At 60.1% G+C, this 57671-nt stretch carries 48 protein-coding genes and 2 tRNA genes (1 of these 50 running past the window's edge); 14 read left to right on the forward strand and 36 right to left on the reverse strand.

Going from position 1 to position 57671, the window contains the following annotated elements; translation table 11 throughout:
- Positions 1 to 136 precede the first annotated feature (136 nt).
- The gene (pncB, locus tag GNF76_RS08665) at positions 137 to 1351 is read left to right on the forward strand and encodes a nicotinate phosphoribosyltransferase (RefSeq protein ID WP_155582771.1); all 1215 of its coding nucleotides are present in this window, start codon (positions 137 to 139) and stop codon (positions 1349 to 1351) included.
- Between the two features lie 3 nt (positions 1352 to 1354).
- Positions 1355 to 2182 carry an ammonia-dependent NAD(+) synthetase gene (gene nadE, locus GNF76_RS08670; RefSeq protein ID WP_155582772.1) on the forward strand — a complete coding sequence of 276 codons (828 nt, stop codon included), beginning with the start codon at positions 1355 to 1357 and terminating at the stop codon, positions 2180 to 2182.
- 147 nt (positions 2183 to 2329) lie between these two features.
- On the opposite strand, the gene azu is transcribed toward nadE, so the two are convergent.
- Complete coding sequence (gene azu, locus GNF76_RS08675) at positions 2330 to 2794, reverse strand: azurin (RefSeq protein WP_155582773.1); 465 nt, start codon at positions 2792 to 2794, stop codon at positions 2330 to 2332.
- Between the two features lie 342 nt (positions 2795 to 3136).
- Between azu and GNF76_RS08680 the strand changes: the two genes are divergently transcribed.
- Complete coding sequence (locus GNF76_RS08680; protein WP_155582774.1) at positions 3137 to 3724, forward strand: cytokinin riboside 5'-monophosphate phosphoribohydrolase; 588 nt, start codon at positions 3137 to 3139, stop codon at positions 3722 to 3724.
- Between the two features lie 68 nt (positions 3725 to 3792).
- Positions 3793 to 3981: a hypothetical protein gene (locus tag GNF76_RS08685; RefSeq protein ID WP_155582775.1), complete on the forward strand. Its 189-nt coding sequence runs from the start codon at positions 3793 to 3795 to the stop codon at positions 3979 to 3981.
- A gap of 150 nt (positions 3982 to 4131) precedes the next feature.
- On the opposite strand, the gene GNF76_RS08690 is transcribed toward GNF76_RS08685, so the two are convergent.
- From GNF76_RS08690 to rnr, 13 genes are all read right to left on the reverse strand, one after another.
- Positions 4132 to 5022, reverse strand: a complete 891-nt coding sequence (locus tag GNF76_RS08690) for a transglutaminase family protein (RefSeq protein ID WP_155582776.1) — start codon at positions 5020 to 5022, stop codon at positions 4132 to 4134.
- Positions 5022 to 7508 carry a circularly permuted type 2 ATP-grasp protein gene (locus GNF76_RS08695; protein WP_155582777.1) on the reverse strand — a complete coding sequence of 829 codons (2487 nt, stop codon included), beginning with the start codon at positions 7506 to 7508 and terminating at the stop codon, positions 5022 to 5024. Before GNF76_RS08695 ends, GNF76_RS08690 begins: the two co-directional genes overlap by 1 nt.
- A 186-nt stretch (positions 7509 to 7694) precedes the next feature.
- A complete protein-coding gene (locus GNF76_RS08700; RefSeq protein WP_178123239.1) occupies positions 7695 to 10988 on the reverse strand; it encodes a transglutaminase family protein in 3294 nt (1097 codons plus the stop codon).
- Between the two features lie 208 nt (positions 10989 to 11196).
- Complete coding sequence (locus GNF76_RS08705) at positions 11197 to 11649, reverse strand: hypothetical protein (RefSeq protein ID WP_155582778.1); 453 nt, start codon at positions 11647 to 11649, stop codon at positions 11197 to 11199.
- On the reverse strand, positions 11646 to 12566 hold the full coding sequence (ssp4, locus tag GNF76_RS08710; protein ID WP_155582779.1) for an Ssp4 family T6SS effector: 921 nt from the start codon (positions 12564 to 12566) through the stop codon (positions 11646 to 11648). Before ssp4 ends, GNF76_RS08705 begins: the two co-directional genes overlap by 4 nt.
- A gap of 213 nt (positions 12567 to 12779) precedes the next feature.
- Positions 12780 to 15083 carry a YgiQ family radical SAM protein gene (locus tag GNF76_RS08715; protein WP_155582780.1) on the reverse strand — a complete coding sequence of 768 codons (2304 nt, stop codon included), beginning with the start codon at positions 15081 to 15083 and terminating at the stop codon, positions 12780 to 12782.
- 182 nt (positions 15084 to 15265) lie between these two features.
- Positions 15266 to 16660, reverse strand: coding sequence for a replicative DNA helicase (gene dnaB / locus GNF76_RS08720; RefSeq protein WP_155582781.1), 1395 nt, complete (start codon positions 16658 to 16660; stop codon positions 15266 to 15268).
- Positions 16661 to 16798: 138 nt separating this feature from the next.
- Complete coding sequence (rplI, locus tag GNF76_RS08725; protein ID WP_003171376.1) at positions 16799 to 17245, reverse strand: 50S ribosomal protein L9; 447 nt, start codon at positions 17243 to 17245, stop codon at positions 16799 to 16801.
- Positions 17246 to 17263: 18 nt separating this feature from the next.
- Positions 17264 to 18157, reverse strand: coding sequence for a YybS family protein (locus tag GNF76_RS08730; protein ID WP_155582782.1), 894 nt, complete (start codon positions 18155 to 18157; stop codon positions 17264 to 17266).
- 36 nt (positions 18158 to 18193) lie between these two features.
- A complete protein-coding gene (gene rpsR, locus GNF76_RS08735) occupies positions 18194 to 18424 on the reverse strand; it encodes a 30S ribosomal protein S18 (protein ID WP_002551829.1) in 231 nt (76 codons plus the stop codon).
- A 28-nt stretch (positions 18425 to 18452) separates the two neighbouring features.
- Entirely contained in the window at positions 18453 to 18875 is a 423-nt protein-coding gene (rpsF, locus tag GNF76_RS08740; protein ID WP_010563335.1) for a 30S ribosomal protein S6, read from the reverse strand.
- A 313-nt stretch (positions 18876 to 19188) separates the two neighbouring features.
- The gene (gene rlmB / locus GNF76_RS08745; protein ID WP_155582783.1) at positions 19189 to 19944 is read right to left on the reverse strand and encodes a 23S rRNA (guanosine(2251)-2'-O)-methyltransferase RlmB; all 756 of its coding nucleotides are present in this window, start codon (positions 19942 to 19944) and stop codon (positions 19189 to 19191) included.
- Complete coding sequence (gene rnr / locus GNF76_RS08750) at positions 19941 to 22574, reverse strand: ribonuclease R (RefSeq protein ID WP_155582784.1); 2634 nt, start codon at positions 22572 to 22574, stop codon at positions 19941 to 19943. Before rnr ends, rlmB begins: the two co-directional genes overlap by 4 nt.
- Positions 22575 to 22798: 224 nt before the next feature.
- On the opposite strand from rnr, the gene GNF76_RS08755 reads away from it, so the two are divergent.
- The 4 genes from GNF76_RS08755 (at position 22799) to GNF76_RS08770 (ending at position 25910) form a co-directional block, all read left to right on the forward strand.
- Positions 22799 to 22885: transfer RNA gene (locus GNF76_RS08755), tRNA-Leu, on the forward strand.
- A 177-nt stretch (positions 22886 to 23062) separates the two neighbouring features.
- Positions 23063 to 23149 (forward strand) — tRNA-Leu (locus GNF76_RS08760).
- Between the two features lie 170 nt (positions 23150 to 23319).
- Entirely contained in the window at positions 23320 to 24345 is a 1026-nt protein-coding gene (locus GNF76_RS08765; RefSeq protein ID WP_155582785.1) for an extracellular solute-binding protein, read from the forward strand.
- Positions 24345 to 25910: an ABC transporter permease gene (locus GNF76_RS08770; RefSeq protein ID WP_155582786.1), complete on the forward strand. Its 1566-nt coding sequence runs from the start codon at positions 24345 to 24347 to the stop codon at positions 25908 to 25910. The genes GNF76_RS08765 and GNF76_RS08770 overlap by 1 nt, the downstream gene beginning before the upstream one ends.
- Before the next feature lie 91 nt (positions 25911 to 26001).
- Here the strand turns inward: GNF76_RS08770 and GNF76_RS08775 are convergent, their stop codons facing one another.
- From GNF76_RS08775 to GNF76_RS08830, 12 genes are all read right to left on the reverse strand, one after another.
- Positions 26002 to 27936 carry a methyl-accepting chemotaxis protein gene (locus GNF76_RS08775; protein ID WP_178123240.1) on the reverse strand — a complete coding sequence of 645 codons (1935 nt, stop codon included), beginning with the start codon at positions 27934 to 27936 and terminating at the stop codon, positions 26002 to 26004.
- 139 nt (positions 27937 to 28075) lie between these two features.
- On the reverse strand, positions 28076 to 29365 hold the full coding sequence (locus GNF76_RS08780; protein ID WP_155582788.1) for an adenylosuccinate synthase: 1290 nt from the start codon (positions 29363 to 29365) through the stop codon (positions 28076 to 28078).
- Between the two features lie 54 nt (positions 29366 to 29419).
- Positions 29420 to 30607 carry an ATP phosphoribosyltransferase regulatory subunit gene (locus tag GNF76_RS08785; protein WP_155582789.1) on the reverse strand — a complete coding sequence of 396 codons (1188 nt, stop codon included), beginning with the start codon at positions 30605 to 30607 and terminating at the stop codon, positions 29420 to 29422.
- A 302-nt stretch (positions 30608 to 30909) separates the two neighbouring features.
- On the reverse strand, positions 30910 to 31776 hold the full coding sequence (gene hflC, locus GNF76_RS08790) for a protease modulator HflC (RefSeq protein ID WP_155582790.1): 867 nt from the start codon (positions 31774 to 31776) through the stop codon (positions 30910 to 30912).
- Positions 31776 to 32954, reverse strand: a complete 1179-nt coding sequence (gene hflK, locus GNF76_RS08795; RefSeq protein WP_155582791.1) for an FtsH protease activity modulator HflK — start codon at positions 32952 to 32954, stop codon at positions 31776 to 31778. Before hflK ends, hflC begins: the two co-directional genes overlap by 1 nt.
- Positions 32955 to 33050: 96 nt before the next feature.
- Positions 33051 to 34352 (reverse strand): ribosome rescue GTPase HflX, encoded by a 1302-nt coding sequence (gene hflX, locus GNF76_RS08800; RefSeq protein WP_155582792.1) that lies wholly within the window; start codon positions 34350 to 34352, stop codon positions 33051 to 33053.
- A 12-nt stretch (positions 34353 to 34364) separates the two neighbouring features.
- Entirely contained in the window at positions 34365 to 34625 is a 261-nt protein-coding gene (gene hfq, locus GNF76_RS08805) for an RNA chaperone Hfq (protein WP_094950970.1), read from the reverse strand.
- Positions 34626 to 34718: 93 nt separating this feature from the next.
- The gene (gene miaA / locus GNF76_RS08810; RefSeq protein ID WP_155582793.1) at positions 34719 to 35690 is read right to left on the reverse strand and encodes a tRNA (adenosine(37)-N6)-dimethylallyltransferase MiaA; all 972 of its coding nucleotides are present in this window, start codon (positions 35688 to 35690) and stop codon (positions 34719 to 34721) included.
- A complete protein-coding gene (gene mutL / locus GNF76_RS08815; protein ID WP_178123255.1) occupies positions 35690 to 37588 on the reverse strand; it encodes a DNA mismatch repair endonuclease MutL in 1899 nt (632 codons plus the stop codon). Before mutL ends, miaA begins: the two co-directional genes overlap by 1 nt.
- A 14-nt stretch (positions 37589 to 37602) precedes the next feature.
- Positions 37603 to 39036: an N-acetylmuramoyl-L-alanine amidase gene (locus GNF76_RS08820; RefSeq protein ID WP_218585285.1), complete on the reverse strand. Its 1434-nt coding sequence runs from the start codon at positions 39034 to 39036 to the stop codon at positions 37603 to 37605.
- Between the two features lie 3 nt (positions 39037 to 39039).
- A complete protein-coding gene (gene tsaE / locus GNF76_RS08825) occupies positions 39040 to 39510 on the reverse strand; it encodes a tRNA (adenosine(37)-N6)-threonylcarbamoyltransferase complex ATPase subunit type 1 TsaE (RefSeq protein ID WP_178123241.1) in 471 nt (156 codons plus the stop codon).
- Positions 39498 to 40358 (reverse strand): NAD(P)H-hydrate dehydratase, encoded by an 861-nt coding sequence (locus GNF76_RS08830; protein ID WP_155582796.1) that lies wholly within the window; start codon positions 40356 to 40358, stop codon positions 39498 to 39500. Before GNF76_RS08830 ends, tsaE begins: the two co-directional genes overlap by 13 nt.
- A gap of 63 nt (positions 40359 to 40421) precedes the next feature.
- Here GNF76_RS08830 and queG point away from each other — a divergent pair, with 63 nt between their 5' ends.
- Positions 40422 to 41501, forward strand: a complete 1080-nt coding sequence (queG, locus tag GNF76_RS08835; protein ID WP_155582797.1) for a tRNA epoxyqueuosine(34) reductase QueG — start codon at positions 40422 to 40424, stop codon at positions 41499 to 41501.
- On the opposite strand, the gene GNF76_RS08840 is transcribed toward queG, so the two are convergent.
- Both GNF76_RS08840 and orn read right to left on the reverse strand, forming a co-directional pair.
- On the reverse strand, positions 41483 to 42094 hold the full coding sequence (locus tag GNF76_RS08840; protein WP_155582798.1) for a trimeric intracellular cation channel family protein: 612 nt from the start codon (positions 42092 to 42094) through the stop codon (positions 41483 to 41485). The genes queG and GNF76_RS08840 overlap by 19 nt on opposite strands.
- A gap of 185 nt (positions 42095 to 42279) precedes the next feature.
- A complete protein-coding gene (gene orn / locus GNF76_RS08845) occupies positions 42280 to 42822 on the reverse strand; it encodes an oligoribonuclease (protein ID WP_155582799.1) in 543 nt (180 codons plus the stop codon).
- Between the two features lie 106 nt (positions 42823 to 42928).
- Between orn and rsgA the strand changes: the two genes are divergently transcribed.
- Positions 42929 to 43960, forward strand: a complete 1032-nt coding sequence (gene rsgA / locus GNF76_RS08850) for a small ribosomal subunit biogenesis GTPase RsgA (protein ID WP_155582800.1) — start codon at positions 42929 to 42931, stop codon at positions 43958 to 43960.
- A gap of 54 nt (positions 43961 to 44014) precedes the next feature.
- Here rsgA and motB read toward each other — a convergent pair whose 3' ends face one another.
- Together motB and motA are read right to left on the reverse strand one after the other, a co-directional pair.
- Positions 44015 to 45040, reverse strand: a complete 1026-nt coding sequence (gene motB, locus GNF76_RS08855; RefSeq protein ID WP_155582801.1) for a flagellar motor protein MotB — start codon at positions 45038 to 45040, stop codon at positions 44015 to 44017.
- 3 nt (positions 45041 to 45043) lie between these two features.
- Positions 45044 to 45895: a flagellar motor stator protein MotA gene (motA, locus tag GNF76_RS08860; protein ID WP_155582802.1), complete on the reverse strand. Its 852-nt coding sequence runs from the start codon at positions 45893 to 45895 to the stop codon at positions 45044 to 45046.
- Positions 45896 to 46061: 166 nt separating this feature from the next.
- Here motA and GNF76_RS08865 point away from each other — a divergent pair, with 166 nt between their 5' ends.
- Genes GNF76_RS08865 through asd form a run of 3 tightly spaced genes read left to right on the forward strand, consistent with a single transcriptional unit; the run spans position 46062 to position 49352 of the window.
- Positions 46062 to 47597 (forward strand): HDOD domain-containing protein, encoded by a 1536-nt coding sequence (locus GNF76_RS08865; protein WP_155582803.1) that lies wholly within the window; start codon positions 46062 to 46064, stop codon positions 47595 to 47597.
- Positions 47598 to 47655: 58 nt separating this feature from the next.
- Positions 47656 to 48471 carry a rhodanese-like domain-containing protein gene (locus tag GNF76_RS08870; RefSeq protein ID WP_155582804.1) on the forward strand — a complete coding sequence of 272 codons (816 nt, stop codon included), beginning with the start codon at positions 47656 to 47658 and terminating at the stop codon, positions 48469 to 48471.
- 20 nt (positions 48472 to 48491) lie between these two features.
- Positions 48492 to 49352, forward strand: a complete 861-nt coding sequence (gene asd / locus GNF76_RS08875) for an archaetidylserine decarboxylase (RefSeq protein ID WP_155582805.1) — start codon at positions 48492 to 48494, stop codon at positions 49350 to 49352.
- A 65-nt stretch (positions 49353 to 49417) separates the two neighbouring features.
- Here the strand turns inward: asd and serB are convergent, their stop codons facing one another.
- Positions 49418 to 50632, reverse strand: a complete 1215-nt coding sequence (gene serB / locus GNF76_RS08880; protein WP_155582806.1) for a phosphoserine phosphatase SerB — start codon at positions 50630 to 50632, stop codon at positions 49418 to 49420.
- 134 nt (positions 50633 to 50766) lie between these two features.
- Between serB and GNF76_RS08885 the strand changes: the two genes are divergently transcribed.
- Positions 50767 to 52305, forward strand: coding sequence for an AhpA/YtjB family protein (locus GNF76_RS08885; RefSeq protein WP_178123242.1), 1539 nt, complete (start codon positions 50767 to 50769; stop codon positions 52303 to 52305).
- Positions 52306 to 52553: 248 nt separating this feature from the next.
- Here the strand turns inward: GNF76_RS08885 and GNF76_RS08890 are convergent, their stop codons facing one another.
- From GNF76_RS08890 to parE, 5 genes are all read right to left on the reverse strand, one after another.
- Entirely contained in the window at positions 52554 to 53264 is a 711-nt protein-coding gene (locus GNF76_RS08890; RefSeq protein WP_155582807.1) for a PqiC family protein, read from the reverse strand.
- 174 nt (positions 53265 to 53438) lie between these two features.
- Positions 53439 to 55703, reverse strand: coding sequence for a DNA topoisomerase IV subunit A (gene parC, locus GNF76_RS08895; RefSeq protein WP_155582808.1), 2265 nt, complete (start codon positions 55701 to 55703; stop codon positions 53439 to 53441).
- Positions 55704 to 55713: 10 nt separating this feature from the next.
- Complete coding sequence (locus tag GNF76_RS08900; RefSeq protein ID WP_155582809.1) at positions 55714 to 56235, reverse strand: retropepsin-like aspartic protease family protein; 522 nt, start codon at positions 56233 to 56235, stop codon at positions 55714 to 55716.
- Positions 56232 to 57227, reverse strand: a complete 996-nt coding sequence (locus GNF76_RS08905; RefSeq protein ID WP_155582810.1) for an esterase-like activity of phytase family protein — start codon at positions 57225 to 57227, stop codon at positions 56232 to 56234. Before GNF76_RS08905 ends, GNF76_RS08900 begins: the two co-directional genes overlap by 4 nt.
- On the reverse strand, positions 57227 to 57671 hold the 3' end of the coding sequence (gene parE, locus GNF76_RS08910) for a DNA topoisomerase IV subunit B (protein ID WP_155582811.1). The gene runs 1460 nt beyond the window's last position; 445 of the gene's 1905 nt are visible here — the last part of the coding sequence; the start codon falls outside the window, past its right edge; the stop codon is at positions 57227 to 57229. Before parE ends, GNF76_RS08905 begins: the two co-directional genes overlap by 1 nt.

A 57671-nucleotide genomic window follows, 5' to 3' on the forward strand; every position in this document is an offset into this window, starting at 1 on the left:
TTGCCTGCGATGACGCCGGTGGCCATACCCAAAAAAATCACTGGCAAACCAACCCACGTCTATGCGCCACTAGCACCATTCCTTAATAGTGCGTAAAGGTCGGCGCCCATCGCCGACCCGTCTGGAGATTCCCGTTATGAGCGAGAGTGTGTTTGCCGATCGCATCGTGCAGAACTTGCTCGACACCGACTTCTACAAGCTGACCATGATGCAGGCGGTGCTGCACAACTATCCCAATGTGGAAGTTGAATGGGAGTTTCGTTGCCGCAACAGTGAAGACCTGCGCCCGTACCTGGCGGAAATTCGCTACCAGATCGAGCGCCTGGCCGAACTGAGCCTGAGCCCTGATCAACTGGGTTTCCTGGAACGCATCAGCTTTATGAAGCCGGATTTTCTGCGCTTCCTCGGCCTGTTTCGCTTCAACCTGCGCTACGTACAGACCGGCATCGAAAACGGCGAGTTGTTTATTCGCCTGCGCGGGCCGTGGCTGCATGTGATTCTGTTTGAAGTACCAATGCTCGCGATCGTCAGCGAGGTGCGCAACCGCTACCGCTACCAGACGGTGATCCTCGAACAGGCCCGCGAGCAGCTATACCGCAAGTTTGACTGGCTGACCGCCAACGCCAGCAGCGATGAACTGGCAGAGTTGCAGGTGGCTGACTTCGGCACTCGCCGGCGCTTTTCCTATCGAGTCCAGGAAGAAGTGGTCAACGTACTCAAGCACGATTTCCCCGGGCGTTTTGTCGGCACCAGTAACGTGCACCTGGCCCGCGAGTTGAACATGAAGCCCTTGGGCACCATGGCCCACGAATGGATCATGGCCCACCAGCAACTGGGCCCACGGCTGATCGACAGCCAGGCGGCCGCCCTCGACTGCTGGGTGCGCGAATACCGTGGCCTGCTGGGCATCGCCCTGACCGATTGCATCACCACCGATGCCTTCCTCGGCGATTTCGACCTGTACTTCGCCAAGCTGTTTGACGGCCTGCGCCACGACTCTGGTGACCCGGTACTGTGGGCGGAAAAAGCCATTGCCCATTACCACAAACTGGGGATCGAGCCGATGAGCAAGACCCTGGTGTTCTCCGACAGCCTGACACTGCCCAAGGCCCTGGAGATTTTCCGGGCGCTGCGCGGTCGGATCAATGTCAGCTTCGGCATCGGCACCAACCTGACCTGCGATATTCCAGGTGTGGAACCGATGAGCATCGTGCTTAAAATGACCGCCTGCAATGGCCAGCCCGTCGCGAAGATTTCCGATGAAGCGGGCAAGACCCACTGCACGGACCCGAACTTCGTCGCCTATTTGCGCCACGTTTTCAAAGTACCTGCCCTACCCAGCAAGGAGTGAATCATGCAAGCCGTACAGCGCGAGATTGCTGAACAGCTCAAGGTCCAACCGCCCTTCAAAGACCAGGCCGCCCTGGAGGCGGAGGTTGCCCGGCGGATTACCTTTATCCAGGAATGCCTGCTCAACTCGGGGCTCAAGACGTTGGTGCTGGGCATCAGCGGCGGCGTCGACTCCCTGACCGCCGGCCTGTTGGCCCAGCGGGCGATGCAAGAGTTGCGCGCACGCAAAGGTGACCAGGCCTACCGTTTTATCGCGGTGCGCCTGCCCTACGAAACCCAGTTTGACGAACACGATGCCCAGGCCTCGGTGGACTTTATCGCCCCTGACGAGCGCCACACGGTGAACATCGGCCCGGCGGTCAAATCCCTGGCCAGTGAAGTGGCGGCGTTCGAAGGCAAACACGCCGTCTCTCGAGACTTCGTGCTGGGCAACACCAAGGCGCGGATGCGCATGGTGGCGCAGTACACCATTGCCGGCGCTGCCAGTGGGCTGGTGATCGGTACCGACCATGCAGCGGAAGCGGTCATGGGCTTTTTCACCAAGTTCGGTGATGGCGCCTGCGACCTGGCACCGTTGAGCGGCTTGGTGAAAAATCAGGTGCGGGACATTGCACGGCACTTTGGTGCGCCGGAATCGCTGGTAGAAAAAATCCCGACTGCCGACCTGGAAGACCTCTCTCCAGGCAAGCCGGATGAAGCGTCCCACGGCGTGACCTACACCGAGATCGATGCGTTCCTGCACGGTGAGCCGGTGCGCGATGAAGCGTTCCGGATTATTTGCGAGACCTATCGCAAGACGCATCACAAACGGGTGATGCCGTTTTCCCCGTAGATCGCTATCGCAGGCAAGCCAGCTCCCACATTTGGAATGCATTCCCTTGTGGGAGCTGGCTTGCCTGCGATGAACGATGACTGGGAGTTACTGACCGACCACAAAAAAGCGCCTGAAAAGGCGCTTTTTTTATGACCGCAATCCTGATTATTTCAGGACAACAGCGCCTTTCATCATCGAGTTGTGGCCTGGGAACGAGCAGAAGAACTCGTATTCAGTACCCGCAGCCAGCTTCGACACATCAAAGGTCACCGAGTCTTTTTCACCTGAACCAATGATTTTGGTGTGGGCAATGATGCGAGTGTCGCCGTCTTTCAGGTAGTTCTTGTCGATACCGGCGACCATACCGTCGCCAGCGATACCGGCCATATCGGCTTTGGTGCTCAGCACCCAGTTATGGCCCATGACATTCTTTGGCAGGCTGCCCGAGTGCCCCAGGTTCACTGTGAAGGTCTTGCAGCTCTTGTCGATGGCGATTTCCGTTACTGGCTTCTTGTCGACCTGGAACGACATCTGGTCGGTGGAGTCGACGTCGATCGAGCATTTTTCGGCAGCCATCAATTGGCTGCTGGCCAATGTCAGCAGGGATACCGCAACAAGTTTGGCAAACATGGTGAATCTCCAAGGCAGGGTTAAACAAAATCCGAATAACGGGAAGGTTGCCTGATGCAGGCCGAACTTCTCATGATCTGCATCAATAAATTGTATACAACTTTAGGCTATCAGACTGATCGAGACAATCAAACAGCCTAGCGTTGATTGCCCGCCTATGATCGGCTCGTCATCCCTTACGGAGTCCGAGCCATGAATTTAAATAGCCTGTTGCGCAGCCTGCTGTCTGCTTACGCCTGTGGCGCCAGCGGTACCTACGAAAAGCCTCAACGCGAGGTTTAATTCTTTAAGAGACGCCGGCCAACCTTTACTCTTTAGCCATTACTGAGCATGGAGTCAGGTATGTCCTTGAAATCTGTATGTGTGTTTTGCGGTGCCAGCAGTGGCACTAACCCGGCCTATCGCGAAGCGGCTATTGCCCTCGGGCAGGCTTTGGCTGCGCGCAAGCTGACCCTGGTGTATGGCGGTGGCGCGGTCGGCCTGATGGGTATCGTGGCCGACGCAGCCCTGGCGGCAGGCGGCGAGGTGGTCGGAATCATTCCCGAAAGCCTGCAAAACCTTGAGATCGGCCACAAGGGCCTGACCCGTCTGGAAGTGGTGGACGGCATGCACGCCCGCAAGGCGCGGATGGCGGAGCTGAGCGACGCGTTTATCGCACTCCCCGGCGGCCTGGGCACCCTGGAAGAGTTGTTCGAAGTCTGGACCTGGGGCCAGCTCGGTTACCACGGCAAACCGTTGGGACTGCTGGAAGTGAACGGTTTCTACAGCAAACTTACCGCGTTTCTTGATCATATCGTCGGTGAAGGCTTCGTCCGTGCGCCGCATCGTGCCATGCTGCAAGTCAACGAATCGCCCGTGCAGTTGCTCGACGCGCTCGATGCCTGGCAACCGCTGGCGCTGCCCAAATGGGTGGACAAGAAACCCGATTAACCCTTGGGACGCGATTAAAGGCAGAATACGCGCCGCTCAACCTCACCTTCGACCCCAGAGGATCGCCCATGGCAAAACCTAATTACTCCTTCGCCAAACGTCAGAGAGACTTGGCCAAGGAACAGAAGAAAGAGGAAAAGCTGCAACGCAAGAAAGCGGCAGCCGATGAAGAAGCCGGTGCACTGAACCCGGATGCAGAAGGTGAAGTTGCGACTGACGAGACCGAAGCACCGAAAGATCAGGCGCCTGACGCCTGAGGCATAACACCTGTTGGAACCGGCTTAATGTGGGAGCCGGGCTTGCCCGCGATGCAGGCGACTCGGTGTCTCAGTGATACCGAGGTGATGCCATCGCAGGCAAGCCCGCTCCCACACAAGCCTGCTCCCACGGGAGTCGTGCTCACACCGTTATTCCAGCGGCATCACCGTCACCCGCACCTCCGGGTCATGGCTCCCTCCCCCCAGAATTACCCCCCGCAACGGCGAGACATCGGAAAAATCCCGGCCCCAGGCCAGGGTGATGTGCTCCAGTGCCGGCTGCACATTGTTGGTCGGGTCAAAATCCACCCACCCCAACACCGGACAAAACACCGAAACCCACGCATGGGACGCATCCGCACCGATCAGCCGTGGCTGGCCGGGCGGTGGCTGAGTCAGCAGGTAGCCGCTGATATAACGCGCTGCCAGGCCTCGGGAACGCAAGCAGGCGAGCATCAGGTGGGCAAAGTCCTGGCACACGCCGCGCCGGCGTTCCAGCACTTCCACCAGCGGCGTAGCCACTTGAGTGGCTTCGGCATCGAAGGTGAATTCGCTGAAAATCTTCTCCATCAGCGCCTGAGTCCCCAGCAATAGCGGGCGGCCCAGCGGAAAGCAGCTTTCGGAAAACTCGACGAAACTTTTCTTCAAATGCACGTAGGGCGATTCGAAGCGGTACCGACATGCCTCGATCACTTCAGCGGACATGGGCTGACTGCTATAGGTCAAGCCCTCGCGAGCCTGATCCCAGGGCAGTGACTGGCTGAAATCCAGCAGCGGTCGTGCCATGACCTCAACCGTCAGCCCGGCGTTGACCAGCAACTCATCGTGCGGCCGTTCAAACGCCAAGCGGGTGATCGGGTTGCCGAACACATCCAGCTCATCCCGGCGCGACGTCGGCTCGGGGCTGATATCCAGCTGCTGCGAGGTGCAGCGCTGCCAGGCACACGGCCGTGGCCATAAATGAGCAAGCTGCTGAGCCAGGGACACCGGGCTGTCGTAGTGGTAATGGGTATCGTGGAAAATCTGGTAGCGGGCACTCATCACACAGACACCGTTTGCTGGCTGACATCATCCACATGGGCAAAATGGCGCAAGGCCAGGCGATCGGAGACTTGCCCGCTTTCATCGGCGACCGCTTGCAGCAGGTCCGCCAGGCCATCGAGGGCTGCACGCACACTGGTTTCGCCGAACAACGGGTTCTCCAGGCAACCCAGGTCAAACCGTGCCAGGCGCTCCACCAACGGCGCCAACCCGGTCTCCCGAGGCACGCCGAAGTCATCATTCAGGCGACGCAGGGTGCGGCTCACCAGCTTCAGTTGGAACAACACCGCATGAGGGTTCTGTTCATCCAGCAGCAACAGGTCCAGCACCGGGATCAGTTGCGGCACCGCCAGGTAGCGCGAGCGGTAGGTGATACTGCTGTTGCCCAATTCCAGCAACCACTCCAGCCCCGCCTGATCGAACACCGCTACGCCGCGCAAAAACGCCGCCAGGCTGCTGCTGAGAAATTGCAGACGCTCGATACGCCGGCCCATCATCAAAAAGCGCCAGCCTTCGTCACGGGTCATGTCATCGAGAGCAAAACCGGACAACGCCGCCAGCGACATCACCAGACGGTTGAGGAAATCCAGTAACTCGCCAAAGTCCGGCGCTTCACTTTCCAGCTCCATGGCTTCGCGCTGCAACTCCACCAACGCCTGCCAGTTCTCCCGGGACAACTTGCCGCGCACCTGGGACGCCGCCCACTGCAAGCGCTGCAGATTGGCCCGCAGGCTCGACGGCCAGTCATCACCGAGCAACGCCGCTTGCAGCCGCTCAGGCAACGTGCCCTCCTCCGGCAACAGGCGCAGGCTTTCGCCAAGCTCTACTGCCGCCTGCAGCGCCAGCGGGTCGTCTCCGTCGACATAACGGGCCAGGACGACACGCAGCCAGCGCGCGCTGTCGTCGCAACGCTCGCAATAGCGGCCGAACCAGAACAGGTTTTCCACCACCCGCGACGGCAGATACGGATCACGCCGCACCAGGTCATGGGCGCCAATCGAACGTTGTGCACGCCATTGTTCTCCGCCGGGCGCCCGCTCCCCCAGCACCCAGGTGTCCTTGCTCGCGCCGCCGCGCTGCATCGACACCACTTCGGCATCGGCTTCGGCGGCCACGCGGGTCAGGCCACCGGGCAATACCCGATAACCCTCATCGCTGGCCACTGCGTAAACCCGCATGCCAATGGCTCGGTGCTGTAAATGGTCATCAACGGTGTGCCAGACCGGCGCCTGGGACAATTGCGCCAGCTCCTGGGCGACGTAAGCGTAAGGCCGTGCCTGCATACGCTCGGCCAGGGCCTGGCGTTGTTCGTGGTTCAAGTCGCGGCCGAAGACCGGGGCGAAACTCTGCGACGGGAATGCGGGTTTGATCAACAGCTCCGGCAGTTTTTCCAGGGCTTCGGCCAGCACCGGCGCTTCGCCGCACCACCAGGTGGCGATGGATGGCAGAATCAGTTCTTCGCCAAACAGGTATTGATTGATCTTCGGCAGAAAACCCAACAAGCCGGGAGACTCCAGCACACCGCTGCCCAAGGCATTGGCCACCAGCACGTTACCCTGACGCACGGCGTCGAGCAGGCCGGGCACGCCAAGGGCCGAGTCGGTGCGCAGCTCCAGTGGGTCGCAGAAGTCATCGTCCAGCCGGCGCATGATGGCGTTCACCCGGCGCAGGCCGCTGAGGGTTTTCAGGTACACAGTGGCGTCGCGCACGGTGAGGTCGCCACCTTCCACCAACGGGTAGCCGAGCTGGCGGGCCAGGTACAGGTGTTCAAAATAGCTTTCGTTGAAACGGCCTGGGGTCAGCAGCACGATCAGCGGTGGCTGGTCGTCGCCGGGTGCCTGGCGGGCCAGGGTTTCCTGCAAGGTGCGGAAGAAGCCGGTGAGGTGCTGGACCTGCAAGTCGCGGTAAAGATCCGGGAAAGCACGGGACACGATGGTGCGGTTTTCCAGGGCATAACCGGCCCCGGACGGTGCCTGGGTGCGGTCGGCGGTGACCCACCAGCGACCATCCGGTGTGCGCGCCAAGTCCACCGCGTACAGGTGCAAATAAGCCCCGTCCGGCGGCTGGATGCCCTGGCAGGGCCACAGGAAATTGTTATGGCCAAACACCAGCTCTGCCGGCAGCAAACCTTCGGCGATCAACCGTTGCGGGCCGTAGAGATCCGCCAACACCGCATTGAGCAGCCGCGCCCGCTGGGCGATGCCGGACGACAAGTGCTTCCACTCATCCGCCGCCAACACGTGGGGCAACAGGTCCAGCTCCCATGGCCGATCGGCACCCTTGGGGTCGGCATAGACGTTGTAGGTCACGCCATTTTCCTGGATCTGCCGGGTCAGCAAGGCCTGGCGCTGGGCCAATTGCGCCGGTGTGCTGCGTTGCAAGTGGTCGAGCAAGCGCTGCCAATGGGCACGGACCGCGCCGCTGTCGTCCAGCAGTTCGTGATAGGTGCCCGCAGTCAGCGGGTAACGGTCGAGCAAGTCGGACATGGAACGCTCGGCAGAGGCAAGGGAAGTCAGTATGGGGGCGCCGGGCTTATGTGGGAGCCGGGCTTGCCCGCGATGCAGGCACTTCGGTGTATCTGTTACACCGAGGTGATTCTATCGCAGGCAAGCCAGCTCCCACACAAGCCAGCTACCACATTAGAAATTTGTTGCGTTGGGGATTATGTACATTCAATCCTCTATTTTTGTTGGGAACCGCCGCAAATCCAACGTCATCGGCAACTCATCATTGATCACCACCGTCGGCACCGGCAATTTCCCGGGACTGTGCCCCAGACGGAAAAACCGCGCCATGCGCCGGCTCTCCGCTTCGTTGGCATTCACCGGCAGGCTGTCGTAATTACGCCCCCCCGGATGGGCGACATGGTACTGGCAGCCGCCCAATGAGCGTTGCATCCAGGTATCCAACAAATCGAACACCAACGGCGCATGCACCGGGATTGTCGGCTGTAGACAGTTGGCCGGTTGCCAGGCGCGGTAACGCACGCCGGCGACAAACTCACCGACTCGCCCGGTGGGGTGCAGCGGCACCGGGATACCGTTACAGGTCAGCAGGTAGCGTTGCGGCGGCAAACCACTCAACTTGACCTGCAATCGCTCCAGGGACGAATCGACATAGCGTACCGTGCCGCCCACCGCGCCCTCTTCCCCCAATACATGCCAGGGCTCCAGGGCTTGGCGCAGTTCCAGCTCGATGCCGCTGACGGCATAGTCACCGACCTTGGGAAAACGGAACTCCAGGTGCGCCGCAAACCATTCGGCCCGCAGCGGATAACCGGCGGCGTTCAACTCGACGATGACGTCGGCGAAATCCTGTTCGATAAAGTGTGGCAGCAGGAAACGGTCGTGCAGCTCAGTGCCCCAGCGCGCCAGCTTCGGCGGCGCATAGGGTTCACGCCAGAATCGTGCGACCAGCGCCCGCAGCAGCAGCTGTTGAGTCAGGCTCATCCGCGCGTGGGGTGGCATTTCAAAGGCGCGCAATTCCAGCAGCCCCAGGCGACCGGTAGCGCCGTCCGGTGAGTAAAGCTTGTCGATGCAGAATTCAGCGCGATGGGTGTTGCCGGTAACGTCGATCAGCAGGTTGCGCAACAGGCGGTCCACCAACCATGGCGGGCACTCTTCACCGGGCGCTGGCATCTGCGCGAAGGCGATTTCCAGTTCATACAGCGCATCGTTACGGGCTTCATCGACCCGAGGCGCCTGAGACGTCGGGCCGATGAACAATCCGGAAAACAGGTAGGACAATGACGGGTGGTTATGCCAGTAGCTGATCAGGCTGCGCAGCAGGTCGGGACGACGCAGGAACGGTGAGTCCTTTGGCGTGGCACCGCCGAGGACGAAGTGGTTACCGCCACCGGTACCGGTGTGGCGGCCGTCGATCATGAACTTCTCGGTGGTCAGGCGGGTTTGCCGGGCTTCTTCATAGAGGAACTCAGTGCGCTCGACCAACTCGTCCCAGGTGGCGGACGGCTGCACGTTAACCTCGATCACACCCGGGTCCGGGGTTACCCGGAAGTTGCTCAGGCGTGGATCGCTTGGCGGTTCGTAGCCTTCCAGCAGCACAGGGCAATGCAGTTCTTCGGCAGTGGCTTCAATGGCCGCCACCAACTCCAGGTAATCCTCGACCCGCTCCAGCGGCGGCATGAACAGATACAACCGCCCTTCCCGCGCTTCGGCGCACAAGGCGGTGCGCGTCAGCCAGTCGGCGGACTCGTCAATCTTCGGCTCACGGTCTGCGCTCAGAGCCGGTTCGCCATGGCTTTGCAGCTGCGAGGCGCTGGGCAGTTCGGGCAAATCCTGATTGGGGTCAGTGGGATGCACGAACGGATATTCCGCCGCCGTCACCCAAGGCTGCGAGGCCAATGGCAGGCGATAACCCAATGGAGAATCCCCCGGCACCAACCGGCAATGGTTCTCCCGCAAATACCAGCGCCCGCTCTGCCAGCGGTCATTGGCCGCCGTGCGCGCCAATGGCAGCACCTGGCCAATGACTTTATCCAGCCCTTGGCTGAATACCTTGCGCAGGCGCTCACGCTCCAGATCGTCGCCCAACCGTGGATCTTCGGCAGTAACGTTTTGTGGTAGCGCGCCTTCGCGCCACAAGTAGTAGAAGTTGTCCTCGTAGGCCGGGAAGACAAAGCGCGCCGGCAGTTTCAGGCGCTCGGCGACGCTGGCGAGAAAACGCCCAGCCATCACACCATCAACGCCGTAGTCCTGCTGCTCATCGGCAATCAATGCACTGTTATGCCAGATCGGCACGCCATCCCGACGCCAATAGCAGTTGAGGGACCAGCGCGGCAGTTGCTCGCCGGGGTACCACTTGCCCTGGCCGAAATGCACCAGGCCCTTGGGCGCGTAGTGCTTGCGCATGCGCTGGAAAAGCTCGGCGGACAGCCGACGCTTGTCCGGGCCCAGGGCAGCCGTATTCCATTCGGCACCGTCAGGATCGTCGATAGAGACGAAGGTCGGCTCGCCGCCCATGGTCAGGCGTACATCGTCCTTGATCAGGTCGCCGTCAATCTGGCGGCCCAGGGCCTGGATCGCCAGCCATTGCTCTTCGGTGTAGGGCTTGGTCACCCGTGGGGCTTCCCAGATCCGCTCTACCGACATTTCGTGGGTAAATTCACACTCGCAAGGTTCCACCAGACCACTGATAGGTGCCGCTGAAGACGGATCGGGACTACAAGCCAGCGGGATATGCCCTTCGCCCGCGAACAGGCCGGAGGTGGCATCAAGGCCGATCCAGCCGGCGCCAGGCAAATACACTTCGCACCAGGCGTGCAGGTCGGTGAAGTCCACTTCAGTGCCCGACGGGCCATCGAGGGCTTTGACGTCGGCGGTCAGCTGAATCAGGTAGCCGGACACAAACCGCGCAGCAAGTCCCAGGTTGCGCAGCAATTGCACCAGCAGCCAAGCCGAGTCGCGGCAGGAGCCGGAAGCGTTTTCCAGGGTGAACTCCGGGGTTTGTACACCGGGCTCCATGCGGATCAGGTAGCCAATGTCGGCTGCCAAGCGTTGGTTGAGCCCTACCAGGAAGTCCACGGCCGGCAACGGTGTGCGGTCGATACCGGCCAGGTAGGCGGCGAATTTCGGCGTCAGCGGCAAGGTTTCCAGGTACGGCGCCAACTCACGCTGTTCATCGGCGGCGTAGCTGAACGGGATTTTCTCGGCATAGGGCTCAAGGAAAAAGTCGAAGGGATTGAACACCGCCATCTCGGCGACCAGATCAACTTCAATGCGCAACTCATCGGTCTTTTCCGGAAACACCAACCGCGCCAGGTAATTGCCCTGAGGGTCTTGTTGCCAGTTGATGAAGTGTTGCTCGGGCAAAACCTTCAACGCATACGACAAAATCCGCGTACGGCTATGGGCTGCCGGACGTAGGCGCACAATCTGCGGGCCGAGCTCGACCGAGCGGTCGTAGCGGTAGTGCGTAACATGGTGCAACGCGACATGAATCGACACGGCGGCCTCCTGCGAGCCAGAGCATGAAACAAAGCGCGCAAGACTTATGCCAGTGCGGGAGCTGTTGCGCTTTATCAATGGACCCGGTGCAGTACAGCACCAAAACGGCGCGATGACTGCCGTCGTGGTGCGAGGGTTGCACATATTTGTGGCGGGAGTGCGGGGGTGGGTGGTGAATCTACCCAGATGACAAGCCGTGCCGTGGTACCTATCGGTTTTTATGCGAGGCTTTTAATGCCTGGCGAAGACGGCGGATTTCCACGAGTTTAATACGCATCTCTCGCTGAACGGCACTGTTGAGTATCAATAGGCCAAACAGCGGAAAAACCAGCGCGAGACCATAAAGAACAGCGTGTGGGTTGTACTGAATCATTGGAAGCACAAACACAAGGCAAGCGAAGTAAATGCCCACCATTACCCACATCCACGACGGTCGCCCACGCAAAATCATGAAATTGCTATGGACCGTCAGCAGGATCAGAAACGCTCCGGTGAGCATGATCGAAAAACCCAATCCGCCAGCGAGAGGCGCATCACGAAAATAGGTCGCTAAGGAAAGCGCTGTAGTGAAACCCAAAGAAAAATAGGCCGCAAATACACCACCGATAAAAGTAAGGAAGTAATGCCTGAAAAAATCACGAAGTGTCATCAACTCGCTCATTCGCCCACCTCCTCATACAGCCCCAATGCGATGGTTTTTACGTTGCCCGTATAAGCACTCCCAACAAAGCCTGCCGTTGCGCCTAAGGCGTCTTTAATTTGGGTCTTGGTACTGTGTTTAAGTTGAGTCGGGGTAAAACGCTTGGGCAACTCGCCCGACAATTGCTTGAGCTTGAGCATCTTCGATGTCAGCCGGGGATCATTGATGGTCAGCAGTTCTTTTGTGAGCTTCGCTCTTTCTTGTCGATTCAAGCCACGAAGCACTTCGCGCAAGGTCTTGCCTGTGGCCGCCTTAGCGACATTGACGAGTTTAATCGTCGTGAGGGCGGATGCGCCTACTCCAGCTAACGATACTGCGTCCAAAACAGTTGAGGTGTTCTGATACCACGCCTCGCTGTCGAGCCAATCATTTCCTTCTGGCCTGGCGACCTCGAGTACCGTTCGAGTAATGCCATTGAAACACTGGAGTGCGCTTGCACCGGCAGCCGCGTATCCGACCACAACGATGACGGAGCTCGCGCCGGCGCTGAAGGGAACCAAAATGGTTCCGCTGGCAATAGCAGCCCAACTGATGACAGCACCTACACACGAAATAGTGGTATTCATCGCCTCGCCAATCAGGCGGGACTCGCGAGGATTACTGACAACGTGTTCAGCAAATTGCGTAGGGGCAATGTACTTCTGCGCCTCCCGTAAAATAACGCGCTTGGGCGTAATGCTACAGAGTGGCTTGAATTCACGCAGGGTCACTATGTTGAAGTCAGCATCGATATAAACCACACCGGCCCCCACAATGCCGGGGTCCGCATCAATGGCGGCAAATAAACGCGGCAGGTTGAGCTGACTTTCGATGCGCTGGCGAGCCATGAACTGGGAGCGGTTGGAGTCCATGCCGATGCTGAGCAGAGGGTTGCTCATAGAGGTGTTCTTCCTTGAAAGGGTCGGGTATCCGGACAGGCCTCATCGCAGGCAAGCCAGCTCCCACATTTGACTGTGTTCACAAATCAAAATGTGGGAGCTGGCTTGCCTGCGATGGCGATTGAATGGGCGCCACCTTAACAAACAGGCTACCCACCTGCTAGAAAGCAAAACGCCAGCGCGAAGGCTGGCGTTTTGTGGTTCAGGCACCGATCAACGCGGCACTACCGGCTTGCGGGCTGGCTTTTTGCCTTTGCCCTTGGCCGCGTCGGTGCGTTCCTTGGCGGCCTGCTTGTTGCGGGCCATGGCCGCGGCCTTGGCTTGTTCGCGCTTGTCCCAAGGGTTGCTGCCATCACTGCCACGCGGCGGCAAGCCGGTGTGCTGGGTGAGGATCCTGGTGGTGGTTTCCTTGGCGACCTTATGGCTGCCGGCCGGCGTCGAGTTCTTGCGACGGGCGCTCTGGTAGCTGTCGGTAGCCGGCTGGTGCAACGGAATCAGTTGCTCCTTGCCCGGCCCGATCAGGTCGGCGCGGCCCATGCGGGTCAATGCTTCACGCAACATCGGCCAGCCTTTCGGATCGTGGTAGCGCAGGAACGCCTTGTGCAGACGGCGCTGTTCTTCGCTCTTGACGATGGTCACCGCGTCGCTCTTGTAGGTGACCTTACGCAGCGGGTTCTTGCCCGAGTGGTACATCGCGGTGGCGGTGGCCATCGGCGACGGATAGAACGCCTGCACCTGGTCGGCGCGGAAGCCGTTACCCTTGAGCCACAGGGCCAGGTTCATCATGTCTTCATCGGTGGTGCCCGGGTGGGCGGCGATGAAGTAAGGAATCAGGTACTGCTCCTTGCCTGCTTCCTTGGTGTACTTCTCGAACATGCGCTTGAACTTGTCATAGCTGCCGATGCCCGGCTTCATCATCTGGTTGAGCGGACCTTCCTCGGTGTGTTCCGGGGCGATCTTCAGGTAGCCACCGACGTGGTGGGTCACCAGCTCTTTCACGTATTCCGGCGACTCGACGGCCAGGTCGTAGCGCAGGCCGGAAGCGATCAGGATCTTCTTCACACCCGGCAACGCACGGGCGCTGCGGTACAGCTGGATCAAGGAGGAGTGGTCAGTGTTCAGGTTCGGGCAAATGCCAGGGAACACGCAGGATGGCTTGCGGCACGCGGATTCGATTTCCGGGCTCTTGCAGGCGATGCGGTACATGTTCGCGGTCGGGCCGCCGAGGTCGGAGATCACACCGGTAAAACCCGGGACCTTGTCGCGGATTTCTTCGATTTCGCGAATGATCGACTCTTCGGAACGGTTCTGGATGATCCGGCCTTCGTGCTCGGTGATCGAGCAGAAAGTGCAGCCGCCGAAGCAGCCACGCATGATGTTCACCGAGAAGCGGATCATGTCGTAGGCCGGGATCTTTTCCTTGCCGTACGCCGGGTGCGGGACACGTGCGTATGGCATGCCGAACACGTAGTCCATTTCTTCGGTGGTCATGGGAATGGGCGGCGGGTTGAACCACACGTCCACTTCACCGTGCTTCTGCACTAGGGCGCGGGCGTTGCCTGGGTTGGTTTCCAGGTGCAACACACGGTTGGCGTGGGCATACAGGACCGAGTCGCCACGGACTTTTTCTACCGATGGCAGACGGATCACCGTCTTGTCCCGGGTCATGCGCGGGCTGGCCAGGATCTGTACGACCTTGGCCTCTTCCGGATCTTCAACCGGACCCTTTTCCTGCTCGATGGCGCAGGCCTGGGTGTCCTGGGTATTCACATACGGGTTGATGATCTTGTCGATCTTGCCCGGACGGTCGATACGCGTGGAGTCCACTTCGTACCAGCCTGCCGGCGTGTCGCGGCGAATGAACGCAGTACCGCGCACGTCGGTGATGTCTTCAATCTTGTGGCCCCACGACAGGCGCTGGGCGACCTCGACGATGGCCCGCTCGGCGTTGCCGTACAGCAGGATGTCGGCGCAGGCGTCAATCAGGATCGAGTTACGCACCCGGTCTTGCCAGTAGTCGTAGTGAGCGATACGGCGCAGGGAAGCTTCGATGCCGCCGAGCACGATCGGCACGTGCTTGTAGGCTTCCTTGAGGCGCTGGCTGTAGACCAGGCTCGCGCGATCCGGACGTTTACCCGCCATGCCACCTGGGGTGTAGGCGTCGTCGGAGCGGATTTTCTTGTCGGCGGTGTAGCGGTTGATCATCGAGTCCATGTTGCCGGCCGCGACGCCGAAAAACAGGTTCGGCTCGCCGAGCTTCATGAAGTCGTCTTTGGACTGCCAGTTGGGCTGGGCAATGATCCCGACGCGAAAGCCCTGGGACTCCAGCAGCCGGCCAATGATTGCCATGCCAAACGAGGGGTGGTCGACGTAGGCATCACCGGTGACGATGATGATGTCGCATGAATCCCAGCCAAGCTGATCCATCTCCTCCCTGCTCATCGGCAGGAATGGCGCAGGACCGAAGCATTCGGCCCAGTACTTGGGATAGTCAAATAACGGCTTGGCTGTTTGCATGACGATGACCGGTGTTGAGATGAAAAATCGCGGGCGCGGAATATAGCACAAAATTTGACCAATTCCGACGGTAGCGGTCGCAATTGTGGGAAGCCCATCGCGGGCAAGCCCACTCCCACAGGGAACGCATTCCATTGTGGGAGCGGGCTTGCCCGCGATGGGGACCGAACAGGCGCTAAACCTTACTCGTCGTCGAAGTTATAACTGCCCGGCGCAAGGTTCTCGAAACGGGTGTATTTGCCGATAAACGCCAGGCGCGCGGTGCCGATGGGGCCGTTACGCTGTTTACCGATAATGATTTCCGCGATGCCCTTGTGCTCGGTTTCCGGGTGATACACCTCGTCCCGGTATACAAACATGATCACGTCAGCATCCTGCTCGATCGCTCCGGATTCCCGCAAGTCGGAGTTGATCGGGCGCTTGTTCGGCCGTTGCTCCAGGGAACGGTTGAGCTGCGACAGCGCAACCACCGGGCAATTGAATTCCTTGGCCAGGGCTTTCAACGAGCGGGAGATCTCGGAAATCTCGTTGGTCCGGTTGTCGCCGCCGGAACCGGGGATCTGCATCAGCTGCAGGTAGTCGATCATGATCAGGCCAACATCACCGTGCTCACGCACCAGACGACGGGTTCGGGCGCGCATTTCCGAGGGACTGATACCAGCGGTGTCATCGATGAACAGCTTGCGGTCGTTGAGCAGGTTGACGGCCGAGGTCAGGCGCGGCCAGTCGTCGTCTTCCAGGCGGCCGGCCCGGACCTTGGTCTGGTCAATGCGGCCCAGCGACGAAAGCATACGCATGATCAACGACTCACCTGGCATCTCCAGGGAGTAAACCAGTACGGCCTTCTCGCTGCGCAGTACCGCGTTCTCCACCAGGTTCATGGCGAAGGTGGTCTTACCCATGGACGGACGGCCAGCGACGATGATCAGGTCAGACGGCTGCAAGCCGCTGGTCATGCCATCGAGGTCGGTGTAGCCGGTGGACAGGCCGGTGATGGCGTTGTCGGTGTTGAACAAGGTGTCGATCCGGTCGATGGCCTTGGTCAGCAGGTCGTTGACGCTCACCGGGCCGCCGGTTTTTGGCCGGGCTTCGGCGATCTGGAAGATCTGGCGCTCGGCTTCGTCGAGGATTTCTTCCGCCGTGCGCCCTTCCGGGTTGAAGGCACTGTCGGCGATTTCCGTGGCGATACCGATCAGTTGCCGCAAGGTCGCCCGTGCGCGAACGATCTGCGCATAGGCCTTGATGTTGGCTACCGATGGGGTGTTTTTCGCCAGTTCGCCCAGGTAACCGAGACCGCCCACTTGCGACGTCTGACCTTCCTTGTCCAATTGCTCGGCAAGGGTCACGACGTCGATGGGAGAGTTCAGATCGGCCAGTTTGGCGATGGCACGGAAGATCAGGCGGTGGTCATGGCGATAGAAGTCACCGTCCGAGACTTGATCCAGCACGCGTTCCCAGGCGTTGTTGTCCAGCATCAGACCACCGAGCACGGCCTGTTCGGCCTCGATGGAGTGCGGCGGCACCTTCAGGGCAGCGGTTTGCAGATCGTATTGCTCGGGAGCGGAGATATCGTTCATGGCCACTTGGAATAGTTGGAAAATCAGGAACTATAGGAAAACAACAAAAGGCAGAAAAACAAAAGGCACGACCTGTAAACAGGATCGTGCCCGATGTTAACCGCCTGACACGCGAGGTGCCAGTCAGTTAAGTGCTGCTTAAGCTGCTACCACAACAACGCGTACGGTTGCTTCGACTTCAGCGTGCAGGTGCACAGCTACATCGAATTCGCCAACGTTGCGGATGGTGCCGTTCGGCAGACGAACTTCGCTCTTCTGCACTTCAACGCCGGAGGCGGTCAGTGCATCAGCGATGTCGTGGGTGCCGATCGAACCGAACAGCTTGCCTTCGTCACCGGCGGTGGCAGTGATAGTCACTTCCAGCTCAGCCAGTTGGGCAGCGCGAGTTTCGGCCGAAGCTTTTTTGTCTGCTGCTGCTTTTTCCAGCTCAGCACGACGCTCTTCAAACGCAGCCAGGTTGGCAGCGGTTGCAGCGGTGGCTTTGCCGTATGGCAGCAGGTAGTTACGACCGTAACCGGCCTTAACGTTCACTTTGTCGCCCAGGTTGCCCAGGTTGGCGACTTTTTCCAGAAGGATCAGTTGCATGTGAAAATCCTCTAACTTTTAACCTTCACCGTTCGCATTGTCGGCGTCTTTCGGCGCCAAACGTCCGCGAAAATCAATCAGGCCGTCGACAATGGCCAAAACCACGAGTAACGGATAGATCAGTTGCATAAACAGCAACAGCGTCACGTACAACCCCACCAGCCAAAACTTGGCCAGGCGCTTTTGCGCCACCAGCCCGTGCATCAGGGCCAGTCCGGCAAACACCAGCGGTACACTGCACAACGGCGTCAACATGGCCATTTGTGGACCGAAGTTCGGCCCTACAAGCATGAGCGCCAGCAGCAACATCGCCGGGCCTGCGGGGATTCTGATACTGCGAAACTCGCGACCAAAACCACCCGGGTTATACAACAACGCCTGCCAGTAGCGCCCAAGAATCAGGCTCAGCACACTGACGATCTGCAACAGTGCCGCTATCAGGCCGGTCAGTACCGGTGCAATCAGTGATGCAAGGCGCGCTCGCTCCTCTACCGACAACTTCTGGTAGAGATCCCCGAGGGCCAGCGGCAGGATTTTTACCAACTCCTGCGCCAGCGCCTCGATTTGCGGGCGGAAAGCCGCGCCTAACACCACCGCGTACACCACTCCTAATGCCACGCTGACCAGCAGCGTACGGTTCCAGGACTCACTTGCGCGTAAAACCAACGCAAGGCTCGAAGACCCCAGCAGTACCAGAAGTACCCGTGGATCGTCGAATTGCAACCACCAGATCAAGGCCGGCAGCAACCCCAGGGCAAGGACACCAAGGGCATCCTTCAAACCGCGCCGCAGCAGCACAAGGCAACCTGCGGCAGCACCCAACCAATACAACAACGGCAATGCTGCACATCCAGCCACTACCAGAGTGGCCTGCACACGACCGCGCATGATGAACTCAGCTAAGGCGCGCATGCATTCAATCCCTTACTACTTGTCGACTGCCCGGTCTCAGCGGCCGTGGCTGTCGGTGTAGGCCAGCAGGGCCAGGAAGCGGGCGCGCTTGATAGCGGTGGCCAGCTGACGCTGATAACGAGCTTTGGTACCGGTGATGCGGCTTGGAACGATTTTGCCGGTCTCGGATACGTAGGCTTTCAGAGTGTTGAGATCTTTGTAATCGATCTCCTTCACGTCTTCAGCGGTGAAGCGGCAGAATTTACGACGACGGAAGAAACGTGCCATTTGATAGGCTCCTTAAAAGGTCCGTGGATTACTCGTCAGCGTTATCGCTGTTGTCGCTGTCATCACTATCAACGCTATCAGCGCCTTCGTGCTCAGGACGGTCGCGACGCTCACGGCGCTCACTGCGGTTTTCTTCAGCCTTGAGCATCTCGGATTGGCCGGTAACGGCTTCTTCGCGACGGATGACCAGGTTACGGATCACTGCATCGTTGTAGCGGAAGTTGTCTTCCAGCTCGGCCAGGGCCTTGCCAGTGCACTCAACGTTCAGCATCACGTAGTGAGCCTTGTGAACATTGTTGATTGCGTAGGCCAGTTGACGACGGCCCCAATCTTCCAGACGGTGGATTTTGCCGCCGTCTTCTTCGATCAGCTTGGTGTAACGCTCAACCATGCCGCCGACTTGCTCGCTTTGATCCGGGTGGACCAAAAAGATGATTTCGTAATGACGCATGAATGCTCCTTACGGGTTGTAGCCTGCCGCTCAAAAACGGTCAGACAAGGAGTGAATGACACTTATGGATCTTGCCGAAGGGAGGCACATAGGTGCCCGCCAGGAAGGCAAGGGGCGCAATTGTAGAGAAGGGGGAGGAAGGGCGCAAGGCAATTGGTGATTATTTGAACAATGCAGGATCAAGGCAAACACAAAACAAATGTGGGAGCTGGCTTGCCTGCGATGACCATGGCACAGGCAACATCTCTGCTGACTGACACACCGTCATCGCGGGCAAGCCCGGCTCCCACAGGGTCTGCGGCGCTCTTGGGCCTTACTTCTTGGCCTTAGCCTTGGCGCCACGCTGACGCAAGGCTTCAAACAGGCAAACACCGGTTGCCACGGACACATTGAGGCTGCTGACGCTACCGGCCATCGGCAGTTTCACCAGGTAATCACAATGCTCACGCGTCAGGCGACGCATGCCCTTGCCTTCAGCACCCATGATCAAAATGGTCGGGCCGGTGAGGTCCTGGTCATAAATGCTGACCTCGGCCTCCCCCGCCGTACCCACAACCCACAGGCCGCGCTGCTGGAGTTTCTCCAGGGTGCGAGCCAGGTTGGTCACGGCCACCAACGGAATCACTTCCGCAGCGCCGCAGGCGACTTTACGCACCACAGGCGTCAAGGTCGCCGATTTGTCTTTAGGCACAATCACCGCCAATGCACCGGCAGCATCCGCCGAACGCAGGCAGGCACCCAGGTTATGCGGGTCGGTCACCCCATCCAGCACCAACAACAGCGGCGCACCCTCGGTACGGTCGAGCAGCTCGTCGAGCATCGCTTCGCCCCAGACCTGGCTCGGACTCACATCCGCCACTACGCCCTGGTGAACGCCTTCAACCCAAGCGTCCATTTCCCGACGCTCGGCCTGACCTATCGCCACACGGTTTTCGTTGGCCAGCTCGACCAGCGCTTGTACACGCGGCTCACTACGACCCTCCGCCAACCACACCTGCTTGACGCGTTTCGGGTGGTGACGCAGCAATGCTTCTACGGCGTGCACACCGTAGATTTTTTCCAGACTCATGGTTTTGCCTTAGGTTTGCGCGACCCGCCGCTTTTCGCGGGAGCCGAACCCGCTTTGGGCGGGCCTTTACGGTGTTTACTTGGCTTGCTCGACGGCTTTTCCGCCCCGTGGGACTTTCCCCCAGACGCCGCTTTACCACCGCTTTTCGCTTCGTTCAGCAGTGCCTGTTTCAGTTCACGGCTTTTACGCAGCTCGGCATTTTTTGCCGCGGCATCGCTTGGACGGTAAGCCTCGGGGGCTTTTTCCTTGGTAGACGAACGACGACCAGCCTTGGCTGGCGCAGGCTCGGCGGCAGTTGCTTTCGCAGGAGCCCCTTTGCCTTTGGCGGCTGGCGCTGCGGTTTCGCTACCACGCTTTTTACGGCCAGTCGGTTCCGCGGGCTTGTCAGGCATACCGAAGTCGATCTTGCGCTCATCGAGGTCAACACGCATGACCTGTACTTCCACGGTATCGCCCAGGCGGAAGCTGCGACCGGTGCGCTCGCCCGCCAGGCGGTGATGCACGGGGTCGAAGTGGTAGTAGTCACCCGGCAAGGCGGTGACGTGCACCAGACCCTCGACGTAGATGTCGGTCAGCTCCACGAACAGACCAAAGCCGGTCACGGCGGTGATCACACCCGGGAACGACTCGCCCACACGGTCTTTCATGAACTCGCACTTGAGCCAGTTCACCACGTCACGGGTGGCTTCGTCAGCACGACGCTCGCTCATCGAGCACTGCTCGCCCAACTGCTCCAGGCCCGCCTCGTCGTACGGATAAATCCGCGCCTTCGGAATGGTCATGGCGCCAGCACGCTTGACGTGCGGGGTGTTCTGCTTGGAATGGATCACGCTGCGGATCGCGCGGTGCGTGAGCAAGTCCGGGTAACGGCGAATCGGCGAGGTGAAGTGGGTATACGCCTCGTAATTCAGGCCGAAGTGGCCCTGGTTATCAGCGCTGTACACCGCCTGGCTCAGAGAGCGCAGCATCACGGTCTGAATCACGTGATAATCCGGACGATCCTTGATGCTGGCCAGCAGTGCCTGATAGTCCTTCGGCGTCGGGCCGTCCTTGCCTTTGTGCAGGGACAGGCCGAGTTCACCCAGGAACGCGCGCAGCTTCTCCAGACGCTCCGGCGGCGGGCCGTCGTGCACCCGGTACAACGCAGGAATCTCGTGCTTTTTCAGGAATTCCGCAGTGGCCACGTTGGCCGCCAGCATGCACTCCTCGATCAGCTTGTGCGCATCGTTACGCGTGGTCGGGGTGATTGCGGCGATCTTGCGCTCGGAGCCGAAAACAATTCGGGTTTCCTGAGTTTCAAAATCGATCGCACCACGTACGTGACGAGCACCCAGTAGTACTTTGTAAAGCGCGTAGAGCTGCTTGAGGTGCGGCACGACATGGCCGTACTCACCGCGCAGCGCTTTGGCTTCACTGGTTTTCGGCTGTTCCAGGATGGTGCTGACCTTGTTGTAGGTCAGGCGCGCCTGGGAGTGGATCACCGCTTCGTAGAACTGGTAGTCGGTCATTTCGCCGGTTTTCGAGATAGTCATCTCGCACACCATGGCCAAACGGTCGACTTTCGGGTTCAGGGAGCACAGGCCGTTGGACAGCTGCTCAGGCAGCATCGGGATCACGCGCTCAGGGAAGTACACCGAGTTGCCGCGCACCTGGGCTTCGTTATCCAGGGCCGAACCGATCTTCACGTAGCTGGACACGTCGGCAATCGCGACGAACAACTTCCAGCCGCCGGAGAACAGGCGCAGTTTGCCGGGCTTGGCTTCGCAGTAGACAGCATCGTCGAAGTCGCGGGCATCTTCGCCGTCAATGGTGACGAACGGCAGATGACGCAGGTCGATGCGCTTCTCTTTGTCTTTTTCTTCGACTTCCGGCTTCAGCTTGGCGGCTTCTTTGAGCACCGCCTCAGGCCAGACGTGAGGAATATCGTAGGTGCGCAGCGCAACATCGATTTCCATGCCCGGCGCCATGTAGTTGCCGACCACTTCGACGATATCGCCCTGTGGCTGGAAGCGCGGGGTTGGCCAGTGGGTGATTTTCACCTCGACGAACTGACCGACCTTGGCAGCGCCATTGCGGCCCGGGGTGACCAGCACTTCCTGCTGGACCTTCGGGTTATCCGGAATAACGAAGCCGATACCGCCTTCTTCGAAGTAACGGCCAACGATGGACTCGTGGGCACGGGACACCACTTCGACGATCACACCCTCACGACGACCGCGACGATCCAGGCCGGACACACGGGCCAGGGCACGGTCACCATCGAACACCAGGCGCATTTGCGCCGGGCTCATGAACAGGTCGTCGCTGCCGTCGTCCGGGATCAGGAAGCCAAAACCGTCGCGGTGGCCACTGATGCGACCCAGGATCAGGTCAAGCTTGTCCACCGGCGCGTAAGTACCGCGGCGGGTGTAGATCAGTTGAGCGTCGCGCTCCATGGCGCGCAGGCGGCGACGCAGGGCTTCGAGTTGGTCCTCTGTGGTCAGACCAAACTCTTCGACCAGCTGCTCGCGGCTAGCAGGCGAACCCCGATCGGCGAGATGCGCCAGGATCAGTTCACGGCTAGGAATAGGGTTTTCATATTTTTCCGCTTCACGAGCGGCCTCGGGATCGAGGGACTGCCAATCGGCCATTAGAGAGTTTTCACCTTGTCTATATGCGGGTTAGTTTGGCATACGCGTATTGAAACGGGAAATTTCAGGTGTCAACAAGCCCGTAAAAGCACTTTGCAGCCCCCGGAATGCACCTTGCGCGACCGCCTGCGAAATTTTCCAGGCTTTTTTGATGACGGGGGTTTACAGTCAAAAGTGCGCTGCGTATAGTGCGCGCCATCGACGACGGCAACGTTGCCGATACTGCCCAGATGGTGAAATTGGTAGACACGCCAGCTTCAGGTGCTGGTGACCGCAAGGTCGTGGAAGTTCGAGTCTTCTTCTGGGCACCAATTCCAAACTCAAGGCTGAGCCTTGAGTCTCACAAAAACCCGCGAAAGCGGGTTTTTGCGTTACAGGCCTTTGATTTTTAACGAAAAACTTGATTTATAATTTCAAATCAGGGGTTTACAGATCAAAAGCCGCTCCGTATAGTTCGCTCCATCAACAGCGGCAACGTTGCTGATACTGCCCAGATGGTGAAATTGGTAGACACGCCAGCTTCAGGTGCTGGTGACCGCAAGGTCGTGGAAGTTCGAGTCTTCTTCTGGGCACCAATTCCAAACTCAAGGTTAAGCCTCGAGTCTCACAAAAACCCGCGAAAGCGGGTTTTTGCGTTTCTGTCCGCTGAAAATCTCACCCGCAATTCCGCCCTGAAGGCGCACCTGAGAAACTTTATCGTTTATCCTGCTCACGATTTGTTGCACTTAAGTGAGGAACCCTGCGAATGATGATCCGCGATACCCGTCTCAAGACATCCCTTCTGCGTGGCTTGACCATCACTCTGCTCGGCCTGACCCTGCTCTCGCCCGCTGCTTATTCTGCCGACAAGGTTGCACTGACCTTGTACAACGGCCAACACAAGGAGGTCGGCGATGAACTCGCCAAGGCCTTCGAAGCCAAGACCGGCATCCACGTCAATGTACGCAAGGGCAGCAGCAATCAACTGGCCAGCCAGGTCGTCGAAGAAGGCGACCGCTCCCCTGCCGACGTGATCTACACCGAAGAATCACCGCCATTGAACAAACTCGGCGAGCAAGGCCTGCTAGCGACCATCGACGCCAGCACCCTCGACGTACTGCCCAAGGAATATGTGGCCGGCAACGGCGCCTGGATGGGCGTGACTGCACGCACCCGCGTCGTGGCCTTCAACCCGAAACTGATTGCCGAGAAAGACCTGCCCAAGTCGGTACTGGATTTTGCCGGCCCCGAGTGGCAAGGCAAGGTCGGCTTTGTGCCTACCAGCGGCGCATTCCAGGAGCAGGCGGTGGCGATCATCAAGCTGCACGGGCGCGAAGCCGCTGAAGAATGGCTGACCGGCCTGCGCGCATTCGGCAAGGTCTACAGCAACAACATGGTCGCCCTGAAAGCCGTGGAAAACGGTGAAGTCGCCACCGTCCTGGTGAACAACTACTACTGGTTCGCCCTGAAGAAAGAAAAAACCAATCTGGATTCGCAACTGCACTACTTCACCGACGGTGATGCGGGCGGCTTGATTACCGTATCCGCCGCTGCCGCATTGAAGTCCAGTAAACACCCGAAAGAAGCCCAGCAACTGCTGGCCTTCATGGCCAGCGAAGAAGGCCAGCGGGTGATCACCAATACCTCGGCTGAATACCCACTACGCAAAGGCATGGAGTCCAACCGAGGCCTCAAGCCTTTCAGCGAACTGCAACCGCCGAAAGTCACTCCTGCCGACCTGGGCAACGCCGAAGAAGCTCTGGACCTGGAACGTGACGTTGGCTTGAACTGATGAACCCATCGCTGCCCGCCCCCGCCTCTCGCGGGGGTTTTATTCCAAGACGCAAACGCCCTTCGATCTGGCTGCTGTTGCCGGTATTGCTGTTGGTGGGCCTAAGCCTGTTGCCATTGGTGTATGTCGGCCTCAAGGCTTGGCAGGCAGGCTGGACTGAGGCCGTGCATCTGCTGTGGCGGCCCTATGTATTCGGACTGCTGCGCAACACCCTTGCATTGATGATCGGCGTCACCGTGGCTTGCGGCGTGATTGGGCTGTCACTGGCCTGGTTGCTGGAACGCAGCAACCTGCCGGGACGGCGTATCTGGGGAGTGATCCTGTGCCTGCCGTTTGCGGTACCGGCATTTGTCAGCAGCTTTACCTGGGTATCCCTGAGCGCGAATTTCGAAGGGCTGGGCGGGGCGATCCTGGTGATGACCCTGTCCAAATACCCACTGGTGTTTCTGCCGGTAGCAGCGACCCTGCGCAACCTTGATCCCTCCCTGGAAGAATCGGCCCGCACCCTGGGACTGAGTCGCTGGGGCGTATTCTTTCGCATCACCTTGCCGCTGTTATGGCCGTCGTTGCTGGCCGGCTCACTGCTGATCGCCCTGCATATGCTGGTGGAGTTCGGCGCCTTGTCGATCATCGGCCTGCAGACCTTTACCACCGCGATCTATCAGCAGTTCGAACTGGAATTCAGCAACGCCAATGCGGCGATGCTCTCGGCAGTACTGCTGGTGATGTGCCTGACCTTGCTGTGGCTGGAGTTGCGCGTACGCGGCAAGGGCCGACACGTGCGTACCGGCCAGGGCGCGGCGCGGCATGCCGAGCAAGTTCGACTGGGTAAGTGGGCTCCACTGGGACAGCTGTATTGCTTGATGCTGGCGATTATTGGCAGCGGCATTCCACTGGGAATGCTTGGTTATTGGCTGGCGGTTGGCTCGTCGGCGGCGTTTCCCGTGGCCGAGATCAGCGAAGCGCTGCTTTCATCATTGGCGCTGTCCCTGGGCGGCGCAGCGCTGTGTTTGGTGCTGGCGGTGCCGGTAGGCCTGCTGGTGGTGCGCTACAAGGGCCAATTGGCACTGTGGGCCGAGCGTTTGCCGTATCTGTTGCATGCCCTTCCCGGCCTGGTGATTGCGTTGACGCTGGTGTATTTCGCCCTGCATTACGTGCCGGCGCTGTACCAGACCTCGGCGCTGCTGTTGATCGCTTATGCATTGCTGTTCTTGCCGCTGGCCCAGGCGCCGATTCGTACGGCGCTGAACAAGGCGGCACCGCAGTTGGAGGAAGCCGCAAGAACGCTGGGGGCGTCGTCATTCAGTGCGTTTTGTCGGGTGACCCTGCCGATAATCTTCCCTGCACTGGGGGCGGCGTTTGCACTGGTGTTTTTGGATGCGATGAAGGAGCTGACGGCGACGTTGCTGCTTAGCCCGACGGGACTGAATACATTGGCCACGGCCGTCTGGGCACACACCTCGAATGTGGAATTTGCGGCGGCTGCGCCTTATGCGGCGTTGTTGATTCTGGTGTCGGGGCTGCCGGTTTATCTGCTGACGACGCGGATGTATCTGAGCCGCTGAGATCGCTATCGCAGGCAAGCCAGCTCCCACAGTTGAACGCACTCCAAATGTGGGAGCTGGCTTGCCTGCGATGACGCCGGACCAGACAACACTAGGCTCGGAACTGCCCCAGGCTCGCCTTCAACTGCGCCGCCAAACCATCCAGCACTTTGCCGCTCGCCGTGGTCTCCACCACCGCCAAGGCCGCACGTTCAGCCTGGGCATGGATGATCTCCACCCGCCCACGCACCGCATGAGCCCCCTTGGCCTGATGCTCCGCCGCGCGGGTCGCCAGGCCAATCGCCGCATGCACCTGCTCCACCGATGCCTGCACCGATTGCTGCAAGCGCACACTGTCGCGCAGCACCAGCAAACCTTCACTCGCTTGACGCCCAGCCTTGTCAATCGTCGCCACTGCCTCACGGGCACCCTGCTGCAAGGCAACGATATGAGCCTGAATGTCACCGGTAGAGCTTTGCGTCTTGCTGGCCAACGCCCGCACCTCATCGGCCACCACCGCAAAACCGCGCCCGGTCTCACCGGCACGGGCCGCTTCGATGGCCGCATTGAGCGCCAACAGGTTGGTCTGCTCAGCAATCCCATGGATCACCGTCAACACCACTTCGATCTGCTCGCTTTGCTGCGCCAGGCGCTCGATGACCTTGGCGCCATCTTCCACTTGCCCGGCCAGCGCCTCGATCAGGCTGCCAACCTCAGCGGAAGTACGCGAGTTCTCATCGGTGGCGTGACGGATATCCACCACCTGCTGCAACGCCGCTTGCATGGCATGGCTTTCCGCCTGGGCCTCATCGGCCATCTGCGACAATGCCCGCAGGCTTTCGGCAACTTCATCGCGCTGCAAGCCGGCAGCCGCATCGGCGCCCGCGTTGCGCAGGGTCATGGCGCCGATTTCCACGCCAGTACGCTGGGCCACATCGCCCGCCTCACGCACGATAGGCTGCAACTTATCCACAAAGCGATTGACCGCCGAGGCCATGTCACCGATTTCATCCCGACTGCTGATCTGCACACGCTTGGTCAGGTCACCCTCACCGGCCGCCAGGTCATCCATGGCGGCGATCAGCAGCTTCAAGCGATTGACCACCCGACGTCCGAGCACCACGGCAATCAGCAGCAACACACCAAAACCAACGACCGCCAGGCCCATGCCGATGCGCCAGCGCAAAGTGCCGGCGGCTTCCTGCACCGCACTGCTGGTATTGGCCGTCATTTGGGTTGCGGTGGCTTGTGCCGACTGCAAGCGTGCGCCCATGGCCGCCGCGCTGTCCGCAGCCGCACCCTTCAGGCTATCGCCCACCAATTGATCGCTGCTGGCGATCAGCGCCGCGAAGCGCTTATCAAGGGCAGCCAGATCAGCGTCCACCGAGGCAGTCGAAACGCCCATGACGACCTTACCGATCTCCACACCATTAGGGCTGATGGACGATTCAAGGTAGTAGACCGACGGATCATTCTTCGCGGCATCCAGCAGCTTATCCAACGCTCGCTCGCCTTTGCCCTTGTCCAGCAGCGCCTGGTTGATCGGGTTATCACGATTCAAATAACGGGTCAGATGCTGGCCGGCGGCATCGTCGTACACCACAAACAACACATTGGGGTTGCGCTGGGCGCGCCGGGCAAATTCAGAGAGTGTCGGCACATCGCTGTCCCACATCGCACGCGGTGCTACTGAAGCCAGCAACTGGGCCATGTCATTGGCCGAGTCCTTCAAGTCTTTTTCCAGGGTCGCACGCAGTTGCTGCTGCTCTTCCTGCAATCGGGAGGAAAGCCCCGCCGTCAGACGCTGTCGCGTACTGGAAGACAGGTTGTCCAGACTTGAGGTGACTTCCTTTCCAGCCTGTGTCAGTTCACCCGACAACTTTTGACTGTCCACGCCCAGGCGATTACCCAAATCGGCTTCCAGGGCAGTCACCGTGCTCCGCGTCAGAGCGACGGCCACCAGCACCTGCACCAGAAGAGCGATACCTAGGGTAACGAACACCGGCCGCAACAGACGGCTTTGTAACAGCGAGAGAACGGCAGACACTGGAAATCCCTCCACCCAGGGTGCCATTAATTTGATGGCACCGCGAAAGAGAGAAACATAGCAAGGGTCGTGCCGTACCCAAGGCAGAAACGACAAAGGGCCCCCGAAGGGACCCTTTGCTTTTTACATCAACCGCTTATTACGCGAACGGGTGGCGCAAAACGATGGTCTCGTTGCGGTCCGGGCCCGTCGAAATAATGTCGATCGGCGCGCCGATCAGCTCTTCAACGCGCTTGATGTAAGCGCGGGCGTTGGCTGGCAGCTCTTCCAGGGTTTTGGCACCTACGGTCGACTCGGTCCAGCCCGGCACTTCTTCGTACACAGGCTGCAGGCCCACGTAGCTGTCAGCGTCAGTCGGGGCAACGTCCTTGCCTTCTGCATCTTTGTAGCCGACGCAGATGTTGATGGTTTCCAGACCGTCGAGTACGTCCAGCTTGGTCAGGCAGATGCCCGAGATGCTGTTCACATCGATAGCGCGACGCAGGATAACCGCGTCGAACCAGCCACAACGACGAGCACGACCGGTAGTCGCGCCGAACTCGTGACCTTGCTTGGCCAGATGAGCACCCACATCGTCAAACAGTTCTGTCGGGAATGGACCCGAACCGACCCGCGTGGTGTACGCCTTGGTGATGCCCAGGATGTAGTCCAGGAACATCGGGCCAACGCCCGAACCGGTAGCAACACCGCCAGCGGTTGTGTTGGAGCTGGTCACGTACGGGTAGGTGCCGTGGTCGATGTCCAGCAACGAACCTTGGGCGCCTTCGAACATGATGTCTTTGCCAGCGCGACGCAGATCGTGCAACTCGGCAGTCACGTCCAGCATCAGCGGCTTGAGCAGCTCAGCGTATTCCTTGCACTCGGCCAGGGTCGTCTCGAAGTCGATGGCCGGCTCTTTGTAGTAACCCACCAGCATGAAGTTGTGGTATTCCACCAGCTCACGCAGCTTGTCTTCAAAACGCGGCATGTTGAGCAGGTCGCCAACACGCAGGCCACGACGCGCAACCTTGTCTTCGTATGCCGGGCCGATGCCGCGACCGGTAGTACCGATCTTCAGCTCGCCACGGGCCTTTTCACGGGCCTGGTCCAGCGCTACGTGGAAGGACAGGATCAGCGGGCAGGACGGGCTGATACGCAAGCGCTCACGCACCGGTACGCCTTTCTCTTCCAGCTTGGTGATCTCGCGCAGCAGGGCGTCAGGTGCAACCACCACGCCGTTACCGATCAGGCACTGCACGCCTTCGCGCAGTACGCCCGAGGGGATCAGGTGCAAGACGGTTTTTTCGCCATCGATGACCAGGGTGTGGCCAGCGTTGTGGCCACCCTGGTAGCGCACTACGGCGGCAGCATGTTCGGTCAGCAGATCAACGATCTTGCCTTTGCCCTCATCACCCCATTGGGTGCCCAGGACTACGACATTCTTACCCATAACACTTGTCCTCATTCGCGCAAACTTGGTGCCGGCAACGGCCGGCAGGAAAACTCAAGAAGCCAGTGGCGATACTTGCCAAAGCCCGTTCTGCTGAATCAATTGCCGGTCGCAGTCCGCTTCACGGGCGGCGGCCAATGGCTGCCCAGGCAAGGCCTGGACAACACGTTGACCCTCACTGCGCAACTGGCAAACCTGCTGCCAGAGTGCCGCGTCCGTACTGTCGGGCATCCAGATACCGCCAGACGGTAACTCGACCTCAGCACGCCCCAGGGTCACCAGGGTTTTCAAATCGGTGGAAAAACCGGTCGCCGGACGGGCGCGGCCAAAATCGGCGCCGATATCGTCATAACGACCACCCTGGGCGATGGCTTGGCCAACACCCGGGACAAACACTGCGAACACCACACCGGTGTGGTAGTGGTAACCGCGCAACTCACCCAGGTCGAAGTACAACGGCAACTGCGGGAACCGCGCCGACAGGCGCTCGGCAATCGCCAGCACGTCGTCCAGAGCCGCCAACACCGGGGCCGGCGCATTGGCCAGGCGATCACGGGCAGCGGACAGCACTTCACGACCACCACACAGACCCACCAGCGAACGCAACATACCCGCCAGATCAGCCGGCACGCCCTCGGTCAGGGCAATCACTTCATCGATAGCCTTGCGTTGCAGGGCATCGAACAACTGCTGCTCCACTTCACCGGACAAACCAGCGGCACGGGCCAGGCCACGGTAAATACCGACATGCCCCAGGTCCATGTGCACATCCGGCACATCGGCCAGTTGCAGCATCGCCAGCATCAGGCTGATAACTTCCACGTCGCTGCTCGGGCTGGCATCGCCATACAACTCGGCGCCCAGTTGGATCGGGCTGCGCGAAGACGACAAGGCCCGCGGCTGAGCATGCAGGACACTGCCGGCATAGCACAGGCGGCTCGGACCTTCACGGCGCAAGGTATGCGCATCGATGCGCGCCACTTGCGGAGTGATGTCGGCACGAAAGCCCATTTGCCGGCCCGATTGCGGGTCGATGACCTTGAAGGTGCGCAGATCCAGGTCCTGGCCCGCGCCGGTCAGCAGGGATTCCAGGTACTCGATATGGGGGGTCACGACAAACTCGTAACCCCAGCTCTGGAACAGATCCAACACCTGGCGACGCGCAACTTCAATGCGCGCAGCTTCCGGTGGCAGTACTTCTTCGATGCCATCTGGCAGCAGCCAGCGGTCTACCGTTGCCATTACGCCATTCCCCTATGATCCGGGCGGCCAGCCCTCAGGCGTGCCTTGAGTGAAGCAGAAAATGCCCGGCTCTTGCATAAACCACGCGCAAGAGCGACGTGACGAACGACCACTAATCGGCCTCGTCGGGCACTTTCCTCGAAAAACCTGTCGCGTCCGCGGACACAAAATAACAATCAAACATGCAGACGCAAAAAAGCCGGGAATTTCCCGGCTGCCGCATCATACACCCGTTTTCTCAAAGGATCACCCCGCCCGGCATTTTAGCCGCCAGACGGAGCGATTCTCAGGTCAAGTGCGGGTTACTTGGACTTTTCCAGGTAGCGGAAGAAATCGCTACTTGGGTCCAGCACCATGACGTCGGTTTTGTTCGCGAAGCTTTCACGGTAGGCACGCAGGCTACGGTAGAACGCGTAGAACTCCTGATCCTGGCCATAAGCCTTGGCGTAGATCGCCGCCGCTTGAGCATCACCATCACCACGAGCCTCTTCAGACTCGCGATAAGCCTCTGCCAACAGTACACGACGCTGACGATCGGCATCCGCACGGATACCCTCGGCCAGCTCGTTACCCTTGGCGCGGTGCTCACGCGCTTCACGTTCACGCTCGGTGCTCATACGCTCGAACACGCTGCGGTTCACTTCCTTCGGCAGATCAATGGCCTTGACCCGAACATCGATCACTTCGATGCCCAGTTCCTTTTCAGCCATCTTGTTCAGCGAAGCCGTGATATCCGCCATCAGCGCATCACGCTCACCGGACACCACCTCGTGCAGGGTGCGTTTACCAAACTGGTCACGCAGGCCCGACTCCAGACGGCGCGACAAACGCTCGTCAGCAATCTGCTTGAGGCCGGAGGTCGCGGTGTAGAAGCGCTCGGCATCCTTGACGCGCCACTTGGCGTAGGCATCAACCATGACAGCTTTCTTTTCCAGGGTCAGGAAGCGCTGTGTCGGTGCATCCAGCGTCATCAGGCGGGCGTCGAACTTGCGCACCTGGTTAACGTAGGGGACTTTCACATGCAGGCCCGGCTGGACATCCGCCTGGACCACACGACCGAATTGCAGCAACACCGCGCGCTCGGTCTGAGACACGATGTAGAAGCAGTTCCAGGCAGCGATGACCACGACGACGCCCACAATCAGGGCGGTCAGCGATTTATTGCTCATCAACGACTCTCCCTGGTACGTGATTGCTGTTGCTGCAAGTCAGCGGCCGCACGGGCACTCGCTTCATTGGCAGCGGCAGTCGAACCGTTGGACGGCGTACTGCTGCCACTACGACCACCTTCGATCATCTTGTCCAGCGGCAGGTAAAGCAGATTGTTCTGCCCGCCCTTGTTGCCGGTCACGAGAACCTTGCTGGTGTTGGTGAAGACTTCCTGCATGGTGTCCAGGTACAGACGCTCACGGGTGACTTCCGGTGCCTTGCGGTACTCGGCCACCAGCTTGGTGAAGCGATCAGCCTCACCCTTGGCGCGGGAGACCACTTCGTCGCGGTAACCGTTGGCATCTTCAAGGATACGCTGGGCCTGACCACGGGCTTCCGGCACGACGCCGTTGGCGTAGGTTTCTGCCTGGTTGCGCGAACGCTGCTCGTCTTCACGGGCACGGATCACGTCATCGAAGGCTTCCTGTACTTCACGCGGTGCAGCTGCGCTCTGTATGTTGACCTGGGTGACGGTGATACCGGTGCGATACGTGTCGAGGAACCGCTGCAGGCGCTCCTTGATCTCGCTGGCCATCAACTCACGACCTTCCGTCAGTACCTGATCCATTGCGGTGGAACCCACCACGTGGCGCAGGGCACTTTCGGTCGCTTGTTGCAGGCTGATTTCCGGCTGATCGACGTTCAGCACGAAGTCCTGGAGGTTGCTGATCTTGTACTGCACGGTCAGCGGCACTTCGACGATGTTCTCGTCCTCGGTGAGCATCTGGCCCTGCTTGGTGTAGGCACGCTCACGCGTGACGTTTTCCATGTACTTCTTGTCGATCGGCGGGAAGTAGATATTCAGGCCCGGGCCGACAGTCTCGTAGTACTTGCCGAAGCGCAGCACCACGGCTTGCTCCTGCTCGTCCACCACGTAGACCGCGCTGTACAGCCAGACAGCCGCCAGCACGACGAGACCGATGCCGAGCAGGCCGTAACCACCGCCCTTGCCCGAACCACCGCCTTCGTCACCACTACCACGTTTCTTTCCACCACCGAACAACCCATTCAGGCTTTCCTGCAGCTTTCGGAAGGCCTCGTCGAGATCCGGTGGCCCCTTGCGGTCGCCATTATTGCGGCGCTTACCACCCCAAGGATCCTGATTATTCGAGTTGCCACCCGGCTCATTCCAAGCCATAGCGCTCTCCATCTGATAAAGCAAAGACGCACCCACGGCGCGCCGACCAATGCTACAGAATGCCTGCTACAGCGGCACAACCGCTTTCTCAGGCTTTTATTGCAAAGTGTGTTGTTCGAGGAACTCAGTCGGTACGACACCTTCACGACTGACCAGCCGATTAAGCTCCGAACGCGGTAATCGAACGGCCAGCAAGCTGACACCTTCTTCGTCGTGTTCTTCTTTCTGTACCGCCCCCAGCTCGAAAAACTGTGCACGCAGTCGAGCAAAACGCTGGGGCAAGCGCAAGGTGCCAACAAACAAATCGCTGCCCAACAACTCGGCAATGGCTTGTTCAAGCAATTCCAGGCCACTGCCATCACGCGCCGAAAGCCAGACCCGCTGGGGCCTGCCGTTTTCATCGCGCTGGATTTGTGGCTCAACGCCTTCAAGCAAATCGAGTTTGTTATAGACCTCGAGGATCGGCAAGTCCTGGGCACCAATCTCGCCCAACACCACCATTACCTGTTCAATCTGCAACATGCGATCCGGTTCGGCCGCATCGATCACGTGCAACAACAAGTCGGAGTTGCTCGACTCTTCGAGCGTAGACCGAAATGCCTCGACCAGCTTGTGAGGCAAGTGGCGAATGAAACCCACGGTATCAGCCAGGACAATCGGTCCCAGATCGTCCAGTTCCAGACGGCGCAAGGTTGGGTCGAGCGTGGCAAACAGTTGGTCGGCCGCGTACACGTCCGATTTCGTCACGTTGTTGAAGAGCGTGGATTTACCAGCGTTGGTGTAGCCCACCAGGGAAACGGTAGGGATATCCGCACGCATACGGCCGCGTCGCGATTGCTCGCGCTGGCTGCGCACCTTCTCCAATCGTCCCTTGATCTGTCGCAGGCGAACCCGCAACAAACGACGGTCAGTTTCCAGCTGGGTTTCACCCGGGCCACGCATGCCGATACCGCCACCCTGACGTTCAAGGTGAGTCCAGCCACGGACCAGCCGGGTACTCATGTGGTCCAGCTGGGCCAGTTCAACCTGGAGCTTGCCTTCATGGGTACGCGCGCGTTGGGCGAAAATATCGAGAATCAGGCCCGTACGGTCGATCACGCGGCACTCGAAAACACGTTCGAGGTTACGTTCCTGACTGGGCGTGAGGACATGATTGAAAATAACCAGATCGACCTGTTCGGCATGGACCAGGTCGCGTAACTCTTCGACCTTGCCGCTGCCAATCAGGTATTTGGCGGTTGGCCGATGACGCGGCACGTTAAAAAACGCGACGGTCTCGGCGCCAGCCGAATTTGCCAGCTCCTGAAACTCCTGCGGATCTTCGCGCGCCTCAGGGTCCTGACCATCCAAATGAACGAGGATTACCCGCTCACCACCACCGTGGCGCTCAAAGAACAAAGGAGACTCCTATCAGGCGTTACCTGGCTCAGCGTCACCCTGTTCGGCATCGGTTGCACTAGGCAGACGAATTGGACGAACCGGCACTACTGTCGAGATAGCGTGTTTGTAAACCATCTGGCTGACGGTGTTTTTCAGCAGGATAACGAACTGGTCGAAAGACTCGATCGTACCTTGCAGCTTGATGCCGTTGACCAGATAGATGGAAACCCCAACTTTCTCTTTACGTAAAGTATTCAAGTAAGGGTCTTGTAGCGAATGCCCTTTTGACATGTGCCGCACTCCTTTAAGGATCAATAATAAAAATCGGAAAATAGATAGCTCGTAGCCGTCACACCCCCAAGGATAGACGGCAATTGCAAGGACTCAGCTCAATATGGAGACCGTTCCCAAGTATTTCAAGGTGCGTGACAGATTGTCGCAATCCAGACTGTCCAGCCAATGCAAGTCAGTCCAGCTGCGTAGCCAGGTGAACTGGCGCTTCGCCAATTGGCGCGTGGCAATGATGCCGCGCTCCTGCATTTCGGCTGACGTCAACTTGCCATCCAGATGATCCCAGACTTGGCGGTAGCCTACAGCACGTATCGAAGGTAACCCGGGATGCAGATCACCTCTGGAACGCAGTGCTACGACCTCTTCCACGAACCCCTGTTCCAACATAATTGTGAATCTTTGTGCAATTCGCTCATGCAGCACCTGACGATTCGCCGGGGCGATGGCCAGATTCGCCACAGTATAGGGCAATTGTGAGTGTCCCGAGGCGCCTGCGTCAGCACTTTGCGCAGTTTGTTTCAGCCTGTGTTCAGTCATGGTCTGCCCACTGACCCGCCAGACTTCCAGGGCTCGCGTCAGGCGCTGGGGGTCATTGGGGTGAATCCGCGCAGCAGACACCGGATCCACCCCTGCCAACTGGTCATGCAGGGCTTGCCAGCCAAGGCGTGCAGCCTCTTCTTCCAACTCGGCGCGCACTTGGGGATCGGCCGGCGGCATATCTGCCAGCCCTTCCTGCAAAGCCTTGTAATAGAGCATCGTGCCGCCCACCAGCAGCGGAATATTGCCCCGCGCGGTGATTTCAGCCATTGCGGCCAGGGCGTCGGTGCGAAAATCCGCCGCCGAATAGCTTTGGGCCGGGTCGATGATGTCGATCAATCGGTGCGGATACTGGACCAGCAGTTCCTTTGAAGGCTTGGCGGTGCCGATGTCCATGTCCCGGTAAACCAGGGCGGAATCGACACTGATCAGCTCGCAAGGCAAGACTTTGGTCAGTTCGATGGCCAGGTCCGTCTTGCCGGCGGCAGTCGGGCCCATCAGGAAGATGGCCGGAGGTAGAGCGCTCATCAACGACCGCGCAAGAATAGTTTGTCCAGATCGTCCAGGCCCATTTGGGTCCAGGTCGGTCGGCCATGGTTGCATTGGCCGCTGCGCTCGGTGTTTTCCATGTCCCGCAGCAAGCCGTTCATTTCCGCCAGGGCCAGGCGCCGGTTGGCGCGGATCGCACCGTGGCAAGCCATGGTGCCGAGCAGTTCGTTGATGTGCGCCTGGATCCGGTCACTGGTGCCGTACTCCATCAAGTCTGCCAGCACGTCGGCTACCAGCCGGTTGGCTTCAGCTTGCTTGAGCAACGCTGGAATCTGGCGGATAGCCAGGGTTTCCGGGCCCAGGCGCTGCAGTTCAAAGCCGAGCTTCTGGAACACGCTGACATGCTCTTCCGCGCAATCGGCTTCGCGCTGGCTGACTGCCAGGGATTCCGGTACCAACAACGGCTGGCCACTCAGGCCTTCACTGGCCATGGCAATTTTCAAGCGTTCGTACATGATCCGCTCGTGGGCGGCGTGCATGTCCACCAGCACCAGACCTTGGGCGTTTTCCGCAAGAATATAAATACCCTTGAGTTGCGCCAGGGCATAACCCAACGGTGGGACATCGCCTTGGCCTTCCGGCAAGGCGACAGAGCCCGGCTCAGCACCGGGAAGCGGCGCAAAGAACTCGCGATAGGCCGCCTGGGCCTCGGCCACCGGCACTGCCGATTGCGGACGCGGGGTGTATTGATACTGATAGCCTGCGCCCGCCCCCGAGCCCGGAGCCGTATAACTCGGCTGGGCTTGCGGCGATTGCAGCAAATTGGCCGCCAGGCTCATTTCACCCTGGGGCCCGAACTCACCGGCTTCCGGCCCCGAAGGACGGACAATGGCCGTCGCAATCGGCGCCGCCAGGTGATCATCCGGCCGCACATCGCCAAGGGCACGGTGCAAGGTGCCATAAAGGAAGTCATGCACCATGCGCCCGTCACGGAAGCGCACCTCGTGCTTGGTCGGGTGCACGTTGACGTCCACCACCGACGGGTCGACCTCAAAAAACAACACAAACGTCGGGTGCCGCCCGTTGAACAACACATCGCGGTACGCCTGACGCACCGCATGGGCCACCAGCTTGTCGCGCACCGCCCGGCCATTCACAAAGAAGTACTGCAAGTCTGCCTGGCTACGGGAGAAGGTCGGCAAACCGACCCAACCCCACAAGCGCAAGCCATTGCGCTCTATTTCAATGGGTAAAGCCTGTTCCAGGAACCCCGAGCCACAGACTGCCGCCACACGCCGGGCGCGAGCTGCATCGTCATTGGCTTCATGCAGGCTAAGGATGGTCTTGCCGTTATGGCGCAGATGAAAAGCCACGTCGAAGCGGGCCAAGGCCAGGCGCTTGATGACTTCCTGCAGGTGATCGAATTCGGTTTTCTCGGCCTTGAGGAATTTGCGTCGCGCCGGGGTATTGAAGAACAGGTCGCGCACTTCCACCGAGGTGCCCACAGGATGCGCGGCCGGCTGAACCCGGGGCGCCATGTCGCGGCCTTCCGTTTCTACCTGCCAGGCCTGGTCGGCGTCACGGGTGCGGGAGGTCAGGGTCAGGCGCGCCACGGAACTGATAGAAGCCAGCGCCTCACCGCGAAAGCCCAGGCTCATCACCCGTTCAAGGTCTTCCAGGTCGCGAATCTTGCTGGTGGCGTGACGGGCCAGGGCCAGCGGCAGGTCATCGGAGGAGATGCCGCTGCCATCGTCACGCACCCGCAGCAGCTTGACACCACCTTGTTCAACATCGACGTCGATGCGCTTGGCACCGGAGTCGATGCTGTTTTCCAGCAACTCCTTGATCACCGAGGCCGGCCGCTCGACCACCTCGCCTGCCGCAATCTGGTTGGCCAGGCGCGGGCTTAGCAACTCAATGCGCGAGGTGTTGCTCAATACCGATTCGCTCATTACTGCGCCGCCAGTTCAGTGCCAGGAATGGTCAACACTTGACCGACCTTCAGTTCGTCGGTCGTCAGCTTGTTGGCACTGCGCAAAGTCGCCGCAGAAACCTGGAAGCGCACCGCCAGCATCGCCAGGGTGTCGCCCGGCTGGACTCGATGATCACGCGGGCCCTGGGCAATTTTCCCGGAGTCACGCAGCCAGGCGATATACGTACCCGGTGGCGGATTCTGCTGGAAGAACTGACGAACACCGGCGCTGATGGAACGCGCCAGCGCCTGCTGGTGGCTGGAGGAGGCCAGTTTCGAAGCTTCATTGGAGTTGGAGATAAACCCGGTTTCCACCAGGATCGATGGAATGTCCGGCGATTTAAGCACCATGAACCCGGCCTGCTCCACGCGCTGTTTGTGCAGCGAGGTGACACGACCGATATTGCTCAGGACTTTCTGCCCGACGTTCAGGCTGGAAGTCAGCGAGGCCGTCATCGACAGGTCGAGCAATACGCCGGCGAGCATCTTGTCCTTGTCGTCGAGGGACACGTTGCCGGCCCCGCCGATCAAGTCGGAACGGTTTTCACTGTCCGCCAGCCAACGGGCGGTCTCGGAGGTGGCGCCGCGCTCAGACAGGGCAAACACCGAGGCACCAAAGGCGGCGGTCGACGGCGCAGCATCCGCGTGGATCGAGACGAACAGGTCGGCGCCCTTCTTGCGGGCAATCTCAGTACGGCCACGCAACGGAATGAAGTAGTCGCCGGTACGGGTCAGCTCGGCGCGGTAGCCTTTCATGGCGTTGATCTGGCGCTGCAGCTCACGAGCGATGGCCAGTACCACGTCTTTTTCATGCTGGCCGCGCGAGCCCGAGGCGCCCGGGTCTTCCCCGCCGTGACCGGCATCGATGACCACGATGATGTCGCGCTTGCCGGCCGGAGCCGGCGGCAATGGTGGCAGTTTGACCTGAGGCTGCGACTGGTTGACCGGCACTGCGGGTACCGTCGCCACGCTTGGCGTTGGCGCAGGTGGCGGCGCGGCGTCGGCGGCGTTGTCGAACAGGTCGACCACCAGCCGGTTGCCGTACTGGGCGTTGGGCGCCAGGGAGAAACTTTTCGGAGTCACGGCCTTTTTCAGGTCGATGACCACCCGCAAATCCGTCGGCGTACGTTGGGCCGAGCGCATGGAGGTAATCGGCGTATTGGCCGTGGAGACTTTCAACGGCGCGGCCAGGGTCGCACCGTTGATGTCGATCACCAGGCGATCAGGCGCCGTCAGGGTGAAGACGCTGTGCTGGACCGGGCCAGACAGGTCGAATACCAGTCGCGTGTTATCCGGTGCCCGCCACAGGCGAACACTTTTCACCTGTGAAGCGGCCAGAGCATTGACAGTCATTGCCGCAAGCAACACCCCTACGACAGTAACCAACGCGCGAAAGCGCATACCTAACCCCATCAATTATTTGAATTCCAATGCCAAGGCGACGCACCACGACTCACCGCGCGCACCTTGGGGCAACAACTTCAGCTGACGTCCACTCTTATGCGGGCTAATGGTAATGGTCAGGTCGGGCTTTGGCAAAAAGCCTGTGCCTTTATCCGGCCACTCGATCAGACACAAGGCATCTTCGTCGAAGTAATCGCGGATGCCCATGTACTCCAATTCCTCGGGATCCACCAACCGGTACAGATCGAAATGGAAGGCCCGCACTGCGCCGATCTCGTAGGGTTCGACCAAGGTAAACGTAGGACTCTTCACCGCGCCGTCATGACCCAGCCCGCGAATAATGCCTCGGGACAAGGTGGTTTTACCGGCACCCAGATCCCCTTCCAGAAAGATCAGCCCCGAGCCTTTGGTGACCTCGGCAATGCGTTTGCCGAACGCGACCATGGCCTCTTCATCAGCCAGAAAAAGGGTTACTTCAGACACGGTGACTGTTCCTCCAACAACTGACGAATGGCGGGAATCAGATCGCTGGCCGCCAGCCCGCGACCCAATGTACCTTGGCGATCCCCGGCGGTCGCGTGCAACCAGACCGCCAGACAAGCGGCGTCAAATGCCGACATCCCCTGGGCCAGCAAAGCACCCACCAGACCGGCCAACACATCGCCCAGACCGGCTGTCGCCATCGCCGGGTGGCCCTGATCACAGCGGGCAACCCGACCGTCAGGGCTGGCAATCAAACTGCCAGCGCCTTTCAAGATCGCCACCGCATTGAATTTCTGACTTAACGCGCGCGCTACGTTAAGGCGGTTCGCCTGAACCTCGGCTGTCGAAATCCCCATCAACCGGGCCGCTTCACCTGGATGCGGGGTGATCACGCAGTTGACCGGCAGGCTGACAGCGCCCATCGCCAGCAGATTCAGCGCGTCGGCATCCCAGACCTGCGGCTGCCGCGCATTCGCCGCCACCGACAGTAGGCTCTTGCCCCAGGACGCTTCGCCAAGGCCGGGACCGATAACGATCACCGAGACCTTTTCCAGCAAGCCCATCAACTGGTTGGCCGAATGCACGCCCAGGGTCATGACTTCCGGCAGGCGCGCCAAGGCAGCCGGCACATGTTCACTGCGGGTCGCCAGGGAAACCAGGCCAGCGCCGCTGCGCAGCGCGCTTTGTGCGCTGAGCAAGGCCGCGCCACCGAACCCACGGTCGCCGCCAATCAGCAAGACATGACCAAACTGGCCTTTATGGGCATCCGGGGAACGGGCAGGCAGTTGCGGCAATTGGCCGGGCAACAGGTGCTGAACGTCGGTTATTTCGTGTTTTGTCTGCGGCATGCGTCTTCAAGCTCCGATGTCTGGCAGAATTATACGCATCTAACCTGCGGTTTCTCTTGTCTCATGCCTGCTATCACCTCCGACCTGCCCGCCCTCGCCCAATCGATCAAAGACTGGGGCCGTGAGCTGGGCTTTCAACAAGTGGGCATCAGCGGCCTCGACCTGGCCGAGCATGAGCAACACCTGCAGCGCTGGCTCGACGCCGGCTACCATGGCGAGATGGACTACATGGGCGCCCATGGCAGCAAACGTTCCCACCCTGAAGAACTGGTACCCGGCACCTTGCGCGTGGTCTCCCTGCGCATGGATTACCTGCCCGGCGACACACACATGGCGCAATTGCTGGCTCAACCCGAAAAAGCCTACATCTCCCGTTACGCCCTGGGCCGCGACTACCACAAGCTGATCCGCAAGCGCGTGCAGCAACTGGCGGACCGGATTCAGGCGCAAATCGGCCCGTTTGGCTTTCGCGCCTTTGTCGACAGCGCCCCGGTACTGGAAAAAGCCATCGCCGAACAGGCCGGTTTAGGCTGGATCGGCAAAAACACCCTGGTGCTCAATCGCAAGGCCGGCAGCTACTTCTTCCTCAGCGAACTGTTTGTCGACCTGCCGTTGCCGGTCGACCCGCCTCACACCACCGAACACTGTGGCCGCTGTACCGCCTGCCTGGACATCTGCCCGACCAATGCTTTCGTCGGGCCTTACGTACTCGACGCCCGGCGCTGCATTTCCTACCTGACCATCGAGCTCAAGAGCGCCATCCCCGAAGACTTGCGCCCACTGATTGGCAACCGTGTGTTCGGCTGCGATGACTGTCAGATCGTGTGTCCGTGGAATCGTTTCGCACGCACCTCGGCCGAAAGCGATTTCAAGCCTCGGCACAATCTGGATAACGCAGAACTGGCCGAGTTGTTTATGTGGGACGAGGATAAATTCCTCAGCAGCACCGAAGGCTCCCCCCTGCGCCGCGCCGGTTATGAGCGCTGGCTACGCAATCTGGCGGTAGGGTTGGGCAACGCTCCGTCGAGTATTCCGGTGCTGGAAGCCCTGAAAGCACGGCGGGATTACCCATCCGAGCTGGTACGCGAACATGTGGAATGGGCGCTGAAGCAGCACGCCGAGCGTCAGTGTTCGTCGTTGTAGACAAACTTGGGCATTTCCCAGTGAAACCGGATCGCCAGCAAACGCAATAGAAAGCCACTGAACAGCGTAAGCAGGATTGCCTGCTCGCTGGGCAACTGCAGATAGATGCAGAGCATGTAGAACCAGGCGGCAAGGAACGACACGCTGGCATACAGCTCACGGCGGAAAATCAACGGGATGTCGTTGCAGAAGATATCCCGCAGGATGCCGCCAAATACCCCGGTAATGACACCGCTGACCGACGCCACCAACATGCCGTGGCCCATTTCAAGGGCGGTCATGCAGCCGATCAGGGTGAAGGCCACCAGACCCACGGCATCCAGCGCCAGGAACAGCGAGCGCAGATGGCGCATCAGTGGCGCAATGAAGATTGTCACCAGCGCGGCGACGGAGGTCAGCACCAGGTATTCCGGGTGCTTGACCCAGGTCAGCGGGTAGTGACCGAGCAGCACATCGCGCACCGAACCACCACCCAGCGCCGTCACGCAGGCAATCAGCACCACACCAAACCAGTCCATGCCACGCCGACCGGCGGACAAGGCACCGGTCATGGCTTCGGCGGTGATGGCGATGAGGTAGAGCATCAGCAGCATGGGGGCGATCCTTGCAATGAGGCGCGCAGTCTAATCATTTGGTGATGGCACCAAAAGGGGGCGACCGGCGAAAGACCGTGTCGCCCACCTTCGCGAGCAAGCCCGCTCCCACATTTTGATTTGCGAACACATTCAAATGTGGGAGCGGGCTTGCCTGCGATGGCGCCCGTTCAGACGCCTCAAAATCAGAACTTGATGAAATGCTTGCGGTAATGCTGCAACTCGGCGATCGACTCGCGAATGTCATCCAGTGCCAGATGAGTGCTGCCCTTGTGGAAGCTGTCTTTGACTTCCGGCGCCCAGCGTGCGGCCAGCTCTTTCAAGGTCGACACATCCAGGTTGCGGTAATGGAAGTAGCTTTCCAGCGCCTTCATGTGGGTATAAAGAAAGCGGCGGTCCTGGCAAATGCTGTTGCCGCAGATCGGCGACTTGCCCTTGGGCACCCACTTTTCCAGGAAGGCGATGGTTTCAGCTTCGGCCTCGGCCATGCTCACGCGGCTTTCACGCACGCGCTGGGTCAGGCCCGAGTTGCCGTGGGTGCGGGTGTTCCACTCGTCCATAGTGGCGAGGACTTCATCACTGTGGTGGATGGCGATCACCGGGCCTTCGGCCAAGGTGTTGAGGTTGCTGTCGGTGACGATGGTCGCCATTTCGATGATGACGTCGGTGTCAGGGTTCAGACCGGTCATTTCCAGATCGATCCAAATCAGGTTCTGTGGGTTTTGCATGTCTTGGTTCCTTGGCACCTTGGCGTAGCTGCGCAGTTTAGCAGGCAGGGCGTGCTAGACTCGCGACCGTTTTACCTAACCTTTGCATTATCGACACGGAACACCCATGGCCAAACGCCAGCTCAACCGTCGCCAAAACTGGCGCATCGAAAAGATTCAGGGTGAACGCGCTGCCCGCGCCGCCAAACGTGAATCCTCCGCCGTGGAAGCGCTGGAAGGCGGCGACCTGGGCCCCGAACAAACGGGGCTGGTGATCGCGCACTTCGGTGTGCAGGTCGAGGTCGAGGCCAAGGAAGGCGAACACGCAGGCTCGGTGTTCCGCTGCCACTTGCGCGCCAACCTGCCTGCGCTGGTAACCGGCGACCAAGTGGTCTGGCGTGCCGGCAACCAGGGCATCGGTGTGATCGTCGCGCAACTGCCGCGTACCACCGAGCTGCGTCGCCCGGACAGCCGTGGCCAGCTCAAGCCGGTGGCGGCCAACGTCGACATGATCGTCATCGTCTTCGCCCCGCTGCCCGAGCCCCATGCCAACCTGATCGACCGCTACCTGGTAGCCGCCGAGCACGCGGGTATTCGTCCGCTGCTGCTGCTGAACAAGTTCGACCTGATCGACGAGCAGAACGCACCGGCGCTGAATGCGTTGCTGGCGGTCTACCGCACCCTGGGCTACCCGGTGCTGGAAGTCTCGGCCCATCACGGTAACGGCATGGAACAACTGCAAGAGCAGTTGGATGGCCGCATCAGTGTGTTCGTTGGCCAATCGGGCGTGGGCAAGTCGTCGCTGGTCAACAGCCTGCTGCCGGAAGTCGAGACTCGTGTCGGCCCGCTGTCGGAGCTTTCCGGCCAGGGTACGCATACCACCACCACGGCGCGGCTGTTCCACTTCCCGGGCGGCGGTGAGTTGATCGACTCCCCGGGGATCCGTGAGTTCGGCCTGGGCCACGTCAGCCGGGCGGACGTGGAAGCGGGCTTTATCGAGTTCAACGAACTGATCGGCACGTGCCGCTTCCGCGATTGCAAGCATGATCGCGAGCCGGGTTGTGCGCTGCTCAAGGCACTGGAAGACGGCCGCGTGCAACAGCAGCGAATGAACAGCTATCGCTCGATCATCGCCAGCTTGCCGGAAACCAGTTACTAAAATGAAATACCTGTAGCCGCTGCCGCAGCCTGCGGCAGCGGCTACAGAGTTGCGTTATGAGCCAGTGGCGGGCTGAGTCGGGTCTTTCATCCCGCCGTCATCAAACAGGTTCAGCTTCTGGCGCAGCTCGTGAGCGGGTAGCGGCTCCTGCTCAGGTGGCAGCGCATTCGGATCCGCCAGCACTTCACCCGGCGCACCAGCGCCCTGAGTGGGCACCGGCGGTTGCGCGGCACCCTGCTCACCTTCAATCGCGCGCTGGGCCTTTTTGGTCAGCACTACGATATCAATGCGGCGGTTCACCGGGTTGAACGGGTCCTTGATATCAAACAGCTGCGAAGAAGCAAAACCCACTACTCGCGCCACTTGCTCGTCCGGATAGCTACCCGCCACCAAGGCGCGACGTGCGGCGTTGGCACGGTTGGCGGACAGCTCCCAGTTACCAAAATCACCCAGGCCCGAATACGGCTTGGCATCCGTGTGGCCACTGATACTGATCTTGTTCGGCACCGCCTTGATGGTGTCAGCCATGGCCAGCAGGATGTCCTCGAAGTACGGTTTCAAGCGCGCACTGCCGGAGTCGAACATTGGCCGGTTGGCAGCATCCATGATCTGGATACGCAAGCCATCCGGAGTGATCTCGAACAGGATCTGGTCCTTGAACTTCTCCAACTGCGGATTCTCGTCGACCTTCTTCTGCAACTCTTGCAGGAGCAATTCCAACCGTTCGTGCTCGACCTGTTCGGCCATGCTTTCGACGGTGTCTCGCTCGATGGGAATATTTTCCTGGGGCGACTCGGTCTTCACTTCCGGGTTAATGGTGCGCTCGGGGGCCAGTTGCGGCGAGCCGCCCAGGTCGATCACAAAAGGCGTGCCACTCTCGGAGAAGCCGATGGGATCCTTGAAGTAACCGGCGATGGCGATCTTTTGTTCCGGCGTGGCAGTGGACATCAGCCACAACACCAGGAAGAACGCCATCATCGCCGTCGCAAAGTCGGCAAAGGCGATTTTCCAGGCGCCGCCGTGATGCCCCGCAGCGAAGCGCTTGACGCGCTTGATAATGATCGGCTGGTTGTTTTCCATGGCTTAGCGACCGCGAACTGCTTGTTCCAGCTCGGCAAAGCTCGGACGGTGCTTCGGATACAGAACCTTGCGCCCGAACTCCACAGCCAGGGACGGTGGCATACCAGAAGCGGAGGCCACCAGGGAGGCCTTGATTGCTTCGTATACGTTCAGTTCTTCCTTGGCATCATGGGCCAGGGAAGTCGCCAGTGGGCCGAAGAAACCATAGGCGGCGAGAATACCGAAGAAGGTCCCCACCAGTGCCGCCCCCACGTGCATGCCGATGGCTTTCTGGTCACCTTCGCCGAGGGACGCCATGGTCACCACGATCCCGAGGACTGCCGCGACAATACCGAAACCGGGCATGCCGTCGGCGATGCCAGTCACGGCGTGGGATGGGTGTTCAAGCTCTTCTTTCAAGCTGAACAATTCCATGTCGAACAGACCTTCCAGCTCGTGGGGCGCCATGTTGCCGGAGGACATGATGCGCAGGTAATCGCAGATATAGGCGGTCATGCGTTCGTCTTTGAGCACGGCCGGGTACTTGGCGAAAATCGGACTCGCCGCAGCGTCCTCGATGTCGCCTTCAATGGCCATCATGCCTTCGCGGCGGCTTTTGTTGAGAATCTCGTAGATCAGCCCCAGCACTTCCAGGTAGAAGGTGTGGGAAAAGCGCGAGCTGAACATGCCCAGCGACTTCTTGATCACGTGCATGGTCATGTAGCCAGGGTTGGCTTGCAGGAATGCACCGAATGCCGCGCCACCAATGATCAGCACTTCGAAGGGCTGGATCAGTGCCGCAATTTTACCGTGGGAAAGGACGTATCCGCCGAGCACGCTCGCGATGACGACGATGATGCCGATAATTTTAGCCATAGGGGATGAGTACTTGTGCCGTCGGGTTCATGGACATATTCGGAAGATCTGAAAACTCTTCTTCTACTTATCGGCAAATCTGCGCCAGACTATAGCCCGTTAAGGCGAAAAGCCAGTTCGGCCCGCTCCGGGCGTGTTGACCGCAAGTGATGATCGCGCGCTAATCATGGTTAATGAAACGACAGTTCCAACTCCCAAACCCAACACAATTGCCGGCTGGATAAAGCGGCTGGACGAGGTTGCGCTGCCTGTTCCCCAGGCGAGCCACGAACGGGTGTGCAAAGCCATCGGCGACAGCCGCCGATCATTGAGAGAGATTGCTGAGCTGATGCAAAACAGCCCGGCGCTGGTACTCAGCGTGATGCGCGAAGCGAACCATCACACCCACGGCAGCCTGTCGGAACCGGCGGAAAACCTTGAGGTGGCAATCAACCGCCTCGGTCTTGAACGCACCGCAGAACTGCTGGCCCGCCTGCCGTCCGTGCCCCTCAATGAAATCCCCGTGGCCCTGCGCCAGTTGCAAATGATCAGCCAGCACGCCTCGCAACAAGCCAATGGCCTGTTCGCCAGTCGCCTGGCGCGGCTGTGGCAAGACATCCACTGGGGCAGCCTGCTGTTTCTGTCACCACTGTGGCCGATGGCGATTACCTATCCCAAGCTGCTGGAGGAGTGGGAGCTGCGGGTGATCCACAAAGGCCAGTGCGCACACAAGGTCGAGCAGGCGTTGTTTGGCGTACGCCTGCTGGAGCTGTGCCTGGGCCTGACCGAAGCCTGGCGACTGCCGATCTGGGTGTCCCAGGGCTACACCTTGCTGCTGAACGAACAGCGCCTGTTGGTCAAAGTGCTGCACATTGCCCGCGAAGAAGAGCCATTGCGCCAACAGCAATTGCTGGATGCCGACCCGACGCTGCGGCGCTGGCTGAACCAGCCGGCCAACACCGTGCTGCTGGCCAACGGCCTGGCCATGTCGGCCCAGGAGTCCTGGACCTGCCCGCACACTCAACGCTGGCAATACCTGACTGCGCTGTACTTGCAGCAACCCTTGAGTGAAGTGCAGCAACAGGTGCATCAACACGCGGTCACCAGTGCCCGTAACGACCTGATGAGCGATCTCTGGCACCCGGCGCTGTCGCTGATCTGGCCGTGGAATGTGCAACGGGTCCATCGCGGTTTGCTCCCGGCACCGCCGCCGACTGCCGAAGCCCTGGCAGTCTGGCGTAAGCACTGCACCGAACTGCTGATGGAACCGAGCCGCTTTGCCAACGCCATGCACCTGACCACCTGCGCCAAAGAGGCCTTGGCGGCCTGCGGCATGCAACGGGTCATGTTGCTGATGGCAGACCGAGCCTTGAGCACCTTGCGGGTACATCAGATCGACGGCCTGCCCAAGGATGCCGCCCACCTGAGTCTGGACGTCACGCAAAGTACGCTGCTACAGCGACTGCTGGAAAAGTCCGCCCAAGTACGCCTGACGCCGGATAATCACGCCCAGTTTTCGGGGCTGTTACCTACTCAGTTGCGGCGCCTGTTTGTCGGCCAACACCTGCTGTTACGCTCCTTGAGCAGCAACGGCCGAGTAGTGATGCTGATGGTGGCCGACCAAGGCGGTGGGCCGTTCTCGGAAACCACCGTGCAAGCCTTCGGTAAAACGGCCCAGTGCATCGAGAAGGCTCTGCACACCTTTACCAACCGCAGCGCTTGATGCTTGCGCTACAATCGCCCTCCTCTACAGCCCCACACTTGTGCCCAGGAGACCTCACATGCCTGACTTCTCTGGCTTGCCGCTGGTAATCGAGCCCAGCGACCTGCTTGGTCGCCTCGAAACCGAACATCTGATTCTGGTGGACCTCACCAGCACGGCACGTTATGCCGAAGGGCATATCCCCGGCGCCCGCTTCGTGGACCCCAAGCGCACCCAACTGGGCCAGACACCGGCTCCGGGGTTGCTGCCATCCAAGGCATCCCTTGAGGCACTGTTCGGCGAACTGGGCCACACGCCAGACGCCACTTACGTGGTGTACGACGACGAAGGCGGTGGCTGGGCCGGGCGATTTATCTGGATGCTCGACGTCATCGGGCACAAGAAATATCACTACCTTGACGGCGGTTTGCTGGCCTGGCTGGAGGAAAAATCTCCGCTCAGTACCGACGTGCCCGCCCTTGTCGGCGGCCCGGTCAGCCTGACCCTGCACGACGAACCCACCGCCACCCGCGAGTACCTGCAAAGCCGTCTCGGCGCTGCCGACCTGGGTATCTGGGATGCCCGCGGCCCACTGGAGTACTCCGGCGAGAAGGTCCTCGCCGCCAAGGGTGGACACATCCCCGGCGCCGTGAACTTCGAATGGACGTCCGGCATGGACAAGGCACGCAGCCTGCGTATCCGCCGCGACATGCCACAGATCCTCGAAGACCTGGGGCTGACGAAAGACAAGGAAATCATCACCCACTGCCAGACTCACCACCGTTCTGGCTTCACCTACCTGGTGGCCAAGGCGCTCGGTTATCCGCGAGTCAAAGGTTATGCCGGTTCCTGGGGCGAATGGGGCAACCACCCCGACACCCCCGTTGAGATTTAAGCGTTAAGGACAGTTAATTAATGAAAAAGCAGTTGTTCATCCTCAGCCAGTACTTGCTGCCCCACCACCTGCTGTCACGGCTGGCGGGCTGCATCGCCGAATGCCGCGTGCGCTGGTTCAAGAATGCCTTCACCACCTGGTTCGCCAAGCGTTATCAAGTGGACATGTCCCAGGCCTTGGTAGAAGACGTGACGGCTTACGAGCACTTCAACGCCTTCTTCACCCGTGCCTTGAAAGAGGGCGCCCGCCCGCTGGACACCACTGCGGGTGCTGTCCTGAGCCCGGCCGATGGCGCCGTCAGCCAGGCCGGTCCGATTGAGCACGGCCGGGTATTCCAGGCCAAGGGCCACAGTTTCAGCGTGCTGGAATTGCTCGGCGGTGACGCAGCCGTCGCTGCGCCGTTCATGGGCGGCGACTTCGCCACCATCTACCTGTCGCCGAAGGACTACCACCGCGTGCATATGCCACTGGCCGGTACCCTGCGGGAAATGGTCTACGTCCCTGGGCGGATTTTCTCGGTGAACCAAACCACCGCGGAAAACGTGCCGGAGCTGTTTGCCCGTAACGAGCGCGTGGTTTGCCTGTTCGACACCGAACGCGGCCCGATGGCTGTGGTACTGGTGGGCGCGATGATTGTGGCGTCGATTGAAACCGTGTGGGCCGGCCTGGTCACGCCGCCCAAACGCGAACTGAAAACCGTACGCTACGACGAAGCCGCCCGTGCGCCGATCCATCTGGAAAAAGGTGCAGAACTGGGACGCTTCAAGCTGGGTTCGACGGCGATCGTGCTGTTTGGCCCGGATCAGGTGAAGTGGGCCGAAGAACTGGTGGCCGGTTTGCCAGTGCAGATGGGGCAGAGCATCGGCTTGCCAAAGGCCTGATTCAAGTACTGCGAAGATCAAGTGTGGGAGCGGGCTTGCCCGGCTCCCACATTTATTGGCAGTGACTAGAGCTGACCGTCGCGGTCGCGAAAGCCCAACAAGTACAACACCCCATCCAGCCCCAAGGTCGAGATCGCCTGCTTGGCCGATTGCTTGACCAATGGCTTGGCACGGAACGCCACGCCCAACCCGGCAATTGCCAGCATCGGCAAATCGTTGGCCCCGTCGCCCACCGCAATCGTCTGTTCCAGACGCAAGCCTTCCTTGTGCGCCAACTCTCTCAGCAAATCAGCTTTGCGCTGCGCGTCGACAATCGGCTCGACCGCCACGCCCGTCACCTTGCCATCCACCACTTCCAGTTCGTTGGCGAAGACATAGTCGATGCCCAGCTTGGCCTGCAATTGCTTGGCGAAGTAAGTGAAACCGCCCGACAGAATGGCGGTCTTGTAGCCCAGACGCTTGAGTTCGGCAAACAGCGTCTCCGCGCCCTCGGTCAGACGCAGGGAAGCACCGATGGAGTCCAGCACACTGACGTCCAGCCCTTTAAGCAGCGCCAGGCGCTCCTTGAAGCTGGCGCGAAAGTCCAGCTCACCAGCCATGGCGCGCTCAGTGATCGCCGAGACTTGTTCACCAACGCCGGCAGCCTTGGCCAGTTCGTCGATAACTTCAGCTTCGATCAGTGTCGAGTCCATGTCGAAGACCGCCAGACGGCGGTTGCGACGAAACAGCGAGTCTTCCTGGAAGGCGATATCGACATTCAGTTCCTGGGCGACACTCAGGAACTCGGCGCGCAAAGCTTGCGGATCAGCCGGTTCACCACGCACGGAGAACTCGATACAGCCTTTGCCTTTGTCGGCGGGTGTGTCTAAAGGCATACGACCCGACAGACGGTCAATGTGGTCAATATTCAAGCCATATTGAGCCGTGATCGAACTGACACGCTGCAGCTGCTCAGCGGTTACCTTGCGGGTCAATAGCGTCACGATGTGGCGCTTTTTGCCCTGGCCGGCCACCCAATTCTGATAGTCCTCTTCAGACACCGGGGTGAAACGCACCTGCTGATTGAGCTCATAGCCCGTAAACAGGATGTCCTTGAGCACCGACGAGGCACGTTCAGTGTTCGGGATCTCGACCAGGATGCCGAACGACAAAGCGTCATGGATCACCGCCTGGCCGATGTCGAGAATGTTCACACCACCCTGGGCCAGAACACCGGTAATGGCTGCAGTGAGACCCGGACGATCTTCACCGGTGATGTTAATCAGGACAATTTCGCGCAAAGCGCACCCCCGAGGTGGAAAAAAACCGCATTCTACCCACTTTCAGTGACCATCGGGCACAGCCAGCGCTTTGCCGGTCACAGGCCTGTCGCTATACTGCGCGTCAACTTCACGGACTAAAGAGCCGAGCTTAAGTGAACCGGCCCACGCCAGTAAAAACCGATAACTTCTTCCTGCTGATCTTCCGGGCACTGCGTCACCGCCGTGTACCGATCGCATTACGCATCGCCAGCCATAACGTGATCCTGGTCGCTCTGGCCCTGGTGATCTACGCCTGCGTGATGGGATTGCAGTTCAAGCAGGCCATGCACGAGCAAGCCGACGCCCTGGGTGCCAGCTTGACCACCCAGACCGCAACGTCTGCGACGGAGCTGTTGGTGTCCAACGACATCCTCAGCCTCAATGTGCTGCTCAACAACCTGACCAAGAACCCGCTGGTGGCCCACGCCGCCATCTACAGCGTGGACAACCGGATCATGGCCGAAGCCGGGCAACGCCCGAAAAACGGCCTGCTGGGTGAAGCCGAAGGCCTGTATTCGAGCAACATCACCTTTCAGGATGTGAAGGCTGGACAGTTGCGCATCAGCCTGGACATGCAGCAGTTCCAGCAGCCGATGACCATCAGCCTGCAAAGCATGGGCATCTTGAGTGCGATCCTGCTGGCCCTGTCTCTGGCCTTAAGCCTGCGCCTGGGTCGGCATATCTCCACACCCCTGATGCAATTGCGCATCTGGCTGCGGGACATCGACGAACACACCCCGGCCACCGATCGCCAGGATGAAATCGGCGACCTCGCCCGCCAGCTGCACACAAGCTTCGCGCCTGAACCGGTAGTGCCCGAGGCTGAACCTGAGCCCGAGTACGACGACACCGAGTACGAAGAAGAAGAGCCTGAGTTCGAGGTGCGTAACCTGCGGGACCCAAGTTTCGATGAAAGCACGCCGGTGGCCGGGCTCAAGCCTGCTACGCGGCATGTGATCAAGGCCGAGGAAGACGAACTGGACGAAGAAGATCCGTTCTCCGACCTTCGCGATCATTCGGCGCAAGCTCCAGTCGTTGTGCCCAAGCCGGCACCCGTGCAAAACACCGAGCCGCAACACAGTGCGGTACTGGCAGTGCAACTGGGTGCGCAAGATCAACTGCGCCGCCTGCCCCGTGCCCGCCTGACCGAACTGCTGGAACGCTATCGTGATTGCCTCGACCAGGCCGCCTCGCTGTATCAGAGCGAACTGCACACCCTGAACGACGGCAGTACGCTGATGCTGTTCCACAGCGAAGACAGCGGCGAAGACTACCTGACCAACGCCATCTGCTGCGGTGAGTTGCTGCGGGCCCTGGGCCACGCGCTGCAAATCGAAGTGGCCGACAGCGGCATCACCTTGCAACTGCAACTTGGTTTAACACTGGGTGACGATCTATATGGCATGAGCCAGATCGACCTGCTGCTGACCGAGATTGCCCAGGACGCCCTGGCCTTGTCCCAACACAGCCGCAACCTGCTGCTGGTGGAGCGCAAGATCGGTGATGACGTACTGATTCGCCAGCGCGCACGAATCCGGCCGATTGCCAGCCCGGAAGGTGCATGCTGCGTAGAGCGGCTGATGGAGCCTTATCCGTCGATGCTGGAGCGGCAACTGGCGCGGATGCATGAGACCCGCGCGAAGCACTCATAAACACTGCAGAACAAATGTGGGAGCGGCGGTGCGACTTGCTCGCGAAGGCGATTGTAGCCGCTGCCGAGGTACGAGGCTGCGATGGGCTGCGTAGCGGCCCCCAGGGCGGTCCTGCGGACACGCATCGCAGCCTCGTACCTCGGCAGCGGCTACAACTGCTTTCGCTACTTTGGTCGGCGCCACAACTCAAATTCCGCCCCAACAAAAAGGCCCGCTAATCAGCGGGCCTTGTTTTGTCAGCATTCAACTCAGAACCTGAACACTTCCATATCGGTGCGAATCGGCGAAGCCATCGGCATCTTCGGCTTCTCCGGTGCCGCCGGCTTGGCCGGGGCTGGTGCCGGTTTGCGTGGAGCCTCAGCAACCGACGGCTGGTTGGCCAATGGCTTGAGTGCTACCGATAACTGCTCCGCCAAATGCTGCAACAACACGCCCTGGGCCTGGACCTGGGAAGCGGTGGTGCCCGCGTGCTCTTCCTGCAAGTGCACGATGCGGTTATCCCGCACCTGGCCACGGCGGTCGATCAAGCGCCATTGCGCATCGAGGATCGCCGGCTGCGAAGCACCCGAGTCCAGGCGCGTGATGGTCAGCAGTACCTGTACGTCCGGGGTAAACCCCGTCGGTGCCGGCGCCAATACCACACGCTGGCTGTCGAGTTGACCGGCCACCTGACGCAACATCAACTGGTTGATGTCGGACGAAAGGCTACCCGCCCAACGGCCGTCAACGGAACCTTGCAGGCTGCCGTCGTTCTGACGTTGCAACAGGGTTTCGCGTTGCAGGTAGTCAGCCACGACAACCGGGCCAAGCAATACTGCCATGCCAGCACTTTGTGCAGGCTGAGCCGGACTTCCACTGTCCAGCTGATACAACGACACCGGTTGGTGCGTGCTGCAACCCGCCAGCCCCAAAAGGCCAGCGAGCATCAAAAATAAAGGAAGGCGCGAAGCAGTCATCATCCCATCCAGGTGGCTGCCACAAGGCGAACCACAATGTAATACTCAAAAATAACCTATACGCGCTCAGCCACGCCGGCGCTGGAAAGGCCATATCATCCGTGAATATGCGCCATGACTCCAGCGCGAAAGCGTCGATCTACGGGTTAAATCGTAGATCGGGAGCTCTATATCGCCTTAAACGGGAGTGTCTACCAGTAACGCATCCACTCGCTGGAAGCCTCGAGGCAGTTTATTCCCACGCCGACCACGTTCGCCCTTGTAGTGCTCAAGGTCATCAGGACGCAACGACAGCGTGCGCTTGCCGGCTTGCAGCACCAAGGTCGAGCCTTCCGGGATCACCGCGATGTCGGTCACGAACTCTTCGCGACTGGCCACGCGCTCTCCGGGAATACCGATGATCTTGTTGCCCTTGCCTTTGCCCAACTGCGGCAGGTCGCTGATCTTGAAGATCAGCAGGCGCCCCTCAGTGGTCACCGAGGCCAGCCAATTGCCATCACGGTCCGTGACCGGACGCGGCAGAATCACCTTGGCGTTGTTCGGCAAGCTCAGCAATGCCTTGCCCGCCTTGTTCTTGGCCTGCAGGTCCTCACCCTTGACCACGAACCCATAACCCGCATCGGAGGCGATGACATACAGCGCATCGTCGTCCGGCAGCAGCACACATTCAAAATTCGCCCCTGGCGGCGGTGTCAGACGACCGGTCAACGGTTCGCCCTGCCCTCTTGCCGATGGCAAGGTATGGGCGGGCACCGAATAACTGCGACCGGTGGAGTCGATAAACACCGCAAACTGGTTGGAACGTCCGGCGGCAGCGGTCTTGAAACCGTCACCCGCCTTGTAGGACAGCCCCGTGGCATCGATATCATGCCCTTTGGCCGAGCGAACCCAACCCTTTTCCGACAGAACGACGGTAATTTTCTCGTTAGGCAGCAATTCGGTTTCTGTCAGAGCCTTGGCTTCGGCACGCTCGACAATCGGCGAACGGCGGTCATCGCCATAGGTTTCGGCATCTTTGATCAGTTCGCTGCGCACCAGTTTCTTGAGTTTGGCTTCACTGCCCAGCAGGGCTTGCAGCTTGGCTTGCTCCTTGAGCAACGCGTCCTGCTCGTCCCGCAACTTCATTTCTTCCAGTCGCGCCAACTGACGCAGACGGGTGTCGAGGATGTAGTCGGCCTGGATTTCACTCAGTTCGAAACGCGCGATCAAGTCGGCTTTCGGGTGCTCGGCGGTGCGGATGATATGGATCACTTCATCCAGGTTGAGGTAGGCAATCAGCAAACCGTCCAACAGGTGCAGGCGGCGCTCGACCTTGTCCAGGCGGAACTGCAAGCGACGGCGCACCGTCTGCACGCGGAATTCCAGCCATTCCACCAGCAGGTTGCGCAGGTTCTTCAACTGCGGCTTGCCGTCCAGGCCAATGATGTTGACGTTGACCCGGTAGCTGGACTCCAGGTCGGTGCTGGCGAACAGGTGCTGCATCAGCACTTCGTGGTCGACCCGGCTGTTGGTCGGGATGATCACGATGCGGCATGGGTTTTCGTGGTCGGACTCGTCACGCAGGTCGGCCACTTGCGGCAGCTTCGAGGGCTTGGCCTGCATCAATGCGGCAATCTGCTCCAGCACCTTGGCACCGGAAACCTGATGCGGCAGCGCGGTGACGATGATGTCGCCGTCTTCGACGTGGTACACGGCGCGCATACGCACCGAGCCCTTGCCGGTTTCGTACATTTTCAGCAGGTCGGCGCGAGGCGTGATGATTTCCGCTTCGGTCGGGTAGTCCGGGCCCTGGATATGCTCACACAGCTGTTCGACGGTGGCCTTGGGTTCATCCAGCAAGCGCACGCAGGCCGTGGCGACTTCCCGCAGGTTGTGCGGCGGCACATCAGTGGCCATGCCGACGGCAATGCCGGTGGTGCCGTTGAGCAGGATGTTCGGCAGACGCGCCGGCAGCACCAGCGGCTCCTCAAGGGTGCCGTCGAAGTTAGGCCCCCAGTTGGCCGTGCCCTGGCCCAGCTCGCTGAGCAACACTTCCGAATAACGGGAAAGTCGCGCCTCGGTGTAACGCATGGCGGCGAAGGACTTGGGATCATCCGGCGCACCCCAGTTGCCCTGGCCGTCCACCAAGGTATAGCGGTAGCTGAACGGCTGGGCCATCAGCACCATGGCCTCATAACACGCCGAGTCACCGTGGGGGTGGAACTTGCCGAGCACGTCACCGACGGTACGCGCCGATTTCTTGTGCTTGGAGTCGGCGTCCAGTCCCAGCTCACTCATGGCATAGATAATGCGCCGCTGTACCGGTTTCAGGCCGTCGCCGATATGCGGCAAGGCACGGTCCATGATCACGTACATGGAGTAGTTGAGGTAGGCACTTTCGGTGAAGTCAGCCAGCGATCGGCGTTCAACGCCATCTAAGCTGTCTGCAAGGATGTCACTCATGCGGGCCTCATCATTGTTTGGTCTGGCGCAGCAGCAAGGTGCCGCCACGCTGGGTAAATTCAAGTTGTTTCAATGCGCTCATGCCCAACAGCACTTGCTCGCCACCCAGTCCCGGCGCCACCAGGGCGCGGACGTCCTGCAAGACGATATCGCCCAACTGCAGGCGGTCAAGGTGGGTACGATACCCTTGGCTACGACCGTTGGCCGTGCTCAAGGTCACCGGTAAACCCCGCTTGAGCCCCAGGCGCTCGGCCAACTCGGCGGGCACCGCCACGTCGGTGGCGCCAGTATCGAGCATGAACTCCACCGGCAGGCCGTTGATCTGGCCGCTGGCGACGAAATGCCCCTGACCGTTACCGGCCAGCTTCACTTCGATGTAACCCTCGTGTTGCTCCGAGGTAACCACGGCATTGGGGTTTTGCTGACGCGCTTCCCACTGCTCGAAAAACCGTGTTGCCAGAAACAGCCCGGCCCCCCAAGCCACGAACATCAGCACACGTCCGGCGCGCTTGCCGGGCGGCTGTGTGCTCATGGCTTGGCGCTCCAGCCACCGGCCGGAGCGGCGAAACGATAGACCATCGGCCGCTTTTCACCATCGGCACGGGGGCCGAAATTATTGTCGATGCCGACCCAGGCACCCTCGGTGTCCACCACCAGCGCTTCGGCCAGGCCATACGACTGGGGATAACGCCGATTCGGCACCAGCGCGTCTTCGGCATACGACCAGCACAACTCGACCTTGGCGGTGACGATATCCCGACGGCAGATCTGGAACGCATTGCGCTCCAGGGTAAACAGCTTGCCATTGAACAGCGACAGGTCGGCAAAGTCCTTGGACACGGCCTTGGCGCCCGGGAACTGGGCCGGCTGCATCTCCTGACCGGCTTCGCTCAGCAGCACGCAACGTCCGTCACAGTCCCAAAGGCTTTGCCCACGCTTGATCGAGATCAGTCCTCGCCGTTCACGCTCGGCAGCAAGCCAGATCTGAGTGCCTTCGGGGTTCACCGCGAGGCCTTCAAACAAGGCATTGAAGTGCAGCAACATGCCACTGGCCCGCGCTTCGCGCACCATGCCCGGGGCAATCTTCAGCCACTCCGGTTCCCCGGTCGCCGGTACTTGTAGCACCGCAGCGTGGGCTTCGCTGACAATGTAGCGATTGCCGGCGGCATCACAACTGATCCCTTCAAAGTCCAGATCGCCACCCCGCACCAACGAAGCGACCTTGGTACGCGAGCGCAAGCCCCAGGGCAACCCGGAGTCAGGCACCGGCGGTACGTTGATCTTTACCGTTTCGGCTTGCCAGACATCCGCCGAGGTATCGAGCCGGTAAATCTGCTCGTCATCGCGATCGGAGACGGTCCACAGTTCTTTGCCGCAAACGGCCAAGCCCGACAGGTTGCCGCCGCGCATGCCGTCTACCGGGTGTTCAGACAACAGCTTGAGCTCAGCAGCAGGCGCCGCGACCACCGAAGTGGTCGCCAACCCGCTCAACAACAGTATCGCCAGGGCGAAACCGCTGCGCATCAGCCCAGAACCTCGGCCAGGTTGCCTTTGGATTCCAGCCAGCTCTTGCGATCCGGAGCACGCTTCTTGGCCAGCAGCATGTCCATCATTTCCGAAGTGGCGGCGAAGTCTTCCAGGGTCAACTGCACCAGGCGCCGAGTGTTCGGGTCCATGGTGGTTTCCCGCAATTGCGGCGGATTCATCTCGCCCAGACCTTTAAATCGGGTAACTTGCGGCTTGCCGCGTTTCTTCTCGGCCACCAGGCGATCGAGGATGCCATCGCGCTCGGCTTCGTCCAGGGCGTAGAAAATTTCCTTGCCCAGGTCGATCCGGTACAGCGGCGGCATGGCGACATAGACGTGACCGGCATCCACCAACGGGCGGAAGTGCTGGACGAACAGCGCACAGAGCAAGGTCGCGATGTGCAGACCGTCGGAGTCGGCGTCGGCAAGGATGCAGATCTTG

Origin of the sequence: Pseudomonas spelaei (assembly GCF_009724245.1) — a bacterium.
In the GTDB taxonomy this organism is placed as follows: Bacteria; Pseudomonadota; Gammaproteobacteria; order Pseudomonadales; family Pseudomonadaceae; genus Aquipseudomonas; species Aquipseudomonas spelaei.

Coding starts and splice junctions, on each gene's coding strand:
- hfq (WP_094950970.1), bottom strand. CDS start 34,625: ATGTCAAAAGGGCATTCGCTACAAGACCCTTACTTGAATACTTTACGT.
- GNF76_RS08780 (WP_155582788.1), bottom strand. CDS start 29,365: ATGGGTAAGAATGTCGTAGTCCTGGGCACCCAATGGGGTGATGAGGGC.
- GNF76_RS08690 (WP_155582776.1), bottom strand. CDS start 5,022: ATGAGTGCCCGCTACCAGATTTTCCACGATACCCATTACCACTACGAC.
- miaA (WP_155582793.1), bottom strand. CDS start 35,690: ATGAGCGCTCTACCTCCGGCCATCTTCCTGATGGGCCCGACTGCCGCC.
- hflC (WP_155582790.1), bottom strand. CDS start 31,776: ATGAGCAATAAATCGCTGACCGCCCTGATTGTGGGCGTCGTCGTGGTC.
- GNF76_RS08705 (WP_155582778.1), bottom strand. CDS start 11,649: ATGAGCGAGTTGATGACACTTCGTGATTTTTTCAGGCATTACTTCCTT.
- GNF76_RS08905 (WP_155582810.1), bottom strand. CDS start 57,227: ATGCGCAGCGGTTTCGCCCTGGCGATACTGTTGTTGAGCGGGTTGGCG.
- parC (WP_155582808.1), bottom strand. CDS start 55,703: ATGAGTGACATCCTTGCAGACAGCTTAGATGGCGTTGAACGCCGATCG.
- GNF76_RS08900 (WP_155582809.1), bottom strand. CDS start 56,235: ATGAGCACACAGCCGCCCGGCAAGCGCGCCGGACGTGTGCTGATGTTC.
- hflK (WP_155582791.1), bottom strand. CDS start 32,954: ATGGCTTGGAATGAGCCGGGTGGCAACTCGAATAATCAGGATCCTTGG.
- ssp4 (WP_155582779.1), bottom strand. CDS start 12,566: ATGAGCAACCCTCTGCTCAGCATCGGCATGGACTCCAACCGCTCCCAG.
- GNF76_RS08685 (WP_155582775.1), top strand. CDS start 3,793: ATGGCAAAACCTAATTACTCCTTCGCCAAACGTCAGAGAGACTTGGCC.
- azu (WP_155582773.1), bottom strand. CDS start 2,794: ATGTTTGCCAAACTTGTTGCGGTATCCCTGCTGACATTGGCCAGCAGC.
- GNF76_RS08695 (WP_155582777.1), bottom strand. CDS start 7,508: ATGTCCGACTTGCTCGACCGTTACCCGCTGACTGCGGGCACCTATCAC.
- rnr (WP_155582784.1), bottom strand. CDS start 22,574: ATGGCCGATTGGCAGTCCCTCGATCCCGAGGCCGCTCGTGAAGCGGAA.
- queG (WP_155582797.1), top strand. CDS start 40,422: ATGCCTGCTATCACCTCCGACCTGCCCGCCCTCGCCCAATCGATCAAA.
- GNF76_RS08870 (WP_155582804.1), top strand. CDS start 47,656: ATGCCTGACTTCTCTGGCTTGCCGCTGGTAATCGAGCCCAGCGACCTG.
- GNF76_RS08680 (WP_155582774.1), top strand. CDS start 3,137: ATGTCCTTGAAATCTGTATGTGTGTTTTGCGGTGCCAGCAGTGGCACT.
- GNF76_RS08715 (WP_155582780.1), bottom strand. CDS start 15,083: ATGCAAACAGCCAAGCCGTTATTTGACTATCCCAAGTACTGGGCCGAA.
- GNF76_RS08830 (WP_155582796.1), bottom strand. CDS start 40,358: ATGCCGCAGACAAAACACGAAATAACCGACGTTCAGCACCTGTTGCCC.
- GNF76_RS08865 (WP_155582803.1), top strand. CDS start 46,062: ATGGTTAATGAAACGACAGTTCCAACTCCCAAACCCAACACAATTGCC.
- GNF76_RS08770 (WP_155582786.1), top strand. CDS start 24,345: ATGAACCCATCGCTGCCCGCCCCCGCCTCTCGCGGGGGTTTTATTCCA.
- GNF76_RS08820 (WP_218585285.1), bottom strand. CDS start 39,036: ATGGGGTTAGGTATGCGCTTTCGCGCGTTGGTTACTGTCGTAGGGGTG.
- GNF76_RS08765 (WP_155582785.1), top strand. CDS start 23,320: ATGATGATCCGCGATACCCGTCTCAAGACATCCCTTCTGCGTGGCTTG.
- rpsR (WP_002551829.1), bottom strand. CDS start 18,424: ATGGCACGTTTCTTCCGTCGTCGTAAATTCTGCCGCTTCACCGCTGAA.
- GNF76_RS08840 (WP_155582798.1), bottom strand. CDS start 42,094: ATGCTGCTGATGCTCTACCTCATCGCCATCACCGCCGAAGCCATGACC.
- motB (WP_155582801.1), bottom strand. CDS start 45,040: ATGGAAAACAACCAGCCGATCATTATCAAGCGCGTCAAGCGCTTCGCT.
- asd (WP_155582805.1), top strand. CDS start 48,492: ATGAAAAAGCAGTTGTTCATCCTCAGCCAGTACTTGCTGCCCCACCAC.
- GNF76_RS08730 (WP_155582782.1), bottom strand. CDS start 18,157: ATGCGCGCCTTAGCTGAGTTCATCATGCGCGGTCGTGTGCAGGCCACT.
- pncB (WP_155582771.1), top strand. CDS start 137: ATGAGCGAGAGTGTGTTTGCCGATCGCATCGTGCAGAACTTGCTCGAC.
- rpsF (WP_010563335.1), bottom strand. CDS start 18,875: ATGCGTCATTACGAAATCATCTTTTTGGTCCACCCGGATCAAAGCGAG.
- rplI (WP_003171376.1), bottom strand. CDS start 17,245: ATGCAACTGATCCTTCTGGAAAAAGTCGCCAACCTGGGCAACCTGGGC.
- GNF76_RS08890 (WP_155582807.1), bottom strand. CDS start 53,264: ATGATGACTGCTTCGCGCCTTCCTTTATTTTTGATGCTCGCTGGCCTT.
- rsgA (WP_155582800.1), top strand. CDS start 42,929: ATGGCCAAACGCCAGCTCAACCGTCGCCAAAACTGGCGCATCGAAAAG.
- nadE (WP_155582772.1), top strand. CDS start 1,355: ATGCAAGCCGTACAGCGCGAGATTGCTGAACAGCTCAAGGTCCAACCG.
- GNF76_RS08785 (WP_155582789.1), bottom strand. CDS start 30,607: ATGGCAACGGTAGACCGCTGGCTGCTGCCAGATGGCATCGAAGAAGTA.
- dnaB (WP_155582781.1), bottom strand. CDS start 16,660: ATGAACGATATCTCCGCTCCCGAGCAATACGATCTGCAAACCGCTGCC.
- motA (WP_155582802.1), bottom strand. CDS start 45,895: ATGGCTAAAATTATCGGCATCATCGTCGTCATCGCGAGCGTGCTCGGC.
- orn (WP_155582799.1), bottom strand. CDS start 42,822: ATGCAAAACCCACAGAACCTGATTTGGATCGATCTGGAAATGACCGGT.
- rlmB (WP_155582783.1), bottom strand. CDS start 19,944: ATGAGTCTGGAAAAAATCTACGGTGTGCACGCCGTAGAAGCATTGCTG.